This is a genomic window from Caproicibacterium sp. NSD3 (assembly GCF_053613275.1).
In genome coordinates, this window is record NZ_CM132119.1 from 2,125,856 (window position 1) to 2,183,526 (window position 57,671).

The following is a 57,671-nucleotide window of genomic DNA, read 5'->3' on the forward strand; positions in this document are numbered from 1 at the left end:
AAGTTTGAAGACTTGCCTTCCGATTGGGTATGTCCTCTTTGTGGGGCCGAAAAAGATCAGTTTGAAAAAGAATGAGGGTGTTAGAGGATGAGCGCAATGAAACTAAAAAATGGAATTTATTCGGTCGGCGTGCTAAATCCTGCCCTCCGCGTCTTTGATATTGTTATGGAAGCAAAATATGGAACCAGTTATAATGCGTTCCTAATAACCGGAGAGAAAAACATATTAATCGAGACCGTTCATGCCGACTTTTTTGAAGAATACATTAAAAATATCGAGCAAGTCGTCTCGCTCGATAAAATTGATGCACTGATCATGAATCACACGGAACCAGATCATTCTGGTTCGGTTGCACGGCTTTTAAAAAGATGCCCAAAGCTCACAATTTACTGCACTGTGGCAGCAAAAAAATATATGGAAGCGATTGCAAATGAAAGTTTGCCCTGCCATATTATAAAGCCAGGAGAAATTTTGGATCTCGGCAACAACAGGGAACTGCAATTTATTCCCGCGCCGCTCCTGCATTGGCCCGACAGCATGTTCACATGGTATCCCGCCGAAAAGACGCTTTTTACCTGTGATTTTCTGGGTACCCATTACTGCGAACCCACCATGCTGGACACTGGTATTCATGACCAAAAGGCTTATGAAGAACAGTTTGCCTACTATTTTAAAGGGATTTTCAGGCCATTTAAGCCTTATGTTTTAAAGGGACTTGCTTTGATAGATGCTCTTCCTGCAGAAATGATCTGTCCAAGCCATGGCCCCTGTTTAACAAAAAATATTGAGCAAAGAAAAAAGCTCTACCGTCTTTGGAGCACTCCGGAATCCCCGGGAAAAAAGTTGATTTTTATTCCTTATGTTTCTGCATACGGCTATACCAAAAAACTTGCAGAAGCTGCAGCAGAAGCACTCTCTTCGAATCAAGATCTGGAAGTCTCTATGATGGATCTTGTTCATGCAGATGCTTTTGAGGTTGCCTCTAAAATCAACAGCTGCCAGGCGCTCTTGGTCGGTTCCGATACGATCAACCGGGACGCGCCCTCCGTTGTTTGGAAAGCGCTCGCGATGATTGACGCCATCAACACCCGCAAACCTGCCGGTGCATTTGGTTCCTTCGGCTGGAGTGGAGAAGCTGTTCCTATGATAAAAGCCCGCTTGGAAGGATTGAAATTTAAATTCCAGGGGGATGGGCTGCGTGTCAACTTTATGCCTACCGAAGAAGACCTGAATTCTATGAAAAATTACGCTCTTCAGATCGTTTCATCTCTTTGAGATTGTTAAAAGCAGAGCAGAAATTAATTTTTTAATTTCTGCTCTGCTTTTTAATTTTGTAAAAATTTTGATGTAAAAAACGTCTCGCCCTTTTTAATAAAGAAAGGGGCGAGACGAAAATAAAGCTCCCAGATTTAATCAGGGGTCATTTTTAAGGCCCAAAAGCCACTCTACCGAAACACCAAGGATCTTTGAGAGAGCAATCAACTCAATATCAGATACACTCCGGATCTGCCCTTCCAGTTTTGAAAGACCAGAAGCATTCATATCCACACCGTTGACCTGCAGCTGTGCAAGAAGCTCTTTCTGCTTCATCCCAAGATCCTTACGGGCTTCTTCTACACGGGCTCCAACTAGATTGCGGCTCCCAAGTGCCTGTTTGCGTAATCTCAACGTGCTTCATCTCCCGTAAATTAATCAATTATCGCTTGCATTCGGGAATGGAATCCCCGGAAAATGATTCATCCCATATAAATTGTTAACAGTATAATCTTTTTCCCCTAAAAGCGCAATAATAAAACTAATTTTCCTTTTAATTTAAAGAACAATTCAAAAAATTTCAAAATCATAAATTTTTTTTACATATTATTTGTTATTTCCCAGGAACCTTGCTATAATATCCCTAACGCAACTTTCTATCCATACTATGCTGCTATGCCATTTAAGGTGGCAGCAGCCAAAATTTTAATGGAGATGAAGATTCCATGTACACACCCCCTGTAAAAACAAATTTGACGATGCTGACCGATTTTTACGAAATTACGATGGCCAATGGCTATTTTCAAAATGGATACCGCGACCGGATTGTCTATTTTGATATGTTTTTCCGCAACATCCCTGACAATGGCGGGTTTGCCATCATGGCAGGTGTTCAAGAAGTCGCCGAATACATGAAAAACCTGACCTTTACCGAAAAAGATATTGATTACCTGAGAGGCTGCAAAATCTTCAGCGAAGAATTTTTGCAGTACTTGAAGGACTTCCATTTTTGCTGTGATGTGTGGGCCGTTCCGGAAGGGGTACCGATCTTTCCGGGAGAGCCCATTCTGACTGTCCGCGGGCCGGTAATTCAGGCACAATTTGTCGAGACAATGATTCTTCTGACAATCAATCACGAAAGTCTGATCGCCACGAAAGCAAATCGGATCGTCCGTGCAGCGGAAGGTCGCCCTGTTATGGAATTCGGCTCCCGCAGGGCACAGGGGGCCGATGGTGCCATTTTAGGCGCACGTGCGTCCTATATCGGCGGCTGCTGCGGAACTGCCTGCACGATTTGTGACCGAGACTATCAAGTGCCGGCACTGGGGACTATGGCACACAGCTGGGTTCAGCTTTTTGATAATGAATATGATGCCTTCCGCGCTTACGCAAAAGAATATCCGCACGCCTGCACATTGCTCGTAGATACCTACAATGTGTTAAAATCGGGCATTCCAAATGCGATTAAAGTGTTTAATGACGTGCTTCTTCCCATGGGCTATCGTCCCGCCGGTATTCGAATTGACAGCGGTGATATTACCTATCTTTCAAAGCTCGCACGCAAGATGCTGGACACTGCAGGTTTTCCGGACTGCAAAATCTGTGCCAGCAACAGTTTAGATGAATACATTATTCGGGACATGCTGGCTCAAGGCGCCAAAGTAGACTCCTTTGGAGTTGGCGAACGCATGATTACCAGCAGCAGCTGTCCGGTTTTTGGCGGAGTGTACAAGCTCTCTGCGGTAGAAGAACCAGATGGCTCCATTACACCGAAAATCAAAGTCAGCGAAAATGTAACGAAGATTACGACTCCCTGCTTTAAGGAACTTTGGCGTCTATATGACCGGGATTCCGGAAAAGCGATCGCAGATGTGGTAACCCTGCATGAAGAAAATATCGACGATACAAAGCCTTACGAAATCTTCGACCCTGAACACGAATGGAAGAAAAAGAAAATTACAAATTTCCGTGCGGTACGGCTGCGTGAACGGCTTTTTGACGGTGGAAAATGCGTCATGCACAAAAAGACACTGCCCGAGCTAAGGGCCTTCTGCAAGGAGCAGGTCTCTACCCTATGGGATGAGGTGCTGCGTTTTGAAAATCCCCACAACTATTATGTAGACTTAAGTCGTCCACTCTGGGAAGTCAAGCGCCAGCTTCTGGACTCCTATACCTATTGATAAAAAGATTAATTGACTTTCATTTTAAAATTCGATATAATGGATAAACGCGAGCAGACCGGGCAGCTGCGGATACAGCGGGAAACGGCGTATCTGAGGAAAGTCCGAGCTCCACAGGGCATGGATAACGGCTAACGGCCGCCGGGGGTGACCCTAGGGAAAGTGCAACAGAAATATACCGCCGCTCTTTTGAGCGGTAAGGATGGAAAGGCGAGGTAAGAGCTCACCAGCATTCGGAGAACCGAATGGCTCTGCAAACCCTATCCGGAGCAACACCGCAGTGGGACATTTTGTGTCGGCCCGGCACGTCCCTAGAAGGTGGCATCGAGCTATGGCGGCAACGCCTGGCCAAGATAGATAGCTGTCAGAACAGAACTCGGCTTATAAGTCTGGTCGTAAACCCGGTATGGAAACATGCCGGGTTTTTTATATCCTAAATTTTAAAACAATCTCTTAGACAAAAAGCGATCAAGGACAATAGTCCCTGGTCGCTTTTTGTATTCTAAATTGAAAGTTTATCATACAAGTATCACTGAAAATCGCCTTAAATTATCCTTTGGCAGAAAAACGATCATATTTTAACGCATCAATCTGCACACAAGTCGGTTCTCCGGTAACGAGTTCACTCATAATTGTACCGACTCCAGGCCCGATGCCAAATCCATGGCCTGTAAAGCCACAGGCGATAAACAATCCCGGAATCTCATTGACCTTATCAATAATTGGAACCTGATCAGCAGAGATATCAAGCCAGCCTGCCCAATGACGAACAATTTTTGCATCCGCCAAGACCGGAAAATATTTCATAATTCCTCGGCAGACACTTTCCGCCGTCATGGAAGTGGACTTTGCGGATTCCGATTCTTTATGATTTTTATGATAATTTTCCAAGCCGGAACAACCACCAAACGCAAAAGAACCGTGCTTCGTCTGATGGCCATAAAAATCCGCTTCGGCCGTACCCAGCATCTGCCAGAACATCGGCGGCTGCACTTCTGTTACCAGACATTCATTCAGCATCCGATAAAGCGGCACATCAATTCCGACGGTATTTAAGATTGCACGGGAACCATATCCCGCCGCTACAATAATGTTGTCTGCTTCATAAGTATTTCCGGCATCCGTGACCACCGCTCTGGCTTTTCCGCAGTGAAGCTGAATCTTTGTAATTTTTTCTCCAGTGATAAAATGAACTCCCAGTTGGAGCGCACGACGATAAAATGCCAGCGTCGTCATCATGGGATTCGCATGCCCGTCAGTGGGGCACCAGGAAGCACCAATTACCTCTTGAGACATATAGGGACAGATTTCTCTAGCCTCGTCCCCTGTAATCATTTTGACGTCCAGCCCTGCCGCCTGACTCTTTTGAGTCAGCTTTTTTAAAGTTTCGAGATGTGCCGGCGTTTTTCCGAGACGAAGATTTCCGTCCTGATGATACTCCACATCGACACCCAGTTCTTCGTTCAGGTTAGGCCACAGATTTTGAATGGCATACATAGCAATCGGCAATTCACGCACATCACGCGCAGACTGGCGAACACCACCGCCATTGCGGCTCGAACCGCCATTTCCAATCATGGTCTGTTCTAACACCAAACACTTTAATCCTTTTTTCGCAAGATAATAAGCGGATGAATTCCCAATAATTCCGCCCCCAATAATAATTACATCTGCATTCATTAATCATCCACCTCATTGCTGAAAATTTTCATTTCAATGGGACGCGCCGGGCCACGGGCAGTCGGCTCTTCTAAATCTGAAGGGCGAATTCCCAGCTCTTTTGCCATAATTCCCTTTACAATTTTTGTGCAGGTACCACCTTGACACAGTCCCATTCCCGCACGGGTAAACCGTTTTAGTTCCGTCATCGTGCGCATGCCGTCATGGATTGCGCGACGGATTTCTCCTTTTGTAATTTCTTCACAGCGACAAATAATCAAATCATCGTCCGGCTGAGGAACGAATTCGCCAATATCAAGATTACGGTCAATTATTTTTGCCATTTTTAAGCCTCCCCCTTAAAGAATCGCGCCTTCATAGACATGTTAGCCGGTACTTTCATGGTGAGAAGCACGGTTCCATCCATAATCGGTGCAGTTCTTGTCTCCAAAACTTCGGCATCACATAGGACGGAGCCATCCCGTCCCAATGCTTTTCCGTGATCTCCTTTTGCTGGAAGCGGCAAAAACTCGTAAGGTAAAGTGACGCTGGCATATCCGGGCTCATATTCTTCGTTGACCAGGAAAATCGCCTGTCCGGAGCAAGATGCAACACACATTCCGCAGCCGGTACATTTTTTCTGAGAATCAACGGCCGGCAGGCGGGTAATCTGACTTCCTACCCGAATACAGCCAAATTTACAGGCATCCTGACAAGGATTACAAGGAATATTCTGTGTACATTCGATAACCGGGTGAATCCCTTTTGCATGGGTAACACCGGGAAATTTCTCGATTTCTTCATCTGAAACAAATCCCTTTTTCAGAAGGCTCTGAGAAAGCGGAATTCCCTCATCCGTTTCTTTTAGATCGATCCTTCCACGATTTTGAGGAGAGAACATTCCCTGATGCAGCTGATCCATAGAGGAACGCAGCTTCTGAACTTTCTCTTCAAATACGGCATCTTCCAAATAGCCCAGACGATGTGCGGCGGCCGCTCCGGCAATTCTTCCGCCGATCATTGCAGAGGAAGCCTCTTCAATTCCGGCAACATCTCCTGCCGCAAATAATCCGGGCACAGAAGTCTGATTATAAGCATCTACCGCCGGAACCGGTCCGCCCTTATCAATCATTTCACAGCCTGCCATACGTGTTAGCTGACTCATCGGTGACAGTCCTACTGCCATGCAGATGGTATCAACGTCGAAATGCTTTTCGGTCCCTTTGATGGGCTGAAACTTTTCATCTACTGCTGCAATCTTTACGCCGGTCACACAATCTTTGCCCTCTGCTTCCACAACCGTGTGGGAAAGATAAAACGGAACTCCCATTCGTGTCAGCTTTGAAGCATGAACTCCGTATCCGCCGACACGCGGTGCCGCATCAATAATTGCCGCAACTTCGATTCCCGCCTGCATCAGCTGAAAAGAAACAACCAGTCCAACGTTTCCGCTTCCAACCATCAACACTTTTGTGCCGGGTTGGACTCCATGCAGATTCATCATTGTCTGCGCTGCACCCGCTCCGATCACGCCCGGCAGAGTCCATCCTTTAAACGGAACCATGTTCTCCCTTGCGCCGGTTGCTACGATGATATTATCGCCCTTATAGTGATGAACTTCTCCATCCTTCATAACGGTAATTTCCATGCAGTCAAAAATCCCCATTACAATCGCATTGAGGCAAACTTCTACACCCAGTTTTTCCGCTTCTTCCAACAGTTCCTGCCCAATTCGAAATCCACGGATTTTGGCTTTATGTTCCTTAGAACCGAAAAATTTATGAATCTGTTTAAAAAGCTGTCCTCCGGGACGGGCATTTTCATCAAACACAATGACTTTCATTCCTGCTTTAGCGCCTTCAATTGCAGCAGAAAGCCCGGCCGGTCCAGCTCCAATTACAATCAGTTCGTATCTTTTCATTTTCATATTTGCTTACTCCTTTGCCTTGATGCCATATTGTGTCTGTACTTTCATACCGGCCTTGAGCGGTGTTACACAAGTACGGATATTGGGTTTTCCGTCCACAATCATGACACAGTCTGTGCAGCGCCCAATCGCACAAAACACGCCGCGCGGTTTTCCAAAGCGGGAAGTATAACGGTGAGTCATCACCCCTGCCGCACGCAAAGCTGCAGCAATCGGTTCTCCTTCGTATCCCTGCATATCTTTTCCGTCCAATGTGAAGGTGACCAATTCACCTTTTTGAAATTCTCCCAAAATCGGATGTTTCTGAATTCTCACGATATTCGCCCCTTATATTCAAAGTTCCTCTGCTGAAGTTCCTTTTACAACGACAACAGGAGATTCTGTTCCTTCTAGAATTCCCTCATAATTGACTGCAGACTCTTCTTCTCCCGGACGCAGTTCGGCTCCTGTTCCTTTTTTCCATTTATAAATACCTATGCTGACAGCCACGATCACCAAAGGCACAATTAGCCAGATTACCATTGCGGGAATCAGCTGCCCGCTCATAAACATGATCGGTACCATCGAAACCTGGAACATATCCACAAAGGTCGTAAAGATTCCGGCTACTCCAACATCTTCCAAAACCGGTGCTTTATAATCCGGGTCACTGATACGATACAGGATAACGCCGATCGCCATAACGCCGGTGCACATTCCAAAGATATAAATTCCACGCTCGAACCAATAATTGTGGAAAATGTGGCGGGATACAACCAAAAGCCATATCAGGCAGCATGCAAGGCCAAGCAGAGAGATGATGATCAGCGGCACCGCATAGCTGATAACAACACTGATATTAATTGACGCAACACCGAATCCAACCAAATAATCGGTCACACAGGAACCGATTCTTGTAATCAGTTTCTGATCCACATAATGATCCAACTTTACAGCTTGCAGCAATTTATTCATCAGCCAGCCGCAAATCAATGCGATTCCATAAGTCGGTACGGAAAAAGAAGGCCAAATGCTCTTGAGCACATTGTTTAAAAGATACGCGCCGCCTACTGCGGTCAAAATAATGCAGAGATGCCAGGCTAAAGGATCAATAGAAATTGAATTAACCGTAGCTTTGCCGATCGATTTCTGATCCTTTTCTTCCACTAATCCTGTTTTCATTTCCTGTGAAAGCCCACTAACTTCTTTGATCAGTCGGGTCCATTTTTTACGTGTTCCGATATTAATCAAAAGGATTCCGATGAAAATTCCATCCAGCAAGCCAATCGTTGCGAACGTCTGCCCGATCGAAGTGGCGGAAGTCCAGCCGCATCCCTCCGAAAGAGCTGCTCCAACGGCAGCGGCGGTTCCATGGCCGCCTTCAAATCCGGATGCCATCAGCATTCCGAAGCCCGGATTTAGATCTGGGAAAATTGTGGCCGCCAAAATCAGAGACGCTGCAATCCCGACTCCCCACTGGATCATGATTCCGCTCGTCGTCACTGCAAAAGTATCGCCAACACTTTTGATTGTCTCTTTAAATTTTGTTTTTTGTTTGCGGCCGATCAGCAATGTTCCAAACAATACCGAAATCATGATGCTTGGATAGACTGAAATACTGCTGCTCAGCGGTAAAATATTCATAAAATATTTTCCGCCGATCACCCCTAAGATTCCTGCTACTAGCGAAGATGGAATATACCAATTTTGCAAGAATTTCAATTTTGTCCGCAGAATATTTGCAATAAACAGTAGCGCGGACATAATCGCAAAGTCGTAAAACAAAGTTGTTGCCGAAAATTCCATGATGTTTCCTTCTTTCTTAAATCAGACAAGTGTAAACCCAAAAGCAAGTTAACTCGAAGGAAAGAACGTCATTGTTCAAAATTGCCAGGGCCGTCACATGTAAATGGAAAGACTAGTCTTTTTGGCATCAAAAAAGGAGCCCATGACAAACGAATGTCATGAACTCCTCTTTGAGCTTTTCTTTTTCCGGAATACCTTTACTATAAATTTCTTTGTTATGAAAGTCAACATCCTAAGACGTACTAAAAAAAATACATTTTATCTTATTTTTTAAAGTCTGAAGAAAAATCAAAGCTGAAATCTTTGATATACCTCAGTGCACCACTCAAAATATTCTTCTGTATGTCGGCGATATGTCTTCTCAAATTTCAGAGCATCTCTTTCTTTAATTGCCTCCATCAAAACCCTATTATCTGCAATCGAATGAAGATGATTTTCCAGTGGAATCCCGTTCCAAAGCCAATTAAAATTACAAAGCGGAGGAATGGAAAGCCATGCTTTCAGCACAAGCGGCATTTTTGCTTCCTCCATAATAGAAATTCGAAACTGGCGGCACAAATCTGCAGCATGATGAATTTCCCGCTGTTCCACAAGCAGCTCAATTTGTTCCAACTGTTTTTCTAAATAAAAAACAGTTTCTTCTGTGATCCGTTCCATTGTATGGCAAATCATTAAATCCACCAAAGCACAATCCATCCCAAGCATTTCATGAATTTCTTCCAAACGAACCACTGTAATAGTCCAGCCACAGCCGGTGGAATTTCTTTTGATCATGTTTTCGTTCTCTAATTTTCGCAGTGCTTGCCGCGCCGGGGTTCTGCTCACCAAAAATTTCTGCGCAATTTCTCCCTCGGTAAGGACCACATTCGGATTAAATTGTCCGTATAAGATCTCTTCTTTTAATCTGCAATAAACATCTTCTTTTAGAGAACGACCCATTTTCTCATCTCCTTCTATTGAAATCATTTTAATAAGAAAGAGAATTTTTGTCAATCATGAATATAATTTGTTTATAAGAATTGATAAAAACGCCTAAATTTGATTTACATAATCTCTAAATTATCCTAGCGTGTTTTTATATGATTCCCTTATTAAATTAAAAAACAGCACTTTTAATTTAATAAAAAATAGTTTTTAAGCAATTTTAAGTATTATGCTTCATTTTTGCCCAAAAGCCGGGGTGCCAAAAAGAGTGCCAAGAGCATTCCGCTAAAGCCCCCCACCAATTTTCCAAAAATCAGTGCAGGAACAATCTGCGGAAGCGTCTGGGAAGCATATGCCATATGATCGCCGAATGTGCAGGATGCAGATACAATCAAAGAAATATTCAGCATTCTGCCTCGGTCATCCATATCAGACAGCATTTCCATCGTTGGCAGAGGGTTCGCAAGCGTAATCAAAAGCCCCGTTACGGAAGTTTTATTGATTTTCATCCGTTTGCCGATACGCTCCAGTCCTTTGTGCCCAACTTTTCGCAATACAAAAAGTAACGGAAACGCTCCCGCTAAAAAAATCGTGATCCCACCAACAATCTGAAACACTTCATTGATGCTGCCCATTCCGTCTAAAACTTTCAACCCTGTCAGCTGAGAAAATCCGGCTATTGCCAGACCTGCTATCGAAATTCCTAACATGATTTTCCCAAAAACCGAAAAAGCAGGCACAATCTTTTCTCCCAAAAGCAACAAAGCAATTAAAAGGGCTACCGAAACGATCAATACCGGTATCGTATTAAAAAACAGCATCGAAAAAGGAAAGCCTGCCGCCAAACCACCTGCAAGACATCCCAGCGGAACGGTTGCAACTCCGGCTACCATTCCATAAATTGCTGCCGGACGTTCTTTGTCTTTTGTAAAGGTCATCGTTAAGGGCAGCTGAAACATAATCGTTGTCCCTAACATGGAACCTACGATCATTCCATTGTAAATTCCGGCCTGCGGATCGTTCGCCATCTCTGTTGCCAACACATATCCGCCGGAATCGTTTGCAATCACCAGGCCCGCAAAACTAGAAGGGTCCGCTCCAATGGACTGAAAAATCGGAGCTAAAACAAAGCCTAGACTATGTGCCGCTACCGGTGCCAAAACCATAAAGCCTGACATGCACAGAATCAATCTTCCCGCTGATTGAAATCCATTTTCAAATTCTTTACCCAGCCCAAATCGGTTCCCAAAAATATCATCCAATGCACCCAACAGCAAAAAGACAGCCATAATTGCAGTTAGGATCATTTGGAAATTCACTTTCTACTCCTCCTTCCCATACTTTTTAAAATTCTATCTTTCAGTCTACGAATTCTGTCTTTTTGCTTCTCCGCTAGCAACAATATCCACCCCGGTATCCATAATGTTGGGAATCAGCACCTGATAACGATGAACCGGGGCCTGTAAATGGAGCATATGAATTTTTTTCATACAGTTCATCAACAATTCTTTTGGCAACGGACGGTTGGAACGCACCGCTACAAGCGGCTCATTACTGTCGCTTACTAAAGCAGTAGAGGTCAAAATTCGTACCGGATGAACAAATTCGCTGCGGGCGTACTGTTCTCCGCGAGCACAAGTATAACCTTTTATGGAGCGAATCACTTCTCCTTCTCCGCAAACAGTGATCCTGCATCCCATCGGACAAACTGTACAAGTAATTTCTTTTTCCATGATCAATTCCTCTTTTCCGCATCGACTGTAAGCGTTTTCCCTGAAAGTGAAGCGGTTGGGACACAGATATGCTGCATTTCGCCCGGATTCACACGGGGCAGACGTTTTTCGAAAAGCAATCCTTCCTCACAGAATACTTTTAATGTCGTTTCTTTCTGTGGCTGTTTGACACGAAAATAGACCGTTATATTTTCCGCTTCATTGGAAACGGTAATTTTCTGCGGACAAAGATACCGCACATTTTCTCCCGGCCGGCATACCACCACCTGTTTAGGAGTTGGAAGCTGTCCCATCGCATATTTAGCCGCATTTTTCCCAGCAAGCATACTCTCTGTTGAAACATTATCCACCAAATCGTTTACATGGACTACATTTCCGCAGGCAAAAAGTCTGGGCGCACTGGTCTGCATATACTGATTGACAACCGGTCCGTTTGTCACGTTGTCCATTTCGATCTTGGCTGCTCTTGAAAGTTCATTCTCAGGAATCAAGCCAACTGAAAGCAGTAAGGTATCGCAGTCAAAAAACACTTCTGTATTCGGAATCGGGATACGGTTCTGGTCAACTTTTGCTACATAGACTCCCTCTACACGCTGATTTCCAACAATTCTTGTTACAGTATGAGAGAGCAGCAATGGAATTCCGAAATCATCCAAACATTGCACCCGGTTACGAGTGAGTCCCGCGAGATAATCCATAACTTCTACTACCGCGACCACTCTGGCTCCTTCCAATGTAAGACGGCGTGCCATAATCATCCCGATATCTCCGGAGCCCAAAATCACTACTTTTTTCCCGACCATTTCGTTCTGCCGATTGACCATTCTCTGAGCGGAACCGGCGGTATAAATTCCTGCTGGACGGGTCCCCGGAATCTGGATATTCCCCCGGGTCTTTTCACGGCATCCCATAGCAAGCACGACACTTTGGGCTTTTACCATCGTTATTCCATAGCGGGAATTCGTGCAATAGATCGTCCCATCTTGCCGAACTTCCAAAACCATGGTATCCAGCAGCGTTTTAATACCGGCCTGCTCCACTTTTTCAATAAAACGTGCTGCATATTCGGGCCCGGTGAGTTCTTCCTTAAAAAGCGACAACCCGAATCCCGGATGCACACACTGCTGCAAAATGCCTCCCAATGCGGTGTCACGTTCAATGATCAATACTTTCTCTGCACCCTGCTCTTTCGCTGCAGCCGCTGCTGCAAGCCCCGCCGGGCCTGCTCCGATCACCGCTACATCACATGTAATTTCATACATTATGTAATCCCCCCTTATCTTACTTTTCCGGCAATCATGTAAGAACCTTTATCATTCTTATTGATTTGGTCAGCAGATACTCCCAGTTCGCGTGCAAGGATTTCCAGTACCCTTGGCCCACAAAATCCGCCTTGGCAGCGCCCGAGCCCTGCGCGCACGCGGCGTTTAACTGCATCCATGCTACGGGCAGGAATAGGGCTGTGAATTGCCGCAACAATTTCTCCTTCTGTAATTGTTTCGCAGCGGCAGACCACTCTGCCATATAAAGGATTTTTCTGGATCATTTCATCTTGCTGCTCCCGGGTAAGCTCTCGAAACCGTATAATTCCTTTCCGAACCGGATTAAAATCGGGATTCATTTCTGCAGGCATTCCAAGCTTTAAAAGGGTCTGTGCCACATATTTTCCAAGGGAAGCGGAAGCCGTTAATCCCGTAGAACGCACTCCTGATAGGTTTATATAATTTGTTAAGTCGTCATAAGTATCTACATGCAGTCCCTCCGGATTTCGATTTGGGCGCAGACCGCTGTACTGTGTGATCGTATCACGAAGATTGACATTCGGAATCAAGTGCCGCACATCTTCCGCAACACTCTTAAGCCCTGCCGCATCCGTTGATCGATCCTCCTTATCCGAAAGATCCTCCGCTGTTGGGCCAACCAACATATTCCCGTGAATAGTCGGGCACATCAGCTTTCCTTTTGTAACTTTCGTTGGAATCGGCAATATAATATGTTCCACTTTACAGGATGTATTTTTATCAAGAACATAAAACTGTCCTTTTCGTGGGTTAACCGTATAATCATTTTTTCCAACCATTGCTGCAATTTCATCGCAATGCAGTCCGGCCGCATTGACGACCCATTTGCAGGAAATCTCCCCGGCTGTTGTTTCCACCGCTGTTATTTTTCCTTGTTCCCTATGCATTTCGGTCACTTCTGTTCCCAGAAGGAAATCAGCACCGTTCTGCTGTGCATTTTCAGCATAACCAACGACTAACAGGAATGGATCAATGATACTCTCCCGCGGAATATATAACCCTGCTTTCGTCTCCGGGTTCAAATTTGGTTCCATTTTAAGCAATTCTTTGCCTGAAAGATATTCCACATCATATACACGGTTTTTAAATGCCTTTTCTTTCAATGCCGGTAATTTTTCATACTGCTCCTGTGTGATTGCCGGAAGAATCCCACCAATTCTTGAAAACGGGACATCTAAATCTTTTGTAAGCTTGTCATACATAGGGTTTGCTGCAACAACCAACTGAGATTCCAATGTGTCCGGGGAGGCATCATATCCCGTATGAATAATTGCACTGTTTGCTTTGGAAGCGTCTCCACCAACATCTTCCTTTTTTTCGACCACCAATACGCGGACCTGATATTTTGTCAGTTCTCGTGCGATGGAACAACCGACCGCTCCGGCCCCAATAATCAGCACATCTGTGTTTCTCATTGTTTTTCCTCCTAAAACTAAAAACTTTATGGTGTCTCTGTTTGAAGCCATCCAAGAGAACGTTCCACTGCTCTGTGCCAATGGTAGAGTAGTGTCTGCCGTTCATCGTCCGACATTTTTGGCTCGTATCGACACTGTAACTGCCAATTACACTCAATCTCGCTCAAAGACGAAAACCAACCTTCTCCAAAAGCAGCAAGATAAGCGGCTCCCAAGCTGCTGGTTTCCGAAATCACCGGGACATCTACTGGAATATTCAAAATATCCGCCTGAAACTGCATCAAAAATGAATTGACCGCCATTCCCCCATCTGCTCGCATTACTCCAATGGGGAATCCAGAATCTCTAACCATAACATCAAGATTGTCTGATACCTGATAAGCAATACTTTCCAGAGTTGCCCGAACGATCTGCTCTTTTTCCGTCGTAGAACTGATTCCAAAAATCGTTCCGCGCGCACAACTATCCCAATGAGGGGCTGCCAATCCCACAAACGCCGGTACAAAATAAATACCGCCATTATCCTCTATACTCTCTGCCATTTGCTGCGTTTGCTCAAAAGACTCGATCATTCCCATCTTTTCACGCAGCCAATTAACCGCCGCCCCGGCCGTATAAATACCGCCGTCTAAAGCAAACGTATCTTTTTGCCCAAGATTCCACGCTACCGTCGTCAAAAGTCCGCCCGAAGACTTTATAGGGGTCCGCCCTGTATTCATAAGAAGAAAGCAGCCTGTTCCATAAGTTGTTTTTATCATTCCTGTATGAAAGCAGCACTGTCCAAACAACGCTGCCTGCTGATCGACTATTAAGCCTGAAACAGGAATTTGAAGCCCTAAAAAGCACTGCGGTTGGGTCATACCGAATCGCTGTGCACTGCTGCCAATTTGAGGGAGCATCTTACGAGGAAGGGAAAGTATCTCTAAGATCTCGTCATCCCACTCCCCCCTATAAATGTTATAAAGCATGGTGCGCGAAGCAGTGGAAGGATCCGTCATATGGATTTTTCCTCCCGTCATTTTCCAAAGGAACCAACTGCCAAGCGTTCCAGCGCAAAGTTCCCCATTTTCTGCCCGCTGATATCCATTGGGAATTTGATTCAATTCCCAAACAAATTTTTCTGCACTAAAATAAGAATCCGGAAAAAATCCCGTCCGTTTTTGAATTTCTTCCCCATACTTCGCGGCTAACTCTTCCACCGCTGATACCATTCTTCGGTCCTGCCAATTAATTGCCTGGGAAAGCGGATTTCCAGTTGATCTCTCCCAAATCAAGCAGCTTTCTCCCTGGTGGTCAAGCCCGATTTCTAAAATTTGTGCATTTAAAGGGAGCTGCAATAACGCTTTTTTTACTGCACACAGTAAATCTTCCCAAAGGACATTCGCATCTTGCTCCATCCAGCCAGGATTTGGGCTGTTCATTATATGTTTTTGATAACCTTTTGCTGCAACATTCCATTTCTCATCCATTACCAACACTGTCGTTCCAGTTGTTCCAGCATCTATTCCCATAAAATATCCTGTATGCTTCATAGGCTTCCCCTCCGTATGTGGAATATTGATGATATTGTGTGATATTTTATGGATTTATAATAGCATAGGAAATAAAAAATAGCAAGAAAAGAAAAGCATTTTCTTGCTACTTTTTCATAAAATTTTATCAAAATAATGAAAGAACCTGCACTCTCAAAAATGATGAGTACAGGTTCTCTCTTTTGTAATTTTTATCATGAAAAGATCACCGAGCAAAACAAATCCGCAGTCCCTTATCACGGTAACGCTGAGCTTCTTTTTCTGGTAAACTGTCATCCACTACAATGGTATGAATATCCGAAACAGGACAGACACGGTTCATTGCAATCACTCCGAACTTGCTGGAATCTGCAACGATAATCACTTGATCGGAATGTCTGATCATCAGACGCCGGGTATTGGCTTCTGCCAAATGATAATCGGTAATACCGTTTTCAATGGTAATCCCTCCAGCACCAATAATCGCTTTATCCGCATAAAAATTTTCGAGACTATTATCACATAAATATCCGGAAACCGATAGATCCCCATTTCTAAGCTCTCCGCCAAGCAGAATTACCCGGTTTTCTGGATTTACTTCAATGAGTGCCTGAGCAGTTAAAGTAGAATTTGTAATAACGGTAATCCTCTTTTTGCTGCCGAGCTGGCGTGCCGTTTCTAAGACGGTCGTTCCTACATCCATAAACAAAGTATCCCCATCCGATACCAGTTCTGCCGCAGCAGCAGCAATTTTTTTCTTTTCATCTTCCTTCTCTACTTCACGCCGTTTATATGCCGGCTCTTGTGTATTGAACCCTTTTTTAACAGCCCCGCCGTATACACGTTTCAAATAATTATTTTCTTCAAGATATTCCAAATCACGCCGAATTGTTTCGATCGAGACGCCGAACTCTTCCATTAAATCGCTGACCTTTATCACATTGGTCTGCTGAATCTTTTGAATGATCTTGCTTCTTCTCTCCTGTAGCATAAAGATTCCTCCAAAAAACGAAATTCTTTTAATTGGATTATATCACATTGTTTTGTGTAATTCCACACAAATTCATCATTTAAACCAAAAAATGCCGATCTGCAAAATTGCAGACCGGCAAGTAAAAAAGTATATAGGAAGCAGGGCTTTTATTCAAAAACAATTCCATCAATTGCGGTTGTGCCAAACTCAGTCAATGCACCACCGCCGCCATCGGCACGATTGCATCCTGCCGGGAAAAATTCATCTCCAACTCTCATAATGCCATTCGGCATTACCAAAAGTTCTCCACATGACCCGGTTTCAATGATTTTATGCCCTTTCTCTCTTAAAAGTTTCTCGGTATCCGGAGAGAATCCGTCTTCAAGTTCCAGCCCCTGATCGAGCGTTAAGCAGCACATATGCGGCGCACGAGTGGCCGGTTCCATCATCATTCCATAGTCAAGCGTATTGACGATCAGCTGAAGCGTACTTGTGATGATTCGTGGACCACCAGCACACCCAACAGCCAACACCGGGACCCCATCTTTCAGCACAATCGTAGGAGACATGCTGGAAAGCGGCGTCTTTCCCGGACGTACTGCATTTGCCATTCCATAGGCAAGTCCCTGTGTAGTACGCACGCCAACTTTAGGGCTAAAATCAGCCATTGTATTATTCATGATAAATCCATAGCCGGGAACCACTACACCACAGCCCCACCAGTTACGAATTGTCTGAGTCTGCACAACAACATTTCCCTCTTTATCCATGACGGAGAAATGCGAGGTACAGCCCGGATAGCTTTTTGCTTCGATCCCTTCGGTTGGCGCAAACTCCTGCGCTTTATCCGGATCAATCTTTTTGGCAAGTTCTTTCGCATATTCTTTAGAAAGAATCTTTTCAACCTGTACCTGCACAAAATCAGGATCTCCCATTGCGACCGAGCGATCGGCAAACATAATTTTCATTGTTTCTGCCAAAAGATGTGTGCTTTCGGCAGAATGCCATCCCATTTTTGCGAGGTCAAAATTCTCAAGGATATTCAGCATTTGGATAATATGACTTCCGCCGGAAGATGGAGGCGGCATCGATACAACTTTATATCCCCGATAGCTTCCTTCTACCGGAGTACGCGGTTTTGGCGAACAGTTTTCTAGATCTTCTTTTACCAAAACGCCTTTATTTTTTTGCACAGCCTTCACGATAGCATCGGCTACAGGCCCATTATAGAACCAGTCTACACCGTTTTTAGCAACTGTCTCCATCGTATCGGCGAGCTCCGGATTCTTAATCACTTCACCAAAAGTACGTGGCTTTCCGTCGTGCAGGTAAAGTTCTTTAAAGCCTTCATAAGCTGCTGCATTATGTTCTGCTTCGGGAGTATCGCTGATGCGTGTATACATAAATCCGCATTTGAATCCTTCGCGGCACAACCGGATTGCAGGAGCCGACACCTGCTCCCAGGTCATTGTTCCAAATTTTTTCAGCAGATTATCCATTGCCCGGTAAAGTGCCGGAACCGCGGTAGAACGGCCTGAAAATTCGGTAAGATTCAGATCGACATCTCCATTTTCATCCAAGAACATATCCTGGTATGCGTTTAACGGTGCCACACCGCGTGCATCGCAGGCATAAAACTGGTTGCTTTCTTTGTGATAAACAACATGAAAACATCCGCCGCCAATGCCGCAGTGGTATGGTTCAACAACTCCCAGCACCAAAGAAATCGCAACTGCCGCATCAATGGCATTCCCACCATTTTTCATCATTTCCAACCCAGCGCTGGTCGCATATGGGCTATTAGAGCTTACAGCGCCTCCACGACCGGATGGATATGGACGAAACATCGCAATTTCTGAAAGAGTTTTTCCCAAATAGGGCTTTGTAGGCATAAGACAAACCTCCTTATGACAGGGATCATTCCCCTGAAACAAATTTTTTATCTTCAATTACGCTTGAATCGCATTTTCTTTTTTAGATGTTAAAAGTGTGGTGATGATACCTACACCATAGCTGACAACAATTACGGCATAAATTGTTTCAATTTGATTGGACAACCCGCTGATTACCCAAAGCAATCCAACAATAATACCGGAAACCATGCTGGCCAGCGACGCTTGTTTCGTCGTACGTTTCCAAAGTAAACCGGCAAGAATAGAAAAGCTTACCGGACCGGTAGAACATTGAATCAAAATTTGAAAAGTCGTTGTCAAAGCTGTGCTGGGCAGTAAAAAAGCAGGAATCAGAGTACAAACGGAAAAGATCAAGGTTCCATAACGGGAAACTTTCAACATTTTGTCTTCAGAAGCCTCTTTATTGACCTGTGTTTTATAAATGTTTGTAATAATTGTTCCTGTCGCCATCATCATAGTAGCCATTGTCGCTGCAATAATCATGGTGGAAACTGCAAAAATAACGCCTGCCATGACTGGGCTGGTATATTCTTTAATGGTCCACGCAAAAGCGGTTGCACCATTTCCCAAATCACTGGTGGTAGCAGCACCTATCATGCCAATGATTGCGGTGAAAATGCAAATTGGAGCTGCGAATACATAACCAATAATGCAGCCCCCGCGCGCTGCTTTTGCATCTCTTGCCGCCATAATCGGCTGCAGAACAGACTGCATAACGACAGAGGACAAAATACCGGAAAGCAACCATCCAACCCATTTTTGCGTTGGCATACTGCTGAGTTCTCCGTATCCTTTTGGCAAAGAGGAAACCAAGCCCGAATATCCCCCAAAGTGCTGCAGAATAATTACCACAAATCCAACCAAAAGCACATAAATGCCAATACAAACCACTTTTCCGACGGATGCTGCACCTTTCATTCCTGAGAATGCGGTATAAACAGCGGCAATCGCCAATCCAAGAACAATGGCCCAGTTCCCATCCAAATTTGGTACTGTAATCTGGATAACTGAGGCAACTGTTTTAAGCTGAACCGGAATATACAAAAATCCGAGAATAACCCAAACATAAGAATAAAGCTTAGAACTGCTGGTGGAAAAACGACTTGCTAAATAAGTTGGTACCGAATCCCCCGGCATTCTGTCGCGCAAAATTTTTGCAAGTCCTGCCGCAACCAACAAATAAATTCCACCTGCCAGCGAATACCATGCACCAGCAATTCCCATCGTATAGCCATTCTGAGCTGCACCGACAATACTCATGCCTCCGATCTGCCATGCTCCCAAAACACAACCGACTCCGACTGCACTGAGTGTTTTGTCCCCACCTGACCACTGTTTGGAATTGGACATTGATTTTCCTGCAAACATTCCAATTCCTACAATCAAGACAAAGACAATAATCCATGTAATTGTAGTAACCATATAAATCCTCCTTCATTTTTTTCTTCTATCAAAACAGCCGCCGTACCAAAGTGACTGCTTTTGACTCAACATAAAATTTGTAATCTTGAGTTGACGTCTGGCAAATCTGCGTTTATAATGAAATCGAGATTCCAAGATTCCTTATAAAATCACCGATTTGTACAATTTTTTTATAAGGTCATTTCGTTTTATGTCTATCGTGCCACCATAATATCATGTGAAATCCACAAAAACTTGTAAAAATCAGAACAATACCTTGTAAAAAGCAGAATATATTTCCGTCAATTTTAAAGTAGGAGAAATAAGGAGGGGCACTATGGACAAAAATAGAACGGATTTCAGTACAATGGTATCCGTTCAACCGTTTTGGGATGCAGAAAAAAGCCATAAAAGCCTTTTGGCCGAAGGAAACAACGGCACACCCATTGCGGTTGTGCATGAGCTGAAAAACACCGGTAAAGCAGATGGATTAAGTTGTGTTCCTGGAATTGGTCTGGTTGGAATTTTATTTTCTATAGATCCAAACAATCCATATGCTGTCTGTTGCGGCGCATTGAATCAAAGCAAGAAAGTTCCCCTTTACGGAATGCTGCAAGTTTTTGCCTGTCAGTTTTTTCCAGGAGAATTTACCAGAATTTTTGGAATTCCCAGCAATGAGCTTGCAGACACAGAAATTCCATTGGATGATCTTCTGCAGCCAGGATCCATTTTGGAACAAATGGCATGTGCCGAAACTTTTGAACAACGCATCAAATATCTTCGAAATTTTATTTTTCAATGGGAAAACCGCACAAAGCAGCGGGAAACTTCTGCTTTAATCCAAAATATGATGCACGATGCTCTGATGCAGCACGGCAATATTCGAATTTCTGAACTGCAGGAACAAACCGGCTATAGTGCCCGATATCTTCAAAAAGTGATTACAGAACATGTGGGGCTTGCCCCTAAGACGGTTTTAGCAAATATTCGTTTTCAAAATGCACTGCGAACGATGATTGAACACCCAGGAATGTCCATCGTTGATGTTGCACAGGACTGTGGATATTATGATCAATCCCATTTTACAAAAGCATTTAAAGAATATATGCATATGCCACCTTCTGTTTTTCAGGAAAAAGTTCGAAAAGAATTTTCCCCGGGAAAATTGGATTTTATTACCCTTTAAGAATATAAAAAAGAGAGAGAATACAAAGTCGTTTTTTGACTTTGTATTCTCTCTCTTTTATCAATAAAATCAGTTTATTTAATTTACAGAAAACAAAAGATCTCCATAGCAGGGATAGGGCCAGTAAGTCTTGCCAACTAACGGTTCTATCTGATCGGCAACTACGCGGGTCTTTTCCATCTGCACCAAAAGTACATCTGCACAATACCGGCAGAGCTTTTCTATATCCATAATTTTCTGCTCCCCAGAGACTGCCGTCTTCAAAGCTTCCAACTCATGGAAAAGCTCTACCGACAAACTCGAAAGCTTTTTGAGCAGAGTTTCCTCTACCTCGTAAGAAATCCCCTCCCCGATCTGTTTTTTTAGAGAGATTCCTTCAGAAATCATCTTCATATAGCTGCACATCGCAGGAAAGATCTGCTTTTGAATCATATCCTCCATTGTCAGAGCTTCAATATGCTGCTGTTTATTATAGTTTTCCATCTGAATCTCGCAGCGGGAACAAACCTCCATACGAGACAAAACTCCATATTTTTCAAATAGCTTAATATTCTCTTCTTTTTTGTAAAGAGGCATACAATCGGCTGTAGTCGCGAGATTCAGCAATCCACGTTTCTCGGCTTCTTTTACCCATCCATCGGTATATCCGTCGCCGTTAAAAACAATCCGCTTATGATCCCGATACGCATGACGAATCAAATGCTCCAATTCATAGTTAAAATCCTTCGCTTTTTCCAGCCGGTCTGCATATTTGCAAAGCACATCAGCAACGATGGTGTTCAAAATCATATTCGGACAGCCAATAGAAACGGTAGAGCCAAGCATACGAAACTCAAACTTATTTCCGGTAAATGCAAAAGGAGAAGTACGATTACGATCGGTCGCGTCTTTCGGCAAATTGGGCAATACATCCACACCAATTGTCAAAACAGATTTGCCCTGACTTTCCTTATATTCCTCTTTCTTTTCAATGGAATCCAAGACTTCGGTAAGCTGATTGCCCAAAAAGATCGAAATAATTGCCGGTGGCGCTTCATTTCCGCCAAGACGATGATCGTTCCCTGCACTTGCAACGGAAAGGCGCAAAAGATCCTGATGCGTATCGACCGCTTCAATAATTGCGGTTAAAAACAGCAAAAAGCGCGCATTCGTCCGCGGAGAATCCCCAGGCTCCAAAAGGTTGATCCCACGGTCGGTACTTAACGACCAGTTATCGTGTTTGCCGGACCCATTCACCCCATTAAACGGCTTTTCGTGCAGCAAACAAGAGAGACCATGCTTTGCCGCAACTTTTTTCATGATTTCCATTGTCAGCTGGTTCTGGTCAGTTGCTACGTTCACAGTTGTAAAGATCGGAGCCAATTCATGCTGCCCGGGGGCAACTTCGTTATGCTTCGTTTTTGCAAAAATCCCCAATTTCCACAATTCCTCATCCAAGTCTTTCATAAAGGCAGAGACCCGCGGCTTAATGACGCCAAAATAATGGTCTTCCATCTCCTGCCCTTTTGGCGGCATGGCACCAAAAAGTGTACGTCCGGTATAGATGAGATCTTCACGTTCTTCAAACAATTTTCGATCAATCAAAAAATATTCCTGTTCCGCACCTACAGTCACATTTACGCGCTGTGTCTTTTGATCGCCAAACAGCCGTAAGATTCGCAGAGCCTGTTCATTAATGACATTCATGGAACGCAAAAGCGGTGTCTTTTTATCAAGTGCTTCCCCTCCATAAGAGCAAAAAGCAGTGGGAACGCAAAGACTACCATCCTTGATAAACGCATCGCTGGTGGGGTCCCAAGCAGTATATCCACGCGCTTCAAAGGTAGAACGCAGACCACCGTTCGGGAAAGAACTAGCATCCGGTTCCCCTTTAATTAATTCCTTACCGGAAAACTCCATGATAACTTTTCCGCCCGCCACGGGAGAAATAAAGCTGTCGTGCTTTTCCGCGGTAATCCCGTTCATCGGCTGAAACCAATGCGTAAAATGGGTGCAGCCATTTTCTACTGCCCAATCCTTCATGGTGTTTGCTACCACATTTGCCACCTGAGGATCTAATGGCTTTCCATTTTCGCGGGTCATTTTTAAAGCCTGATAGGTATCCTTGGGCAGTCTCGCCTTCATAACCGAATCATTAAAGACCAGTGTACCGAATAACTCCGGAACTGTACTCATCATAAAAACTCCTTTCAAATAAGCCGCTCTTTTAGATGTTCCTTTTGACTATTCACTTTGTTTTTTTAAGTCAATTTAAAAATGTTGCAAAAAACAAACTCATTGCTGACCATTCATAAAATTAAATTTAGTATAATACGCTGATTATATAAAAGTCAACGCAGTAAATACGAAATAAGCTCGAATTTTTTGAGACCTTTTTTAACTTTGTTTTTTTGCTTTTATTCTTTCGTAAAAACAGAAATTCATTCTTTTTTAAGAGTTTTATAATGGTCCTAGAAACGAAGCAAAATAAATCAGAAAATATGTTTTCTCTTGTAGAAATTCTAAAAATGTATTATACTATTTACTGCATGCAAAAGATACAATTAGTATATCTGCAGCTAAAAAAGGGGGCGACAGAACGCTTTGTTTCGAGAGATGCCTTTTCTCAAAATGCTGATAAACAATCTGCTTTTGATTGGCTTATGGCAAGGGATCACTGTATTCGCATGCCAGCATCTTCCTGATTCCCTTTTTGATGCTCGGCGCGCCCTTTATCAACCGCGAAAATGGGAACAAAACGGTCGTTGGTACCGGTCCCACTTAAAAATCCAGGACTGGAAAGATTGTCTTCCTCAGTTTATCTCCAATGGTGGTTTTTCCAAGCGTTCTCTAGGCAACGCCCTAACTTTGGAATATGTAGACCGTTTTATTTTAGAAACTTGTCGTGGCGAGTGGATGCATACTCTCGGCGGATTTTGCTTAATCCCGATTATTTGGCTGAATACACCACTGGTTTCCATTACCATTTCTATTCCTCTTTTTCTTGGAACATGGCCTTTTATCATCATTCAGCGCTATAATCGTTTTCGACTTGAAGTTCTTCAAAAGAGACTGGTTCGGGAACAAAGCCATGAACAGCATGTTTCTGTTTCCACTTGAATCTTTTACAATAAAGAGATCCTATTTATGAAAAAACGAATCCAAATCAGAATTCTTTTAATCGGAATTGTATTCTGTCTGGCTGGTGTCTCCGCCCGGGCGGCTGAAATGACCCCTTTTTCTATTTGTGAAAAAGGTTCAGCCTGTCCTGGCGGAGCTTTTTCAGTTTTGCTGCAGGCGGCTCCATCAAAAGAATCCCCGGCAGCTTTTCGGGCAAGCTTTTCCTTTGACGAAGACGTTTTTTCCTATGAGGGTGTAACTCTCTCAAAAGGCGTCACCCAAAACGAATTTTTCGTTGGGAACGGTTCCCCTTTACAGTGTATTTATGCCTGCAATGTAGAAGATGGTGTTGCTTCTGTCCTCTCCGGCACAATCGCCACCTATCATTTTCATGTAAAAGATACGGTTCATGAAGGAGTATCGTACCCATTTTCCCTGTCAATCAGTGAGGTGTGCGATTTTTCTGCCCAGCCACTTAATTTAGACACCCAACAAAATTTATCGATTCCCATCGTGAACAGTTCCAACAGTACAGATGATGATGATGATTCTGGTCCGTTTCTGCAAGATCTTTCGATAACCCAGCCGGAAGGAGTTTCTCTTTCCCCCGACTTTTCTTCAAACCATCTGGAATACGAGACAACCGTTCCCGCGGATGAAAATGAGATTTGGTTTTCTGCACAGAGTGCAGAAGAAGGAAGCAAAATTACAGTTAACCGCCATACTTTAAGTGCTGCCGGAAGTACGACAATCATTCGGATCACCGTAAAATCTGCAGATGGAAAACGTTCTTCCGAATACCATGTACAGGTATCCCGTTCAGAAAGAACCTCTGAAACAAAAACGGAAGCCGGAACCAGAACCGGCGGCACTGTCAAAAAAAGCTCCTCCAAAAAATCGACGGGAGCAAGTGTAAAACGCTCCACTTCATCAGGGGACCCCGAAGAGAAATCTTACACCATTGATTCTAATTCCAGCCGCAAAAATTCTTCTTCTTTTTCCCAAAATCAATTTCCAGCCTTTTTATCCGGCGCTGCTATGGTCGGTGCCGGTGCGCTGATTGCTTTGCTCTGTATTCTATTGCTTCGTAAAAAGAAGAATTAAAACGATTCAAAATAATCTAAAAATTTATTTTATGATTGAAAAAGTGCCTGATGGAATCAATTCATCAGGCACTTTTTCAACGTTTTATAAAACCCTCAAGCTATTTTTCAGACCGCTGTATCAGAAGTAGCTTTCTTAGAATCCCCTTTTTTCCCAAAGAGTGTCTTTAAACAGGAAGCTGCTACCATAACACCAAGGGCAACCAGCAAAACCGCCACAATCAGCTGGAGACCATCGGTCATGAAAACAAAATTATTGGAACCGAGTTTGACAACGATCGAGATGATCGACTGTACTAGAGCGGTAAAAGTAACCGCCAGCATTACAAACATCGGTACATAGAGCATCCAACCCTGGCGTCCTGTACATTTGAGGAACACCGCAAGGCTGATAAGCACCAAAGCTGCGAGCAACTGGTTTGCAGAACCAAACAGCGGCCAAATATTGTTATAACCGCCAAGGCTCAGGACACAGCCACAAGCAAGCGTAATAATCGTAGAAATATATTTATTGCTCAGGAATTTTGCTACGGAAGAACTCCCCTGCCCAAACAGTTCCTGGAAGGCAATTCTGCCGATACGGGCAACTGCATCAAGGCTGGTAAGTGCCAGCGTGGAAACCGCCATATTCATGACACACATTGCGGCGTCCTGCGGCATACCGATCTGCACAAGGAAGCTTGCAACCCCTTTGGAGAAGATTGCAAAAGGAGTTCCCTGGGCAGCTGCATGCGTGATCGGATCTGCAGCGGCACCTGCGACGCAAAGTGCAACAACCGCCAGCAAAGATTCCAGCAGCATAGCGCCATAACCGATCGGAAGCATATCTTTTTCATTCTTGATCTGACGGCTGCTGGTGCTGGAAGAAACCAAGCTATGGAATCCGGAAACTGCACCACAGGCAATCGTCACAAACAGCATTGGGAAGAGCATTTTTCCATTCACATTAAAGCTGGTCACTACCGGCAGATTGATGGAAGGATGCATTACCAAAAGTCCGATCACCGCGCCGGCGATCATGGTCAAAAGCAAAAACGTGCTCAAATAATCACGAGGCTGAATCATTACCCACATAGGCAATGCGGCAGCAATGAACAGATAAGCAAAGATAACTGCCAGCCATGTCCCCTTATCCGCATAAAGTGGGAAATTAAGGCCGATCAACATCAAAACAGCTGTAAAAACAATTCCACAAGCCGCCATAACGCCACCCTTTGGCTTTGCATATTTCATGAAAAATCCAAAAATTACCGCACCAAAGATAAAAAGCATGGTCATGGAAGCTGTGCCGCCGTTTGCATAAATCTTGGCACCGGTATCGGGTGCAAAGCCGCTAAACGTGCCGGCAACCATATCCGCAAAGGCTGCAATAACCAACAGGCTGAAAAGCCATTCAAAAATCAGGAACAATGTTTTACCGGTTTTCCCGATATAATTTTCGATAATAGAACCGATCGTCTTGCCTTTTGTCTTTACCGAAGCATACATGGAAGTAAAATCCTGTACTGCTCCGAAAAATACACCGCCGATCAAAATCCAGAGCAGCGCCGGCAACCAACCAAACATACAGGCAATAATTGGGCCTGTGATTGGGCCTGCACCCGCAATTGAACTAAACTGGTGACTAAATACAACCAAGCTGTTGGTAGGAATATAATCCTCACCGTCTTCTTTTTCATAAGCAGGCGTTTTCGCATTGGGATCAATTCCCCAAGTTTTGGCCAACCATCGGCCGTACAACAAATACCCACCGCCCAGCACGACGATAGAAATTGCTACGATGATAAGTGCGTTCATCTGTGATCTCCCCTTTTCCTCAAAAAGTCCCTCAAGTTTTCTTCTATGCTATATAAAAAAACCCCCGCCTCTGATTTTTTAATCAGAGGCGAAGGTTTTGAATTTTCTCCGCGGTACCACTCTGTTTGTCGTCTTTTAAACGACCGCTTTTCCCGCTAAGGGGTTCCCTTGTAACGGTGGGTATTCCGGCTTCGGCTACTTTCCAATTCACCGAAACAGCTCGCAGGTGAGGGCCATTTCTCTTTTTCCGCCACCGTCTTTCACCAAATAACGGTTCTCTGTATGCTCAAAAGAGCAGGTCATATCCTGATCCATGCTTTTGTTTGATTTGATTTGTCTCAAAGCATAGCACTGTCATCGTGATTATGCAAGAATCTTTTTGCATAATTCATTCATTTTGTACGAATGCACAGTGTCCATCCCCTTTAATTCCTCAATTTTTAGTCAACTTGCGTTTTTTGCTTTAAAGCAGTAAATTTTTTGAAAAAAGCATTGACTTTTTTTGAAAAAGCTCATAAGATAAAACAAATATAATTTTTGAAATGCAATGATAGGGACAAAGTTTCTAATGTGGATTCCTCACAGAGAGACGCCATTTGGTGAAAGGCGTCAGGAGCATATTTCTGAATCATCCCCCTTGAGCAGACGGCTGAACACAATTTTTGTCAGTAAGTGACGTCCGGACTTCCCCGTTATCGGAAAACGCATTTTAAAGTTATCCTAACTCCGATGCGTATGAGGTCACAAAACCTTTTGTGATAAAGCAGAGTGGTACCGTGGTATCTGAAAAAACAGAGCCGCCTCTGTTTCCTGAATTTTTCGGGAACAGAGACGGCTCTTTATTTTTTTACAGTAAAAAATACCGGCTTTAGAGCTGGAAGAGAAGAAAGGGGTTCAACTTATGAAACTGACTGGTGCGCAAATTCTCATGGAATGTCTGCTAGAACAGGGCGTTGATACGGTATTTGGCTATCCCGGCGGCGCCGTTCTCAACATCTACGATGCACTTTATGAATATCAGGACCGAATTCACCATATTCGTACTGCACATGAACAGGGTGCTGCCCATGCCGCAGACGGTTATGCCCGCTCTACTGGAAAACCTGGTGTCTGCATCGCGACTTCCGGTCCGGGCGCTACCAATCTCGTCACCGGAATTGCCACTGCCTATATGGATTCCGTTCCGATGGTAGCAATCACCGGAAACGTCAATGTCGAACTTTTGGGGCTGGACTCCTTTCAGGAAGTAGATATTACCGGAATCACGATGCCGGTCACAAAGCATAATTTTTTGGTAAAACACATTGAAGATCTCGCCGACGTTATTCGGCAGGCCTTTCAGATTGCAACAACCGGGCGGCCCGGCCCCGTTTTGGTGGATATTCCAAAGGACGTGACGGCTCAGCTTTATGACTATGAAAAATGCGCTCCGCTGCCCGCACCCAAAGGGAATTTTCCAACCGATGAACGGTTCTATGAAGCACTCGACATGCTAAAAACAAGTCGGCGTCCCTTTTTGTATCTCGGCGGCGGCGTCATTTCAGCAGGAGCTTCTAAAGAAGCACGCGCTTTCGCTGATCTCCTCGATGCGCCGGTCGCTTCCTCTCTGATGTGTCAGGGCGGAATAGATGCGAAAAGCCCCCGTTATTTAGGTCTTCTCGGAATGCACGGCACAAAAGCCAGCGCCCAGACGTTGAAAAACTGTGATCTTTTTGTTGCCGTTGGAACTAGATTTTCCGATCGGGTTTCATGCAATTCCAAACTTTTTGCACAGCATTGTCCGATTCTGCAAATTGAGATTGATACCGCCGAATTTAACAAAAATATCGACTGTGATCTCAAAATGAAGGGAGACGCAAAAAAGATTCTGCGCGAACTTTTAAAGCTTCTCCCTCAACAAGATCATCAGAAATGGATGGAACAGACAGCCCTCTGGAAAAAGCAGTATCCGCTCTCTCAGTCTTCCCCCACTCCGGAACTCCCTACCCCAAAAGAGCTGATCGAAACGTTGGATCGATTAACTTCCTCCAATGCGATCATTGCGACAGAAGTCGGGCAGCATCAGATGTGGGCGGCACAATTTTATCGCTTTCATCGTCCCCGCCAGTTTATCAGTTCCGGAGGCTTAGGCACCATGGGATTTGGTCTCGGCGCCGCCATGGGCGCACAGGTTGCAAATCCAAAGCAGAAAGTGATCAATATCGCCGGAGACGGAAGCTTTCATATGAACTGCAATGAGCTTTCTACACTGGCAAATTACCAGATTCCCGTGGTGGAAATGGTCTTTAACAATTCTGTTCTCGGCATGGTGCGGCAATGGCAGAAACTCTTTTATCACAATCATTTCTCTCAGACAATTCTTGATCACAATACCGATTTCTGTAAATTGGCAGAAGCGTTCGGGGTCAAAGCCTATCGAATCCACACAAAAGATGAAGTAGAACCGATCCTCAAAAAAGCACTTGCAGAAAAAGGGCCTGTTCTGATCGACTGCTGGATCGATAAAGATATTAACGTGCTGCCGATGGTCCCTGCCGGAGCCTCTGCAGAAGAACCGATGCTGGAAATGTAAGGAGGAAAGATCATGTACGACAAAAAGCAAAGCGGTGACAAAGAATACGTGCTCTCTATCCTTGCCAGAAACAATCCGGGGGTCCTGCTCCGGATTGCGGGCCTTTTCAGCCGGCGCTGCTACAATATCCTTTCGATTGTTGCCTGCCAAACGGAAGACACCGATTATTCACGGATCTTGATCGTTGTCTCCGGAGATGACCGAATCGTCCGTCAGGTAGATAAACAGGTCAGCAAGCTGATTGATATCCAAGAAGTTACCGTTCTGGACCGCAACAATACGATTATCCGCGAGCATTTGCTCCTCAAGGTAAAACGCACCCCAAAAAACAGCGAACGTCTGGTAGAAATTGCGAACGTATTCCACGCAAACATTCTGAATGTGGAACCGAATTCTATGATTTTGGAACTTACCGGAGACGCTTCTACGATTAATTCTTTTATTGAACTCTACACGCCCTACCAAATTTTAAAAATTCTCCGTACGGGCTCTATGGCAATGTCTAAATAAAAGGTAAAACCTTTAAAATTGATTTCATCATTCGACCAAAAAGGAGGAGCAAATCCATGCTCACACAACCTATGCTTACACTTGATAACGTTTATCACGCCGCCTTTGTCTTGCGGGAAATCGCTCGAAAAACCGATTTGATTCCCGCCCCCCAGATCGGCGAAAACTGCAGTGTTTATCTTAAAACCGAAAATCTTCAGGTAACAGGTTCTTTTAAAGTCCGCGGAGCTTATTACAAAATTTCGCAGCTGACTCCCGCTGAAAAAGAAAAAGGAGTGATCGCCTGCTCTGCCGGCAACCATGCTCAAGGCGTTGCGTTGGCTGCTGCCAAAAATCATATCTCCTCTCTGATCTGTATCCCCGCCACCGCTCCAATCAGCAAAGTGGAAGCAACCAAACGCTACGGCGCTGAGGTCTGCCTGGTTCAGGGCGTTTACGATGATGCGCATGACAAGGCTGTAGAGCTTCAAAAAGAAACTGGCCGAACGCTGATTCATCCCTTTGATGACCCGGATGTAATCGCCGGTCAGGGGACAATCGGTCTTGAAATTCTGGATCAAATGCCGGACGCCGATGTCGTTTTGGTCCCGGTAGGCGGCGGCGGACTTGCTTCTGGGGTCGCTTTTACCATTAAATCTCTGCGTCCAAACTGTAAAGTTTACGGAGTACAGGCAGCCGGCGCTGCCAGCATGGAGCATGCCCTTCAGACAAAAAAGCCGGAAGGTGTGGAAGAAGTACACACTTTTGCGGATGGCATTGCGGTCAAATGTCCAGGAGATCTGACCTATCAACTATGCAGTAAATATCTAGACGGCATCATTACGGTTTCTGAAGATGAGATCGCGGCGGCAATTCTGACTTTAATTGAACAACAAAAGCTGATTACAGAAGGTGCAGGCGCTGTTTCTGTCGCAGCGGTCCTTGCAAACAAGCTGGATCTCAAAGGCAAAAAAGTGGTTTGTTTGCTCTCTGGCGGCAACATCGATGTGACCATTCTCAGCAAAGTCATCAGCCGCGGCCTTCTCAAATCCGGCCGCTCTGCAGAACTGACCTTTAAGCTGCTGGATCGTCCCGGTGAATTGAGCACAATCTCCTCTACGATTGCAAAGCTCGGCGGCAACGTTGTCGGTGTTTATCACGACCGAAGCGATTTGGAAACCGATGTTTCCGGCTGTTTTCTGCGAATCCGAATGGAAACCCGCAACACCGAACATATCGAACAAATTCGTCGTGCGCTGGAAGCCGAAGGATATCCTTCTATTTAATGATTCGCACCTCGATCCATATATATAAATAGAAAAGGGAACCACAAATGAAATAGGTGGTTCCCTTTTCTATATTATAATGTAAAACAATTGGATTTTCAGATAAAGAACATATAAGAATTCAGCTCACCGGCAACCTTTTCCGCTAAGTCGGAAAGCGTAAAAGATTCCAAAGATGTTTTGACCTCTTCATCCATCTTTTGATAAACAGTATCCAAAACATGATTGAGCGCCTGATGACCTTCATTAAGGACTGGCTCAGCCTTTTCAAAAAGCGCCTGATCACAGGCTTTTAGCACTGCATAAGCGGTGATTTTCTCCGGCAGCAGCGCCAGCCGATAACCGCCCTGTGCGCCTTTCGTCGAGAGGACTAATCCCGCTCTTTTTAATAAAGAAAACACTTGTTCCAAATAAATCTTTGAAATATTCAGCTCCTCAGAGATTCGCGCCACCGTTTTTACAGTATCGTGGCCACTCTGTGCCAAATAAACCATTGCTGCCAAAGCATATTTTCCTTTTGCGGAAACGCGCATAATCAGCCGCCCTCCTTTTTACTTCTTCAATGATACTCAATTTCAAAATGCTTGTCAATCAGGAGGGCTTTTCTTAAAAAAAGAAAAATCCTCCGACTGGCTGGATCGGAGGATTTGCGCTTTTTAAAAAGCGCAGTTGTAAGAAAAGAGAGGCTTATCTATTCTAAGCACTTGCAAGCATGTTGAACATTCAAGATACAAAATGATATTCGATATTTCTTTATGTGACATCATTATTGTTCCTTGAAGGTATTTATAGAATATCAGAAAAATGCAAGAATGTCAATAAAAAATTCAACAAAGAGTTTTTTAAACTTTCGTTAATTTTTTATTTTTCTCACATTAAACGGTCATCATAATGGGCGCGAGGGCCTCCAACATACTTTGCTCTGGTACGAGCACAGATCAAAATAGCCTCTCCAATATGATCAATCGAAAGACGGGTTGGCACCGCTACCCGCTTCAAATGCATCCCAATCAAAGTCCCCCCGATATCCATTCCGCAGTCAGCCCGAATTTCTTCCACTGCCACCGGGTGTTCGAATGTTTGATAGGCTGTTGTTGCAAAACTTCCACCGGCATGTGGTTGTGGAACAACATTTACCTGCTCATAATGAAACTTTTCCGCTGCCTCTTGCGGAAGGATCAAAGAGCGGTTCAAATGTTCACAGCATTGTGCCGCCAGATAAACGCCTCTTTTTTGTGTTTCTTCATAGATTCCGGAGAAGATTTCTTGTGCTGCTTTTAGGCTGCTGTCGGTTCCAATTTTTTTCCCGACGACCTCACTCGAGGAACAGCCGACCACCATTAGCTGCCCCGCTTTCATATGCGCGGCTTCAAGCAGTTCGGCCGCTGCCGCTTTTGCCTGCTGATGCAGTTCTTCAAACGATTTCATGCAAAACGCATCCTTTCCATTTTAAATTTTTAGGTGTTTTTTCTAATTTTACTCTCATCTAAAAAAGCCCTTCCAAAGACAATCTCCCTGTGATTTGGGATTTTGTCTCAAAAGGAGCTTCTCTGCCGGATTTTAGTTGATTTTTTCCAAAATTCAGTATACTATTTTTGTATCAGAAGTCAAGAAATCGCTTTTCCTTTAATATAGCAAAACGATTCAGCTATTCGTCACGCACTTTTCACAAAATTCTGATAGGATAAAAAATCGAAACATGAGAGGAGATTGAGAATCAAAATGAACCGTTTGTTAGTAGTGGATGACGAAGATAAAATTCGCCTGTTGATTCGCAAATATGCAGAATTTGAAGGTTATTCTGTGGAAGAAGCCTCCGACGGCATGATTGCCGTGAATCTCTGCAGAAAACATCCTCACAGCTATGATCTAATCATTATGGATATTATGATGCCGGAACTTGATGGATTTTCGGCCGTGCATGAGATTCGAAAATGCTGCTCCACTCCGGTTTTAATGCTTTCTGCCCGCGGAGAAGAATACGATAAAATTCATGGATTTGAGCTTGGCATTGACGATTACGTTGTAAAGCCTTTCTCCCCAAAGGAATTGATGATGAGGGTAAGTGCAATTATCAAGCGTACGCACCCCGAATTAAACACTGCTCAAAAAAAGATTCTTTCTTTTGAAGGTCTCAGCATCGATTTTACTGGCCGAATTGTTACCATCGATGGCAAGAAAGCAGATCTTTCTCCAAAAGAATACGATCTGCTCTTCTATCTTGCAGACAACCGCAATATTGCACTGACTCGTGAAAAGTTGATTACAAATGTATGGGGATACGATTTTTACGGAGACGACCGCACCTTGGACACCCATATCAAATTACTCCGCAAAAGTCTTGGCCCCTATGCAAAATTTATTGTGACACTAAGAGGGGTGGGCTATCGCTTTGAAGCTTAAATCGCCGAAAAAATTGGTTCACTCCATGCGTGAAAGATGGCAAAAGATCAGTATTAAATGGCGAATTCTCAGTATTTTTGTTTTGTTCATTGTTTTCGTTCTGATTTTACTGTGGCTATTCCAAACTGTCTTTTTAAATCAGTTCTATGAAAATACCAAGCAAAAAGAAATTTTGAGTTCTTCATCGACGATAGAAAAAGCAGTTTCAAGTGATATGCAGCCAGAGGATTTAAAAGCACTCTGCAAACAGGAGGCACAGCGCAACCAGCTTTGTATCCTGATTTTGGACAGCAGTGGGAACGTTTATGGGGCAGATGCCTCTCCAAACCGTCTCTCCACTGAAATGGGAGAATCTTCTATTCGTCTATTCCTCAATTTTCTTTATCAAAACACGCAGGCAGAAGGTGGAACCCACTTTGAACTGGTGAATCCCCAAAATGCAAGTTCTTCTGTCTGGGACACGCTTTTCCGCAGTCGTGCTTTTATCTATAATTCGATTCGGCAGGACTCCAACGGAAGTCCTTATATGATTTTTCTCTATAGCGTCATTACGCCGCTGAGTGCAACCGTCAGTACTATTCGTTCTCAGCTGCTTCTGATTACCGGAATTCTATTGGTTTTTGCCGTGTTGTTGGCCTTTTATCTTTCCAAACATATCAGCAAACCAATTATTCAGATCAATGATGCCGCAAAAGAACTCGCAACCGGAGATTACAACGTCACATTTCAGGAAGGTGGCTATCGGGAGATCAGTGAGCTTGCCCGCACCTTAAACTATGCGGAACACGAGCTGGGCAAAGTGGAACATCTGCAGCGGGAACTGATTGCAAACATTAGCCATGACCTGCGTACACCGCTTACGATGATTTGTGGCTATGCGGAAGTAATGCGCGATCTTCCGGGCGAAAATACCCCTGAAAATATCCAAGTCATCATTGACGAAGCAACTCGTCTGACTAATCTGGTAAACGATGTGCTGGATATCAGCAAACTGGAATCCGGCACACAGAAGCTGGAAAAATCAGAGTTCAGTCTAACGGATGAAATTCGTGAAACAACGAAGCGTTACCGCAAGCTGACCGACTGTACCCTAACTTTTGAATCTGACCGCAACGTAACTGTCTTTGCCGATGAACTCAAAATTTCCCAAGTTCTCTACAATCTGATTAATAATGCAATCAATTATACAGGCACTGATCGAAAAATTCAGATTCGTCAGCTTGTTTGTGATCATCAGGTAACAGTTGAAGTCACCGACACAGGAGAAGGGATTCCTGCCGACAAACTTCATGATATCTGGGATCGTTACTATAAGGTAGATAAAGAACATAAGCGCGCACAAATCGGCACTGGCCTAGGGCTCTCGATTGTAAAGTCAATTCTAGATATGCACGACGGCACCTATGGAGTACGCAGTGCAATCGGTGTTGGAAGCACATTCTGGTTTTGTCTGCCGATTCTTTCGGAATCTCCAGTAGGGGCCCTTCCGGAAGGAACCCATCAACCAGATTCTGATTCCCCGCAATCCTGATTTTTCTCTTTTATCTTTATTTTATGAAGAGCAGCTCAAAAGGGAAAGGGTATGATTCTCTTTCCCTTTGGCTGCTTTTGAATTTTAAAGGATAAAGTGCCAATAGTTTTCGTAAAAAGCATCGATTATTTTGTGTTTTTTAGTGATTGGTGGTTTTTCTTTACGAAGCATGTTATACTAATTAAATTGCAATAAAAATTATCTCTTCTGGAGGGATTCGATGAATATAACAGTGATTGGCTGCGGCCGTTGGGGAAGTTTTCTCGCATGGTATGCAGCTAAACTTGGACACGCTGTGACAATTTACGGACGCGAAAGCTCCACTCATTTTCACCAATTACAGGAAACCGGCACAAACGGTCTTGTTTCCTTCGGGCCGGAAACAAAAATGACCACCGACCTGCCAAAAGCGGTTGCTTCTGCCCAAATGGTGATCATTTCGATTGGCGCTCAAGGGCTGCGAGATCTAATGGCACAGCTTCAGCCCCTGTCATTTTTCGGAAAGACAATGGTTCTCTGCATGAAAGGGATCGAAGCTTCCACCGGTCTGCGCCTAACGCAGATTGTCCGCGAATTTTTGCCAGATATTGATTTAGGGATCTGGGTTGGTCCCGGGCATGTACAGGATTTTGTAAAGGGACTTCCAAATTGTATGGTGGTAGACAGTGATCGAGAAGAAGTAAAAGCACGCATCATCGACGCAATGGGCAGTGACCTCATTCGCTTTTATTATGGGGATGATCTTCTCGGCAATGAGATTGGCGCCGCCTCTAAAAACGTAATTGGAATTGCCGCCGGCATTTTGGACGGCAGAAACAAAACTTCCCTGAAAGGGCCTTTAATGTGCCGTGGAACCCGCGAAATTGCACGGCTAATCAAGGCAATGGGTGGAAATGAACTTACCGCCTATGGCCTTTCCCATCTGGGTGACTATGAAGCAACTGTCTTCAGTAAATACAGCCACAACCGGCAATTCGGCGAAAGTTTTGTCAAAAAAGAGCCTTATGGGGAACTTGCCGAAGGCGCCGCTACTGTGAAGGCGCTGCTGCTCTTAGGGAAAAAATATCAGGTTGAGCTTCCGATCTGCGACGCGGTGGACCGCATTATCCACCAAAATCAGGATGCCGACGCCTGTATTAATCGTCTCTTTACACGCAGCCTAAAACACGAGTTTTAAAACCATCTGATAAAAGATAAAGGAGAGATCTTCATGAGTGAATGCAATCATGACTGCAGCAATTGTCAAGAAAACTGCTCCAGCCGTCAGCCAAATCCGCAGGATTTTCGGGTCCCGCTTAATCCCAAAAGCCATGTAAAAAAAGTAATCGGGATTGTCAGCGGCAAGGGCGGCGTCGGTAAAAGCCTGATTACCTCCATGATGGCGGTTCAGATGAACCGTCTTGGGCATCGAGTCGGTATCATGGATGCCGATATTACCGGCCCTTCGATTCCGAAAGCTTTTGGAATTCATGAAAAAGTTTTTTCGCAGGACGAATTGATCGTTCCACGCCGCAGTGAAAATAATATTCAGATTGTTAGCACCAACCTTCTCTTGGAGGAGGAAACTACGCCGGTCGTTTGGAGAGGCCCGATCGTTGCCAACATGGTCAAGCAGTTTTGGAGCGATGTTTTCTGGGACGATGTAGACTATCTGTTTGTGGATATGCCTCCGGGAACCGGCGATGTTCCGCTGACGGTCTTTCAGTCCCTTCCGGTAGACGGCATTCTCATTGTCACTTCCCCGCAGGAGCTGGTCTCTATGATTGTCTCTAAAGCAGTTACCATGGCAAATATGATGAAAATTCCGGTTCTTGGAATTATCGAAAATATGAGTTACATGATATGCCCCGACTGTGGTCACAAGCTCTTCCCCTTTGGGCAAAGCCATACCGAAGAAGTAGCCGCTCGCTATTCTTTAAAGGTGTTGGCACATTGTCCCATCGACCCGCAAATCTCTGCAAAAATCGACGCCGGAAAAGCAGAAGAAATCGAAACCCCCTGGCTTTTGGACGCCTCACATTCTTTGGAATCTCTTTAATAAAAAGAAGACTTGCACAAAGTGAGCCTTCTTTTTTTATTTATTTTTTAATCTTGTATTGACAATTAATTATTTATGTATATAATAATTAATGCAGTTAACATTTTAAAAGGAGAGATTTTTACGGAACGCGAACGTCGGCAGCAATTAATGGAGTCTATTCATCAGCTAAAGAGTACCCATCATTGGTTTCCGTGGCCGGAAGGCCTCGGCCCAGGGGAATTTTTTACTCTGAATATGATAATCCACGCACAGCATTTAAATCCGGAAGGCTTAAAATCCAGCGAAATTGGCCATCATTTTCATATGAGCCGCCCGGCAGTAAGCCAGATGCTTTCTTCTCTGGAGAAAAAGGGATTTATTGAACGCACAATTTGCCCGGAAGACCGCCGTGTCATTTATGTCCGTCTAAGACTCGAAGCAAAACCAAGATTTGAGGCTTATAGAAAAGAAATTATGAAACGGGTGGATGATATATTTGACGACCTTAGCGAGGATGAAGTTCAACAGATGATTGCGCTTTCCGATCATCTTTATAGCTCTCTTTTGCGGATTCGTGAAAAATATGAATCTCAAAGCTGGAAGCCAGATTGTGACCATACAAAGGAGGAACCACACATTTCATGAAAAAAGTAATGCGATATCTCGGGCACTACTGGGCACCGATTCTCTTTGCAATTGTACTTTTATTTGTGCAGGCGTCATGCGATTTGAACCTGCCAAATTATATGAGTCAAATTGTCAATGTCGGTCTGCAGCAAGGGGGCGTGGAAAACGCCTCTCCCGATGCAATCAGTGCAAAAGGAATGACCTTTCTGCAAACCTTTATGGACGAAAACGAAAAGACGGATGTCAATGCTTCTTATTCCCTTAAATCCGTCGGAGAATTAGAAGACAGTTATCCGCTTAACAGCACCGAAGAAATTTATACGCTCAATAGTGGTGTTCCTACCGAAACACGCAGCCACCTGAACGAAATCTTCGGCCAAAGCACATGGACTTTCATTGATACGATGAAAAGTCTTCAGTCACAGTCTGGTTCTTCCTCTCAAATGATGGGAAATACAGACTCCAGCAGCACCTCCGACCTTTCCAATATCGATTTTTCAAAACTCTATCAGATGATGCCGATGCTTCAAAGAATTCCTGCTTCCGTCATTGACGAAGCCCGAACAGAAGCTCAGCAGAATCAACAGTCTCTTTTGGAACAAAGCGGAACCATCTTAGCCAAAAACTTTTATGAAGAATTGGGAGTCAACACCGATTCTATTCAGCAAAATTATATCATGCACCAGGGACTTCTGATGGTGCTCATCACACTAGCAAGCGGCATTGCCTCCGTTTTGGTCGGTTTGATCTCCGCAAGAGTCGCCGCAGGGATTTCGCGTGATCTGCGCCGGGATATCTTTTCCAATGTGGAGGACTTCTCCAACTCGGAATTTGACAAGTTTGGCACCGCTTCTCTGATTACCCGTACCACCAACGATGTCACACAAATTCAAATGTTTTTCGTCTTTGGAATCCGTATGCTTTGCTATGCACCGATTATGGGAGTCGGCGGAGTTATCATGGCAGTCAAAAAATCCAGTTCCATGACCTGGATTATTGCGCTGGCCTGCGCTTTGCTGATTGCTTTAATCCTAGTGATCTTCACAGTTGCCATGCCGAAATTCAAAATTATGCAGAAGCTGGTCGACCGGCTCAACCTGGTCGCCCGTGAAAATTTAAGCGGTCTGATGGTAACACGCGCTTTCAGCAATCAAAAATTTGAAGAAGACCGCTTTGATACCGCCAATACGAATCTTACAAATACACAGCTCTTTGTTAACCGTGTGATGGTCTGCATGATGCCAACCATGATGTTTATCATGAACGGCGTCTCTCTACTGATCGTCTGGGTAGGAGCGCACCAGATCAGCGAAAGTGCCATGCAGATCGGGGATATGATGGCTTTTATCCAATATGCAATGCAGATTATCATGAGTTTCCTCATGATTTCCGTCATGTTCATTATGTTCCCCAGAGCTGCTGTAGCAGGAGACCGTATTGCAGAAGTACTGGACACAAAGCCTTCGATCCACGACCCTAAGAACCCGGAATCTTTTGACGAATCCCAAAAAGGAATCATCGAATTTAAAGACGTCTGCTTCCGGTATCAGGGCGCCGATGAAGACGTTTTAAATCACATTTCCTTTACCGCAAATCCCGGTAAAACCACTGCTTTTATCGGCTCCACCGGCAGCGGAAAATCCACGCTGATTAACTTGATCCCTCGCTTTTATGATGTGACGGGCGGCGAAATTTTGGTGGATGGACGCGACATTCGCAAAGTTCCCCAAAAGGAACTTCGCAGCCGAATCGGCTATGTTCCGCAAAAAGGAGTTCTTCTCTCCGGAACGATTTCCTCCAATTTGCGTTACGGCGCGCCGGATGCTTCCGACGAAAAAATCGAAAAAGTTGCCGAGGTTGCACAGGCTTCCGAATTTATCAATACAAAGTCGCAAAAAATGGAAGAGCCTATCTCCGAAGGCGGAAACAACGTTTCCGGCGGACAAAAACAGCGACTCTCGATTGCCCGTGCGCTTGCCACCAATGCAGAAATCTACTTGTTTGACGACAGCTTTTCCGCATTGGACTTTAAGACAGACGCTGCTTTGCGTAAAGCACTTCGTCTTTATACTTCCACAGCGACAATCCTTCTGGTTGCCCAGCGAGTGAGTACCATTATGCATGCAGACCAGATCATTGTTCTGGAGGAAGGAAAGATCGTCGGCTGCGGCACTCATCACGAGCTTTTGGAAACCTGCCCCACCTATTACGAGATTGCATCTTCACAGCTTTCAAAGGAGGAATTAGAATGAAAGACCAAAAATCCGCTCCTCCGATGAAACACCGCGGTCCAATGGGACACGGCCCCAATGCCGTTATGCAGCGCGGTGAAAAAGCAAAGGACTTTAAAGGCACCATTCGCAAACTGATTAAATATATCGGCAAATACCACTTGGCTCTGATTGTCGTCTTCTTGTTTGCAATTGCCAGCACTGTTTTTGCGATCATCGGCCCAAAAGTGTTGGGAAATGCCACGAATGAAATTTTTTCCGGTTTGATGAATCAAATTTCCGGCACAGGAGACGGAATTGACTTTTCCAAAATTGCAGGCACTCTTTTGACTCTTGTTGTCCTCTATATTCTAAGTGCCCTCTTTTCCTATATTCAAGGCTGGATCATGAGCGGCATCTCAATGAAAGTCACCTACCGCATGCGTAAGGAAATTGAAGCAAAGATTCAAAGCCTTCCGCTCGGCTATTATGATACAACAACGACCGGTGAAGTTTTGAGCCACATCACAAACGATGTTGACACGATTGCGCAGAGCTTTAACCAATCGATTACGCAGATTATCACCAGTATCACCACTCTGATTGGAATCCTCATCATGATGTTCTCCATCAGTTGGCAAATGTCTTTGGTTTCCCTCTGCATTATCCCGATCGCTGGAATTTTCATTGCTTTTATTGTCAGTCACTCTCAAAAATACTTTTCTTCTCAGCAGGAATATCTTGGCCATGTAAATGGGCATATCGAAGAAATGTATGGCAGCCACATTGTAGTAAAAGCTTTTAACGGCGAAGGGAAAAGCAAAGAACAATTTTCCGATTACAATGAGAACCTCTATCGCTCCGCATGGAAAAGCCAATTTCTCTCCAGTCTGATGATGCCGGTCATGCAATTTATCGGCAACGCCGGATACGTTGCTGTCTGCATTCTCGGCGGCTATCTCGCAATTAACGGCACCGTGAGTCTCGGCGATATTCAGGCCTTTATGCAGTATGTCCGCCAATTTACGCAGCCGCTGACTCAGGTCGCCAACATCTCCAACGTTTTGCAGTCCACTGCCGCCGCCGCGGAACGAGTCTTTCATTTTCTCGAGCTGCCGGAAGAAGTTGCCGAAAGCGAACACGCAATTACAGTGAACCATACGGACAAACCTGATACCGATCTGAATATTCATATCAATGGCTCCGTCCAATTTGCACATGTGCATTTCGGTTATACCCCGGATAAAATTATCATCAATGATTTTTCCGCTACCGTTTCTCCCGGTCAGAAAGTAGCCATTGTCGGCCCTACCGGCGCAGGAAAAACCACCATGATCAAACTTCTGATGCGTTTTTACGATGTCAATGAGGGCGCTATTCTGGTGGATGGCTATGATATCCGTGACTTTAAGCGCAGCGACCTGCGTTCTCTCTTTGGCATGGTTCTGCAGGACACCTGGCTTTACAATTCTTCTATCGCCGACAATATCCGTTATGGACGCCACGATGCAACTGATGAAGAGGTCATTACTGCTGCAAAAGCAGCACAGGTCGATCACTTTGTTCGCACCTTGCCGGACGGCTACCAGATGATTCTAAATGAAGAAGCAAGCAATATTTCGCAGGGACAGAAACAGCTTTTGACGATTGCGCGAGCAATCCTCGCAGATCCGCAGATTCTGATTCTTGACGAAGCAACCTCCAGCGTTGATACTCGAACTGAAATTTCCATTCAAAAAGCAATGGACCATCTGATGGAAGGCAGAACAAGCTTTATCATTGCGCATCGTCTTTCTACCATTCGCAATGCCGATATGATTCTTGTCATGAAAGACGGCGATATCGTCGAAAAAGGAAAGCATGAAGAGCTACTCCAAAAAGGCGGCTTCTATGCAAATCTTTATAACAGTCAGTTTGATTTCTGTGATGTCGATAACTGATTAAAATTTTCTTTCTAAATCTCAGCAGTCGCATAAAAAGCGGCTGCTTTTTTTATCCCATTTGCTCTTTTCTGTTACAAAAAGGGACAATTTATGCAAACTGTCAAAAAAATTAAGGATAAAAATAATAATAATATTGTATTATGCTAATTTTTTGTGTAAAATGGACTTAGTATTATAAAAGCGAAGTGAGGTGATAAGTTTTATGGTCAGAGAATCCATAGATACCATTCGGCAGACGGAAAAAGGCGCTGACCAGGTAGAAAAGGACGCTGCCGCAGAAAAACAACAAATTCTTCAAAAAGCACAAGAAGAAGCGGATCAAATTCGAAAAGATGCCAAAATACAAGCACAAAAAGCAGAGCAAACGCTTTTACAATCCGTAAAAGCCGAATCTGATCAATTTCTCGCCCAAGAAAAAGAAAACGCCTTGCGCAAAGCAATGCTGCTGCAAAAATCAGCACAATCTAGAAAAGAAGCTGCAAAGCAAGCAGTTCTTTCCGTGATTTTCGAATAAGGAAGGAGATCTTTTTATGGCGGTCGTACAGATGCGGCGGATTAGCCTTTTGGGGCTGCGGAAAAACCGCAAACAGACTCTAGAGCTCCTTCAGTGCCGTGGAGTGGTGGAAATTACGTCTCTTAATAAAGAAGAAGATCACATTTTTCACCGAATGGACGTTTCTTCCAGCAAAGCACAGTTTCAGCAGATGCAGCAGTCTGCGTCACAGGCGCTTTTAACGCTGGACTCTTATGTCCCGCGAAAAGCGTCTCCGCTCGCTATTTTAGAGGGACGCAAAGCCATCACCCTAAAGGAATATCACACTCTGGAGCGAAAACGAGAAGACATTCTTGAAATTGTAACAGCCATTAATACTTGCGAAAAAGAAATCCATGAAAAAAATGCAGCAAAATTAAAGCTGCAAATGCAGCTAGAAGCTTTACATCCGTGGCTTTCCCTAGACGTTCCTCTGCAATTTTCCGGTACTCGAAAGACTAGTGCATTTATCGGCACCATGCCTGGAGGCGTTACCAATGAAATGATAGAGGAAGCTTTTTCAAAAGCATTGCCGGAAAGCGGAATCTATACACAAATTATTGAAAGCACAACAGAGCAAACCTGCGTTTTTTTGCTTGTAAACCAGTCAATTTCTGAAAAGTCAGAAGAACTTTTGCGTTCTTTGGGATTTTCCCGCCCGACCAATTTATGCGCAAATCCTCCAAAAGAGGAAGCAAAACGGTTAGAGGAAGAAATTCAAAAGACAGAGGAAGAAATCAGTGCTGCCAAAGATGGGGTTGCCTCTTATGCAGACAAGCGGGAAGAGATTACTTTTCTTGTGGATTATTTCTCCATGCGGGAAGAAAAATATGAAGTTCTTGGAACACTGATTCAGTCAAGCCGTACATTTCTGCTTACAGGCTACGTCCCTGCGGAAAATGCGGAGAAACTTTCCAAAGAGCTTTATGAAACCTGTGGGGTAGCGGTAGAGATCGAAAATCTTTCCGATGAAGAAGAAGCGCCCGTACTGCTTAAAAACAATGACTTCACTTCTCCAATGGAATCCGTTGTAGAATCTTTCAGTCTCCCCGGGAAAGGAGAAGTTGATCCTTCTTCCGTGATTGCATTTTTCTTTTATTTTTTCTTCGGTATGATGCTCTCTGATGCGGGTTATGGCCTCTTAATGGTCATCGCATGCGGAATTATTTTAAAAAAATATCAGAATATGGAACCAAATCTCAGAAAATCGATCCGTATGTTTTTCTTTTGCGGAATCTCTACAATGGTCTGGGGATTTCTTTTCGGCGGATTTTTCGGCGACGCCATTCAGAAAATTTCCGCTACCTTCTTTGGGCATGAGATTGCCATCCCAGCATTATGGTTTACGCCGGTTAAGGATCCCATGCGGCTTTTGATGTTCTGCCTGGGCATTGGCATCATTCATCTGTTCTTAGGCGTCGCTGTAAAAGGATTTCAGGATTGGAAACAGGGCGCACACCTTGATATTATTTATGATGTTGTTTTTATTTACCTCTTTGTAGGCGGACTGATTTTACTTCTTTTTACAACATCTCTATTTCAAAATATGGCAGGTGTAAAATGGGACTTTTCGCCGATGGTAGGACAGGCCGCCACCTGGATCACTATAATCGGTGCCGTCGGAATTATTGCGACCAGTGGAAGAGAATCCCGAAACCCTGTTAAACGCATTTTAAAAGGAATTTTTGCTCTTTATAATAACGCAACCGGTTATTTGAGCGACATCCTTTCTTACTCCCGTCTGTTGGCTCTCGGTCTTGCGACCGGGATCATCGCAAACGTCGTTAACCAAATGGGCACGATGGCAGGCGGAGGAATTGGCGGAGCGATTCTCTTTATCGTCGTTTTTCTGTTAGGCCATACGATGAATATCGGCATCAATATGCTGGGCGCTTATGTTCACACTGTTCGCCTACAGTATGTAGAATTCTTCGGTAAATTCTATGAAGGCGGCGGGTATAAATTTCACCCCTTCGGCGTTCATACAAAATTCTTTAAATTTAGGGAGGATTAAAACTATGGAAAATCTCGGAGTTGTATTTGCACTTTTGGGCGCTGCTCTGGCAGCCCTTCTCGCAGGAACAGGTTCCGCAATCGGCGTTGGCCGCACCGGCCAGGCCGCAGCAGGTGTTGTAACCGAAGACCCCAGTAAATTCGGTAAAATTTTGATTCTTGAGCTTCTTCCCGGCACACAGGGAATTTATGGCTTAATTATCGCTTTTTTAACCCTTTCCAATATCGGTATTCTCGGCGGAAATCCACACCTCTCCATCGCAAAAGGGCTCCTCTATCTGATGGCCTGCCTGCCAATCGCAATTGTCGGCCTCTTCAGCGCGATCAGCCAGGCAGACGCTTCTGTTTCTTCCATGGGACTTCTGAGCAAACGTCCCGATCAATTCGGAAAATCCATGATCTTCCCGATCATGGTCGAAACTTACGCCATTCTTGCTCTGCTTGTTTCGATTCTTTCGGTGAATGCTATTAACGGAATGAACATCTAAAACTCCTTTTATTAAAATCTATTTATTTCAAAGGAGCGTGAATCCATGACCGGATTAGAAAAAATTATTGAACAGATCAAAAACGAATCCGAAGAAACCGCAAAAAGCATTCGTCTTTCCGCAGAGGCAGAAGCGAAAACGATTACCGGCAAAGCACAGATAGACGCTGCTGAATTTCGCCGGGCTGCTTCTGAAAAGATTCAAAAGCAAGCGCAAGATCTAAAGGCACGCTCAAAAAGTGCCGCTGTTTTACAAGAACGCCGGATTTTGCTCAACGAAAAGCTGCAAATCATCGAAGAAACGGTGGCAGATTCCAGAAATGATCTTCTGAATCTGCCCGCAGAAGAGTATTTTAAGGTGCTTTTAAAAATTATTGCAAAATATGCGCTTCCAGAAAAAGGTGAAATTTTTCTTAACTCTAAGGATCTTCAGAGAATGCCAAAGGATTTCGCCGAAAAGGCAGATGCGCAGGCAAAAGAATCCGGTGGAACGCTAAATCTCAGTCTAGAAACAAAATTGATTTCAGGAGGACTGATTCTTTCCTATGGCGGGATCGAGGAAAACTGCTCTTTTGAGGCACTCTTTGACGCACAAAAAGAACAAATGCAGGACAAGGCCGCCACTCTGCTTTTTCCGGAAGGAGACTGAGACATGGCAAAAAATCTTTATCCTTATGCAGTTGCACGAATTCGCTCAAAAGAACTTTCTTTGCTGAATTCTTCGATGATGGATCAGCTGATTGGTGCAAAAACAGAAGAAGACTGCCTTAATCTTCTGGCTGGAAAAGGCTGGGATCCCCAAAATGGTGTTGATAAAATGTTCGCGGCCGAACAAAAAAAGACATGGGATCTTCTTTCAGAACTGGTCTCTGATTTGAGTGTTTTTAACGTCTTTCTTTTAAAAAATGATTATCACAACCTAAAAGCGGCAATTAAGCTGCGCTGTACCAATACTTCCATGCCGAGCGTTTATATTCCAAACGGAACCGTTCCCGTGGAAAGAATTCAGACAGCTGTCCAAAAATCGCAGTGGAATCTTCTCCCCGAAGAAATGCAGACTCCCGCACAGGAAGCTTTTGAAGCGCTTCTCCATACGAGAGACGGACAGTTATGCGATTTAATTCTGGACAAAGCTTGTCTTTGCGCCATCGAAAAAGCCGGAAAAGCTTCTGATACCGAAGCCATTCGAGAATATGCAGAGCTAACGGTGGCCGCTGCCGATATCAAGATCGCGGTTCGCGCATTTCATACCGGAAAGCCACTCTCCCTGATCGAACGTTCACTAGCCCCCTGCGACTCTCTGGATGCCGACCGTCTGGCAAAGGCTGCGACCCAGAGCGAAGAAGCTATCTTCGACGTTCTCTCCACCAGCCGCTATGCAGACGCAATCGATTCTCTCAGAGAATCCGCTTCCGCTTTCGAAAGTTGGTGCGATAACCTGATCATCCGCCAAATTCGAAAAGAACTCTATAACCCCTTTACGCTTGGCCCTTTGGCAGCCTTTCTGATTGCCAAAGAAACGGAACTCAAATCGGTACGGATTCTGCTCTCCGGTAAGCGCAACGGGATGCCTCAAGAATTTATCCGCCAGCGCATGCGGGAACTTTATGTGGTCTGAAAAAGGGAAGTGTCTATGATGTATAAAATTGCAGTGCTCGGCGACCGGGACAGCATCTATGGATTTGCTGCCCTGGGGCTTGCCACCTTTCCAGTTTCTGACCCCGAAAAAGGTGCCCATCTTCTGCGGCAGCTTTCGGAGCAGAATTATGCGGTGATCTATATTACCGAATCCTTAGCTTGTCAAATTCAGCCGGAAATCGACTGTCTGCGCACGCAACCGCTTCCCGCGGTCATCTTAATTCCCGGTATCTCCGGAAATACTGGAGAGGGAATCCGGGCAGTCAAGCGCAGTGTAGAGCAAGCCGTCGGTTCGGATATTATTTTTAATAATGATTAAAAGCAGGTGAAAATAGAATGAGCATCGGAACCATAAAAAAAGTAGCCGGACCTCTGGTGATCGCCGAAGGAATGCGAGACGCCAATATGTTTGACGTGGTACGTGTCAGTGCCCAACGGCTGATTGGCGAAATTATCGAAATTCACGGCGACCAAGCCTCCATTCAGGTCTATGAAGAAACCAGCGGACTCGGCCCCGGAGAACCGGTAGAAAGTACCAACGCCCCGCTTTCGGTAGAGCTTGGGCCCGGCCTCTTGGGCAGTATCTATGACGGAATCCAGCGGCCGCTTGTTAAGATCATGGAAGAAAGCGGCAATAATCTGCATCGCGGCGTAGAAATTCCCAGCCTCGATCGAGAAAAAGTTTGGCACTTTACCCCTTCAAAGAAGGCCGGTGATCCAGTAAAAGAAGGCGACATTCTCGGTATTGTACAAGAAACCGAGATCATTACCGATCGGATCATGGTACCAAAAGGCGCAGGCGGTGTCATTACTTCTATCCGCGAAGGGGACTATAAAGTCACTGATTTCATTGCAGAAATAAAAGGCGAAAATGGAATTAAACATAAAGTGACACTCATGCAGAAATGGCCTGTCCGCAAAGGACGCCCCTATCAGAAAAAGCTCTCGCCGGATATGCCGCTCGTCACCGGCCAGCGCGTCATTGATACGCTGTTCCCCATCGCCAAAGGCGGCGTTGCGGCTGTACCGGGGCCTTTTGGTTCCGGCAAAACCGTTGTGCAACATCAGCTTGCAAAATGGGCAGAAGCCGATATTGTCGTCTACATCGGCTGCGGAGAACGCGGCAACGAGATGACAGATGTTTTGAATGAATTTCCGGAATTAAAAGACCCGAAAACCGGTTTTTCTTTAATGGAACGCACCGTTTTAATCGCCAATACTTCCGATATGCCGGTTGCCGCGCGTGAAGCCAGTATTTATACCGGCATTACGATTGCTGAATATTTTCGCGATATGGGCTATTCTGTTGCACTGATGGCAGATTCCACCTCCCGTTGGGCAGAGGCCCTGCGGGAAATGAGCGGACGTTTGGAAGAAATGCCCGGTGAAGAAGGCTACCCCGCTTATCTCGGCAGCCGACTTGCACAGTTCTACGAACGCGCCGGGCGAGTAAAAGTTCTCGGCAGTGATGATCGGGAAGGTTCCCTTTCGGTGATCGGCGCTGTTTCCCCTCCGGGCGGCGATATTTCCGAACCGGTTTCCCAGGCAACTTTACGAATCGTTAAGGTCTTCTGGAGTCTTGACTCCGACCTTGCTTATAAGCGTCACTTCCCTGCTATCAACTGGTTAACTTCTTATTCTCTCTATGTAGATAAGATGGAAAAATGGTTTAACTCCCACGTAGAACCGGATTGGATGTCCCTGCGGGGAAGGATCATGCAGATTCTGCAGAAAGAAAACGAGCTCAATGAGATTGTTCAGCTGGTCGGCATGGATGCACTCTCGGCACCTGACCGCCTAACGCTGGAAGCCGCCCGCAGTATTCGTGAAGATTTTCTGCACCAAGATGCTTTCCATGAAGTAGATACTTACACCCCACTTCAAAAGCAGTATCAAATGATGAAAATGGTTCTTTCCTACTATGATTTCTCCAATGATGCACTGCAAAAGGGAGCTTGCATCGATGATCTCGTCAAGCTGCCTGTGCGTGAGCAGATCGGTCGTTTTAAATATCTTTCCGTTGACAAGACCGATGAAGAATTTTCCGCAATCGAACGCGAGCTTTCCAAAGAGATTGCAGATATCCTCACAAAAAAGGAGGAAGCATAAATGCCTAAAGAATATAAAACGATCCAAGAAATTGCCGGCCCTCTGATGCTGGTTCGCGGAGTAGAAGGTGTCGCCTATGATGAGTTAGGTGAAATTGAGCTTTCAGATGGCGAAAAGCGGCGCTGCAAAGTTTTGGAAATTGACGGCAGCAATGCACTAGTTCAGCTATTCGAAGACAGCACCGGCATCAACCTTTCCAACAGTAAGGTGCGTTTCTTAGGGCGCAGCATGGAACTTGGTGTCTCCGAAGATATGCTTTCGCGTGTTTTCGATGGTCTTGGCCGTCCAATCGATAATGGTCCTGACATTCTTCCGGAAAAAAGGCTCGATATTAACGGCCTTCCTATGAACCCCGCAGCCCGCAACTACCCGCAGGAATTTATCCAAACGGGCATTTCTGCGATCGACGGTTTAAATACCCTTGTCCGTGGACAAAAGCTGCCGATCTTCTCCGCCTCTGGTCTCCCCCATGCCAATCTTGCCGCCCAGATTGCGCGGCAGGCAAAGGTAATTGGTACAGATGAGCCTTTTGCGGTCGTTTTTGCCGCAATGGGCATCACTTTTGAGGAAGCAAACTTTTTTATAGAATCCTTCCGTGAAACCGGTGCAATCGACCGTACTGTCCTCTTTGTAAATTTGGCGAACGATCCCGCAGTCGAACGAATCGCGACCCCGCGTATGGCACTCACCGCTGCCGAATATTTGGCTTTCCAGAAGAACATGCACGTTCTCGTGATCATGACCGATATTACAAACTACGCCGACGCTCTGCGTGAAGTTTCCGCCGCACGAAAAGAAGTTCCGGGGCGCCGTGGCTATCCGGGCTACATGTACACGGATTTAGCTTCCCTCTATGAACGCGCCGGACGCCAAAAAGGCAAATCCGGTTCCATTACGCTGATCCCGATCCTGACGATGCCGGAAGACGACAAGACTCACCCGATCCCCGATCTGACCGGATACATTACGGAGGGACAAATCATTCTTTCCCGTGAACTTTATCGAAAAGGAATTACGCCGCCGATTGACGTTTTGCCAAGTCTTTCCCGTCTAAAGGACAAGGGCATTGGCGAAGGCAAAACGCGCGCCGACCACTCAAATACGATGAACCAGCTTTTCGCAGCTTATGCCCGCGGCAAAGACGCAAAAGAACTAATGACGGTTTTAGGTGAAGCGGCTCTTACCGATATCGATAAGCTCTATGCAAAATTTGCTGATGAATTTGAGCGAGAATATGTTTCGCAGGGATATTATACCAACCGCAGCATTGAAGAAACGCTGAATATTGGCTGGAAACTTCTTTCCATTCTGCCACGCAGTGAATTAAAGCGAATCAAGGACGAATATCTTGACAAATATTATGGGAAAGTCCAATAACGCCCAAAAACTGTAACGCAGAAAGGAGGAAAGTCAAATGGCTTCGACCCATATTAATCCAACCAGAATGGAACTGACCCGGCTAAAAAAGAAACTCGTAACAGCCACCCGCGGGCACAAGCTGCTCAAAGATAAGCGGGACGAATTGATGCGTCAGTTTTTAGATCTGGTACGGGAAAACAAAGCACTGCGGGAAAAAGTGGAAGCCGGAATTTATAAAGCCAACAAAAACTTCCTGCTGGCTCGCGCCGGAATGCAGGACGAAGTCCTTGATGTGGCACTTTTAGCGCCAAAACAAGAGGTTTCGGTAGAATGCGGGACTCGAAATGTAATGAGCGTTGAGATCCCTGCTTTTACCTATCATACCCGCACTTCGGACCCGAACGATATTTATTCCTATGGCTTTGCCTTTACGAGCGCAGATCTTGATTCCGCTGTACATTCACTCTCTGAACTTCTCCCGGATATGCTTCACCTTGCGGAGACAGAAAAATCCTGCCAACTGATGGCAGAAGAGATTGAAAAGACCCGCAGACGGGTAAATGCGCTGGAACATGTGATAATTCCGGATCTACAAAGCAACATTAAATATATTACAATGAAATTGGACGAAAACGAGCGCAGCACACAGATTCGTCTGATGAAGGTAAAAGATATGATGCTCGAAGAAGCGCACCATTACAAAGAAAGACTCTTAGAAGAAGTTCCACAAAATTAAATTTTATGATAAAAAGCTTCTGCCTGATTTCATTTTTAAGGCAGAAGCTTTTTTATGTTTTACACCGTTTTATTTTATCCCATTTCATGATCAATTTATAAGAAAAAATGAACCGTCTTCCATCAGCAAAGGGATAGTATTTTTTCTCTCATTATGGTATAATACGGCTTATCAAATTCTTTTCTGTCTAAATTTAAAAAGCGATGGAGCGTCTGAACGTTGAATAAATACAAGAAATTACTATCAAACACCCTGATCTTTGCAGTTGGCACTTTTAGCTCAAAAATTCTCGTTTTTTTGATGCTGCCGTTCGTTACCAACGTTTTAAGTAAATCAGACTATAGTACCGCTACGCTTTTGCAGGATATGGGCAACCTTCTGTTCCCCATTTTTTCTTTGCAGATCGTCGACGGTATTATCCGCTTTGGTCTCGATAAACATTACCGAAAACCGGATGTCTTTACGACCGGTTTACTTTCTGTCTTTAGTGGATTTGCCGTCCTATTGTTGTGCTCTCCGCTCCTGAGCAAAATCAGTTTTCTAAGCTTTATGCAGGGACGTGAAATTCTAGTTTCCATCTTTGTTTTTACCAGCTCTCTAAGAAGCGTATGTAGCCAATTTGTGCGAGCGCGAAACATGGTTAAGCTTTATGCTTTTGATGGAATTCTCGCCACTTTTACCAATTTGACGCTGACGCTTCTTCTGCTTTATCCATTCCATCTCGGTGTAACCGGTTATCTTCTTGGAATCATTCTTTCGGACGCTTTAAGCTCGATTTTCCTTTTCTGGGTTGCCGATCTTCATAAATTTGTGCGTTTCAAAGGCTATCAAAAACCGATTTTCCGGGAAATGACCCAGTTTACCATTCCGCTGATCCCCAGCAAAATCTGTTTCTGGATTACAAACTCCAGCGACCGGCTGATGGTCGCAAATATGCTTGGAGACGCTGTCAACGGTGCTTTCTCCGCAGCCTATAAAATTCCAAACCTGATTACCATGCTGAGCAGCATTTTTATGGACGCGTGGCAGATGAGCGCCATTACCGAAGAAAAAGGACGCGCCAGCTTTTTTACCAGAGTGTTTAAAGCGCTTTGCGCTTTGATCTTTTCCGGAAGCGCTGTTTTGATTCTGCTCTGCCGTCCTCTGATGAGTGTCATGACGAGCAAAGATTATCATGAAGGTTGGATCTATCTCCCAATTCTCGTAATTGGAACAGCCTATGCCTGTCTCTGCAGTTTTCTCGGCACGATCTATATCGTAGAAAAAAAGAGCTTTAACAACATGGTAACAACGGTTTTAGGCGCCGGAGCAAACCTTATTTTGAATTTTCTTTTGATTGGTCCTTTTGGCCCAAATGGTGCCGCATTTGCAACTGTCTGTTCTTACTTAATCATGTTCATTACACGGGTAATCGACACCAGGCGATTTATCCCCATAAACTTTAACGTTTTCCGCATAACCGTCGATACCCTTATTTTAATTGTGGAAAGTGTCTTTATGATTTTCTCAATTCCAGGCTGGCAAATCTGGTGCTCTGTTTTGACCGTATTCATGCTTCTGATCAATTTAAAACTTCTCATACAGACAATTCGGAAAGTTATTCCTGCAAAAAAAGAAAGATCATTAAAAAAATAAAAGTAAATATTAAAAGAGCGGCTTTCATAACGAAAAGCCGCTCTTCTTATTTTCCGACAAGCATCATGATAAAGATCACAAAAAGGGTTCCGCAGCATACCCAAATTGATTGCGCTCCTAACAATTGGCTGAACACTGCTCCAAGAACTGCACCCAGGGCAAACATTGCGATAATAAATAGATATCTCCCTGCAGCACGCCCTTCAGATCGGTCTTTTTCAAAAAGGAACCGATAAAAATGTTCCGCACCGCTGCGCAGGTTTCCGGTACACATGGTAGTCGCATAGGGCATCCCGGCCGTTTTGCGGAAAGTATTCACTTGCAGTGCACAAACAAAGGCAATCGTCAAATTGACAATCACATCAGGAAATGTCTGCGGAACAAATCCTGCCAGAAACAAAAGGAACATTTCTAAAAGAATCACCATATGCTCCCAAGCTAAAATCTGACGTCTTGCAAAATGCCGTTTGATTCCCTCTGCACAAAGCACTCCACAGAAAAAAGCCACGATCTGCACAAGGCACCGCATAGCAACTTTCATATCACCGCTTGCTAGTTTCATTGCGAATAAAACCAAATTTCCGGTCTCTGCATTCGCAAAAACCCCGCCGCGAATCAAATACGTATAAGCATCTAGGTATCCGCCGGTAACCGCCAGCAACGCTCCTACCGGCAACATTTCATGAATCGAAATCGGTTGATGCAGGAAATCTCGCTTCACGCTGTTTCTTCCTCTTTTCCACTTTTATTCCATTATATTTTAACAGATATTCATGGAAAAGACCAGTGTCTGCTTTAAATCCGTCTGTTCGGCAAGAATCAATGGGTTTTGCAGTAAGCTCTGATTGCATCACAAACGAACTGTGCCATCCCTTTTCCAAACTGCTCATAGTAGGCAGTAAATCGTTCGTCGGATACATACATCTCTCCTAGATGGCCCAGCATCTCATCGCTGCAGGTATAAAAATTCTCGGTCAGATATTTTTGCCATTCGCCGACCAATTCCTGCACAGCCGGAGAATCAGGCTTTTCAGAAAGGTGCTGTGCAAAGCGCTTCCAAAAGACTTCTCCTTCCTCTATGATGTCTACCGATTTCTTCGGCTTCGTCTTCATTTTTTCCTGATACTCCTTCCATTCTTTAGAGGTTCCCCATCTCTCCTGGGCTTCTTCCTGATATGCTTTCTGCGCATTTTCGTATTCTGTTTTATCAAATGCTTTAAAATTCATTTTAGAATCTCCTTTCAAAATTTGATCGATTGACTCGATCAACCGGTCATAGCGCTCTTTCTTGAGTACAAGAAGATGGCGATGAGAAAGCAGCGCTTTTCTTTCATCGAAATTGGGGCTATCAAGAATTTTTTGAATTTCTCTCAACGGAAATTCCAGTTCTCTGAAAAATAGGATCTGCGAAAGCCGCTTGATTTGCTGCTCTCCATAAAAACGATATCCCGAATCGCTTACTTCTTCCGGACGAAGTAAGTGGATTTCATCGTAATAATGCAGCGCACGCACACTGATTCCTGTTTCCTTTGCGAGTTCATGAACGGTTAATTTCATTCTTTTCTGCCTCTCTTTCAACAATTTTTAGTTTATACTATGACGTAACGTAAGAGTCAAGGCTTTTTAAAAAATTTTTAAAACATAAAAAAGGCCCAGCTTTCGCTGAACCTTTTTGAATCATCTAATTCGATTTTTAGCCAGCATCCTGAACCTGGATAAGAGTAGCTGTTATCGTTGAGGTCTGATGAGAAGAAGCATGATAAACTTCAAGGGTCACGGTATCGCCCGGCTTTTTGCTGACCACAACGTTTGTAATCGTTCCGGAGGAGGTCACATTCGTATCATCAATCTTTGTAATAATATCTCCCTTTTGCAGTCCTGCCTGCTTTAAGGAATCATTGCTGACCGACTCGATCATATAACCAACCTGCAAATTATAGAAACGAGCCGTCATAGAATCGACCATCGTTCCGGTAACGCCCAGCATTGCACGGTCTTTTACATATCCATACTGTTTGAGATCGTTGATAACAGGCTGAGCCGTATCAATCGGAATTGCAAAACCCAAACCTTCGGCTGTAGTATTGCCTACTTCGGTATATTTGTTGGAATTAATCCCAATTACCTGCCCATAGAGATTGACGAGTGCTCCACCGGAATTGCCAGGGTTAATCGCCGCATCAGTCTGGATAAATTTCATGGTATAGCCGCTGGAAGTGGTAATTTGCCGCTCCAGAGCAGAAACGTTGCCAAAAGTAACCGTAGAGTTTAATGCAGTACCGCCCGGGTTGCCAATTGCCAGAACATCATCTCCGACCTGAAGATCGGAACTGGAACCAAATTCTGCGGCTGTAAGGCCGGTCGCATCAATTTTTAAAAGTGCAAGGTCTGTGACGCTGTCACTTCCTACCAGCTTCGCCTGATAGGTAGAACCATCCGACAAAATCACCTTTAAACCGGTAGCGCCTTCCACGACATGCGCATTGGTGATGATATATCCGTCTGATGTTGCGATGATGCCGGAGCCTTCACTGGAAGGAGCTCCTTCTACACCGCCATCGCTGCTGCTTGCCGTATTCCCAGCAGCGCTTCCGCCCTGCTGATTTTTGCTGTAGCCTGAGAAATTCGAGGTAGTATTCTGGTAATTCTCAATACAGACTACTGCAGGAGTTACTTTTGCTGCTGCCTGCTGCTTTGTTAAAAGCTGTGTCGTTCCGGTAGAAGAAGTATTGGTAGCACCGCTCGCCGTATCGTTGATCAGCTTATTTACCGTAAAAACGCTGCCGCTGCCGCCGGAGTTTCCAAATTTAATGACATTGTTATTCACCAACGCGATAAATCCGCCAAGTGTTGCGGCTGAAACCAAAAAGCAAATCAGCACACAAGCAAGGATTCGCTTTCCGGTTCCTTTTTTTCCGGAATGATTCTTTTTCTCCCGAGCATTTTTCACCGGGGGCTGTGTATTCGGAGCTTGCCATGTATTCTGATGCCATTGCCCCCTCGAATTTTCATTTTGGCCAGCGGGATCTTGATAGCGGGAAGCAGAACTGGAATAAAAATCCGATGATTGGTCTTCTTTTGAATCCGACTGCCATCTGCCATTATGCTGCGAGCCGGAATGATAGCAACCGCCTTCCCAAGAAGTCTCGCTGTCCTTTCCCCCATAAGAATTGATCGAAGAATTATTCATATCGGAATGATTTCCCTGAACATTTTTCTCATCATTGGGATCATACATGAGAAATACACCCTTTCATTTTTAATTTATGGCTTTAGAATAACGAATCTATGTGAAAATCAGGTGATAGGCCTCTCATTATTTTATGATTCTTCGCAAAAAAAATTAATTTTTCGCTTTTGTTTTTTTAAAAACCGGTATACACTAAAATTAATGCAACAAAAAGGGGCTTTAAAAAGAATGATTCATTATTATTATGGATATGGAAAAGGAAAAACTTCTGCCGCTTTAGGGCTTGGCATTCGCGCGTGCGGCGCTGGTAAAAAAGTAACTCTGCTGCAATTTTTAAAAGACAATCACTCCGCCGAACGTCAGATTCTACAGTCGCTTCCAGGATTTCAGGTTCTGCCAAATCCGGAACATCTCAAATTTACAAATCAGATGAATCAAAGTGAAAAGGAAGAAGCAGCTCTTTTTTGGCAGAATGCTTTTTATTTTGCTCAAAAAACGCCCTATGATGTATTAATTTTAGATGAAGTTACTGACGCTGTAAAAATCGGATTTCTCTCCCGAACTGATCTGCTCCTTTTACTCCATCATTTTCCGCAAAATCGGGAGCTCATTCTGACCGGGCATGAATCGGACCCGGAGATCGAAGCCTTGTGCGATTATGTAACCGAAATGAAAAAGAAAAAACATCCCTTTGATCATGGCGCAGCGGCACGCGCAGGGATTGAATTTTAATTAGAAAAAAGGATAAACACAAATCGTTTGTGTCTATCCTTTTTAAATGTTTGATTTCTTCATCTTGATAAAATTCGATTCAGGTCTTTCTGTGATTTTCCTTCACAGACTGCCACAATTTCGTCTCCCGAAGAAAAGACTAAATCGCCGTTTGGAATAATCATTTGTCCGTCCCGCAAAACAGAAACAATCAGTGAACCGTTCGGCAGCTCCACATCCCGCAGCTTGGTTCCGTTTATGGTCGAACGGTCGGTCAGCGTCATTGCTACAATGGCAGCACGACCACGGTTCAGAGTTGTCAGAAGGTGCATCTCACTGACGTTCACTTCCTGCTCAATCATATTGGTAATAATTTCAGTACTGCTCACAACAATATCGATTCCCAAGACCCGCAGCGCCGTTAAATTTCGCGGATCATTGGCTCGAGCAATTACCTTTTTTACGCCGAAAGTCTGCTTTGCCAACTGACAGGCCACCAAGTTATCCTGATCACTACCGCTGACTGCCAAAAAGCAATCCGCTTCAGAAGTTCGTGCTTCTTTCAATATTTCCAGTTCCGTTCCGTTTCCGGAGATGACCTCTAAATCGAGTTCGTTTGCAAGGCGCAGACTCCGCAGACGATCCTTTTCGATAATCTGTACTGTGCTTTTTCGTTCCAGCATATTAAGTGCCAGCTGACGGCCAAGTTTACCGCCACCCATAATTACAATATTCACAAGATTCCCCTCCGATCAATCAATGACCTGTGCCCAAATCATACGGTCTTCCCGCTGAATCAGATAATCCGGATCTTTTCCGACCAAGATCATCGTTCCATCCTTTTGCAGCAAAGCAAATGGGACTTCTTCTCCATTCACACCGATACTGCCAAGTTGCTTCCCGATCATAAAGCTTTCTACCGGATAAGTATGGAACGCTGCATTGGCAGTGCCAAAAGCCATCTGTTTACTCTGATTTGGATTGACAAGCGCCTGCACAATCATATCGCCGGCAAGATT

51 protein-coding genes, 1 other RNA gene and 1 other annotated feature (2 of these 53 running past the window's edge) are annotated in these 57,671 nt (G+C 44.5%); of the genes, 28 read left to right on the top strand and 24 right to left on the bottom strand.

Annotated elements, in window-relative coordinates; genetic code table 11:
* On the top strand, positions 1–75 hold the 3' end of the coding sequence (rd, locus tag ACVS9P_RS10460; RefSeq protein ID WP_452103479.1) for a rubredoxin. The gene continues 81 nt to the left of window position 1, outside the view; 75 of the gene's 156 nt are visible here — the last part of the coding sequence; its start codon lies off the left edge, out of view; the stop codon is at positions 73–75.
* A gap of 21 nt (positions 76–96) precedes the next feature.
* Positions 97–1,275: an FprA family A-type flavoprotein gene (locus ACVS9P_RS10465; RefSeq protein ID WP_452103480.1), complete on the top strand. Its 1,179-nt coding sequence runs from the start codon at positions 97–99 to the stop codon at positions 1,273–1,275.
* A 138-nt stretch (positions 1,276–1,413) separates the two neighbouring features.
* Here the strand turns inward: ACVS9P_RS10465 and ACVS9P_RS10470 are convergent, their stop codons facing one another.
* Positions 1,414–1,668: a helix-turn-helix domain-containing protein gene (locus ACVS9P_RS10470; RefSeq protein WP_180341993.1), complete on the bottom strand. Its 255-nt coding sequence runs from the start codon at positions 1,666–1,668 to the stop codon at positions 1,414–1,416.
* Between the two features lie 311 nt (positions 1,669–1,979).
* Between ACVS9P_RS10470 and ACVS9P_RS10475 the strand changes: the two genes are divergently transcribed.
* Together ACVS9P_RS10475 and rnpB are read left to right on the top strand one after the other, a co-directional pair.
* Complete coding sequence (locus tag ACVS9P_RS10475; RefSeq protein WP_452103481.1) at positions 1,980–3,434, top strand: nicotinate phosphoribosyltransferase; 1,455 nt, start codon at positions 1,980–1,982, stop codon at positions 3,432–3,434.
* Positions 3,435–3,484: 50 nt separating this feature from the next.
* Positions 3,485–3,834, top strand: an RNA gene (rnpB, locus tag ACVS9P_RS10480) — RNase P RNA component class A.
* Between the two features lie 149 nt (positions 3,835–3,983).
* Here rnpB and ACVS9P_RS10485 read toward each other — a convergent pair.
* The 14 genes from ACVS9P_RS10485 to ACVS9P_RS10550 all read right to left on the bottom strand — a co-directional run bounded on the left by ACVS9P_RS10485 (position 3,984) and on the right by ACVS9P_RS10550 (position 19,997).
* Positions 3,984–5,114, bottom strand: a complete 1,131-nt coding sequence (locus ACVS9P_RS10485) for an NAD(P)/FAD-dependent oxidoreductase (protein ID WP_452103482.1) — start codon at positions 5,112–5,114, stop codon at positions 3,984–3,986.
* Positions 5,114–5,437 carry a (2Fe-2S)-binding protein gene (locus ACVS9P_RS10490; RefSeq protein ID WP_180341991.1) on the bottom strand — a complete coding sequence of 108 codons (324 nt, stop codon included), beginning with the start codon at positions 5,435–5,437 and terminating at the stop codon, positions 5,114–5,116. Before ACVS9P_RS10490 ends, ACVS9P_RS10485 begins: the two co-directional genes overlap by 1 nt.
* A 2-nt stretch (positions 5,438–5,439) precedes the next feature.
* The gene (locus ACVS9P_RS10495; RefSeq protein WP_452104706.1) at positions 5,440–7,014 is read right to left on the bottom strand and encodes an FAD-dependent oxidoreductase; all 1,575 of its coding nucleotides are present in this window, start codon (positions 7,012–7,014) and stop codon (positions 5,440–5,442) included.
* Between the two features lie 12 nt (positions 7,015–7,026).
* Positions 7,027–7,335 carry a (2Fe-2S)-binding protein gene (locus tag ACVS9P_RS10500; protein WP_452103483.1) on the bottom strand — a complete coding sequence of 103 codons (309 nt, stop codon included), beginning with the start codon at positions 7,333–7,335 and terminating at the stop codon, positions 7,027–7,029.
* An 18-nt stretch (positions 7,336–7,353) separates the two neighbouring features.
* Positions 7,354–8,805: a sodium/glutamate symporter gene (locus ACVS9P_RS10505; protein ID WP_452103484.1), complete on the bottom strand. Its 1,452-nt coding sequence runs from the start codon at positions 8,803–8,805 to the stop codon at positions 7,354–7,356.
* A 288-nt stretch (positions 8,806–9,093) separates the two neighbouring features.
* Complete coding sequence (locus ACVS9P_RS10510) at positions 9,094–9,744, bottom strand: GntR family transcriptional regulator (RefSeq protein WP_452103485.1); 651 nt, start codon at positions 9,742–9,744, stop codon at positions 9,094–9,096.
* Between the two features lie 212 nt (positions 9,745–9,956).
* Positions 9,957–11,048, bottom strand: a complete 1,092-nt coding sequence (locus ACVS9P_RS10515; RefSeq protein WP_452103486.1) for an ethanolamine utilization protein EutH — start codon at positions 11,046–11,048, stop codon at positions 9,957–9,959.
* A gap of 45 nt (positions 11,049–11,093) precedes the next feature.
* On the bottom strand, positions 11,094–11,462 hold the full coding sequence (locus ACVS9P_RS10520; protein WP_452103487.1) for a DUF1667 domain-containing protein: 369 nt from the start codon (positions 11,460–11,462) through the stop codon (positions 11,094–11,096).
* A 2-nt stretch (positions 11,463–11,464) separates the two neighbouring features.
* Positions 11,465–12,724, bottom strand: a complete 1,260-nt coding sequence (locus ACVS9P_RS10525; RefSeq protein WP_452103488.1) for an NAD(P)/FAD-dependent oxidoreductase — start codon at positions 12,722–12,724, stop codon at positions 11,465–11,467.
* Positions 12,725–12,738: 14 nt separating this feature from the next.
* Positions 12,739–14,178, bottom strand: a complete 1,440-nt coding sequence (locus tag ACVS9P_RS10530; protein ID WP_452103489.1) for an FAD-dependent oxidoreductase — start codon at positions 14,176–14,178, stop codon at positions 12,739–12,741.
* A 26-nt stretch (positions 14,179–14,204) separates the two neighbouring features.
* Positions 14,205–15,710 (bottom strand): FGGY family carbohydrate kinase, encoded by a 1,506-nt coding sequence (locus ACVS9P_RS10535; protein WP_452103490.1) that lies wholly within the window; start codon positions 15,708–15,710, stop codon positions 14,205–14,207.
* Positions 15,711–15,915: 205 nt separating this feature from the next.
* The gene (locus tag ACVS9P_RS10540; RefSeq protein ID WP_452103491.1) at positions 15,916–16,680 is read right to left on the bottom strand and encodes a DeoR/GlpR family DNA-binding transcription regulator; all 765 of its coding nucleotides are present in this window, start codon (positions 16,678–16,680) and stop codon (positions 15,916–15,918) included.
* A gap of 149 nt (positions 16,681–16,829) precedes the next feature.
* A complete protein-coding gene (gene ggt / locus ACVS9P_RS10545) occupies positions 16,830–18,554 on the bottom strand; it encodes a gamma-glutamyltransferase (RefSeq protein WP_452103492.1) in 1,725 nt (574 codons plus the stop codon).
* Positions 18,555–18,611: 57 nt separating this feature from the next.
* Positions 18,612–19,997, bottom strand: a complete 1,386-nt coding sequence (locus tag ACVS9P_RS10550; protein WP_452103493.1) for a sodium:solute symporter family protein — start codon at positions 19,995–19,997, stop codon at positions 18,612–18,614.
* Between the two features lie 316 nt (positions 19,998–20,313).
* On the opposite strand from ACVS9P_RS10550, the gene ACVS9P_RS10555 reads away from it, so the two are divergent.
* Entirely contained in the window at positions 20,314–21,162 is an 849-nt protein-coding gene (locus tag ACVS9P_RS10555; RefSeq protein ID WP_452103494.1) for a helix-turn-helix domain-containing protein, read from the top strand.
* 78 nt (positions 21,163–21,240) lie between these two features.
* Here the strand turns inward: ACVS9P_RS10555 and ACVS9P_RS10560 are convergent, their stop codons facing one another.
* Positions 21,241–23,337: a glutamine synthetase III family protein gene (locus ACVS9P_RS10560; protein ID WP_452104707.1), complete on the bottom strand. Its 2,097-nt coding sequence runs from the start codon at positions 23,335–23,337 to the stop codon at positions 21,241–21,243.
* Between the two features lie 408 nt (positions 23,338–23,745).
* On the opposite strand from ACVS9P_RS10560, the gene ACVS9P_RS10565 reads away from it, so the two are divergent.
* Both ACVS9P_RS10565 and ACVS9P_RS10570 read left to right on the top strand, forming a co-directional pair.
* Complete coding sequence (locus ACVS9P_RS10565) at positions 23,746–24,261, top strand: glycosyl-4,4'-diaponeurosporenoate acyltransferase CrtO family protein (RefSeq protein WP_452103495.1); 516 nt, start codon at positions 23,746–23,748, stop codon at positions 24,259–24,261.
* Positions 24,262–24,288: 27 nt separating this feature from the next.
* Positions 24,289–25,365: a cadherin-like beta sandwich domain-containing protein gene (locus ACVS9P_RS10570; RefSeq protein ID WP_452103496.1), complete on the top strand. Its 1,077-nt coding sequence runs from the start codon at positions 24,289–24,291 to the stop codon at positions 25,363–25,365.
* A gap of 107 nt (positions 25,366–25,472) precedes the next feature.
* Here ACVS9P_RS10570 and ACVS9P_RS10575 read toward each other — a convergent pair whose 3' ends face one another.
* Positions 25,473–27,161: a carbon starvation CstA family protein gene (locus ACVS9P_RS10575; RefSeq protein ID WP_452103497.1), complete on the bottom strand. Its 1,689-nt coding sequence runs from the start codon at positions 27,159–27,161 to the stop codon at positions 25,473–25,475.
* 81 nt (positions 27,162–27,242) lie between these two features.
* Positions 27,243–27,484, bottom strand: a binding site (T-box leader).
* Positions 27,485–28,062: 578 nt separating this feature from the next.
* On the opposite strand from ACVS9P_RS10575, the gene ilvB reads away from it, so the two are divergent.
* The 3 genes from ilvB (at position 28,063) to ilvA (ending at position 31,508) form a co-directional block, all read left to right on the top strand.
* Entirely contained in the window at positions 28,063–29,733 is a 1,671-nt protein-coding gene (ilvB, locus tag ACVS9P_RS10580) for a biosynthetic-type acetolactate synthase large subunit (protein WP_452103498.1), read from the top strand.
* Positions 29,734–29,745: 12 nt separating this feature from the next.
* The gene (ilvN, locus tag ACVS9P_RS10585; RefSeq protein WP_452103499.1) at positions 29,746–30,243 is read left to right on the top strand and encodes an acetolactate synthase small subunit; all 498 of its coding nucleotides are present in this window, start codon (positions 29,746–29,748) and stop codon (positions 30,241–30,243) included.
* 71 nt (positions 30,244–30,314) lie between these two features.
* Positions 30,315–31,508: a threonine ammonia-lyase gene (ilvA, locus tag ACVS9P_RS10590; RefSeq protein WP_452104708.1), complete on the top strand. Its 1,194-nt coding sequence runs from the start codon at positions 30,315–30,317 to the stop codon at positions 31,506–31,508.
* A gap of 98 nt (positions 31,509–31,606) precedes the next feature.
* On the opposite strand, the gene ACVS9P_RS10595 is transcribed toward ilvA, so the two are convergent.
* Together ACVS9P_RS10595 and ACVS9P_RS10600 are read right to left on the bottom strand one after the other, a co-directional pair.
* Entirely contained in the window at positions 31,607–32,041 is a 435-nt protein-coding gene (locus ACVS9P_RS10595; protein WP_452103500.1) for an RrF2 family transcriptional regulator, read from the bottom strand.
* A gap of 337 nt (positions 32,042–32,378) precedes the next feature.
* Positions 32,379–32,936 carry a TIGR01440 family protein gene (locus ACVS9P_RS10600; RefSeq protein WP_452103501.1) on the bottom strand — a complete coding sequence of 186 codons (558 nt, stop codon included), beginning with the start codon at positions 32,934–32,936 and terminating at the stop codon, positions 32,379–32,381.
* Positions 32,937–33,230: 294 nt separating this feature from the next.
* Between ACVS9P_RS10600 and ACVS9P_RS10605 the strand changes: the two genes are divergently transcribed.
* From ACVS9P_RS10605 to ACVS9P_RS10685, 17 genes are all read left to right on the top strand, one after another.
* A complete protein-coding gene (locus tag ACVS9P_RS10605) occupies positions 33,231–33,911 on the top strand; it encodes a response regulator transcription factor (protein ID WP_452103502.1) in 681 nt (226 codons plus the stop codon).
* Positions 33,901–35,442 carry a sensor histidine kinase gene (locus ACVS9P_RS10610; RefSeq protein ID WP_452103503.1) on the top strand — a complete coding sequence of 514 codons (1,542 nt, stop codon included), beginning with the start codon at positions 33,901–33,903 and terminating at the stop codon, positions 35,440–35,442. Before ACVS9P_RS10605 ends, ACVS9P_RS10610 begins: the two co-directional genes overlap by 11 nt.
* A gap of 220 nt (positions 35,443–35,662) precedes the next feature.
* Positions 35,663–36,619 carry an NAD(P)H-dependent glycerol-3-phosphate dehydrogenase gene (locus tag ACVS9P_RS10615; RefSeq protein WP_452103504.1) on the top strand — a complete coding sequence of 319 codons (957 nt, stop codon included), beginning with the start codon at positions 35,663–35,665 and terminating at the stop codon, positions 36,617–36,619.
* 33 nt (positions 36,620–36,652) lie between these two features.
* On the top strand, positions 36,653–37,480 hold the full coding sequence (locus ACVS9P_RS10620) for a P-loop NTPase (RefSeq protein WP_452103505.1): 828 nt from the start codon (positions 36,653–36,655) through the stop codon (positions 37,478–37,480).
* A gap of 75 nt (positions 37,481–37,555) precedes the next feature.
* Positions 37,556–38,107 (top strand): MarR family winged helix-turn-helix transcriptional regulator, encoded by a 552-nt coding sequence (locus tag ACVS9P_RS10625; protein ID WP_452103506.1) that lies wholly within the window; start codon positions 37,556–37,558, stop codon positions 38,105–38,107.
* On the top strand, positions 38,104–40,341 hold the full coding sequence (locus ACVS9P_RS10630) for an ABC transporter ATP-binding protein (RefSeq protein WP_452103507.1): 2,238 nt from the start codon (positions 38,104–38,106) through the stop codon (positions 40,339–40,341). The genes ACVS9P_RS10625 and ACVS9P_RS10630 overlap by 4 nt, the downstream gene beginning before the upstream one ends.
* Positions 40,338–42,239 (top strand): ABC transporter ATP-binding protein, encoded by a 1,902-nt coding sequence (locus ACVS9P_RS10635; RefSeq protein ID WP_452103508.1) that lies wholly within the window; start codon positions 40,338–40,340, stop codon positions 42,237–42,239. The genes ACVS9P_RS10630 and ACVS9P_RS10635 overlap by 4 nt, the downstream gene beginning before the upstream one ends.
* Before the next feature lie 205 nt (positions 42,240–42,444).
* The gene (locus tag ACVS9P_RS10640; protein WP_452103509.1) at positions 42,445–42,756 is read left to right on the top strand and encodes a hypothetical protein; all 312 of its coding nucleotides are present in this window, start codon (positions 42,445–42,447) and stop codon (positions 42,754–42,756) included.
* A gap of 16 nt (positions 42,757–42,772) precedes the next feature.
* Complete coding sequence (locus tag ACVS9P_RS10645; protein WP_452103510.1) at positions 42,773–44,788, top strand: V-type ATP synthase subunit I; 2,016 nt, start codon at positions 42,773–42,775, stop codon at positions 44,786–44,788.
* Between the two features lie 4 nt (positions 44,789–44,792).
* Positions 44,793–45,275: a V-type ATP synthase subunit K gene (locus tag ACVS9P_RS10650; protein ID WP_452103511.1), complete on the top strand. Its 483-nt coding sequence runs from the start codon at positions 44,793–44,795 to the stop codon at positions 45,273–45,275.
* 45 nt (positions 45,276–45,320) lie between these two features.
* The gene (locus ACVS9P_RS10655) at positions 45,321–45,923 is read left to right on the top strand and encodes a V-type ATP synthase subunit E (RefSeq protein WP_452103512.1); all 603 of its coding nucleotides are present in this window, start codon (positions 45,321–45,323) and stop codon (positions 45,921–45,923) included.
* Between the two features lie 3 nt (positions 45,924–45,926).
* Complete coding sequence (locus ACVS9P_RS10660) at positions 45,927–46,892, top strand: V-type ATPase subunit (RefSeq protein ID WP_452103513.1); 966 nt, start codon at positions 45,927–45,929, stop codon at positions 46,890–46,892.
* 18 nt (positions 46,893–46,910) lie between these two features.
* On the top strand, positions 46,911–47,231 hold the full coding sequence (locus ACVS9P_RS10665; RefSeq protein ID WP_452104709.1) for a V-type ATP synthase subunit F: 321 nt from the start codon (positions 46,911–46,913) through the stop codon (positions 47,229–47,231).
* A gap of 17 nt (positions 47,232–47,248) precedes the next feature.
* A complete protein-coding gene (locus ACVS9P_RS10670) occupies positions 47,249–49,021 on the top strand; it encodes a V-type ATP synthase subunit A (RefSeq protein ID WP_452103514.1) in 1,773 nt (590 codons plus the stop codon).
* A complete protein-coding gene (locus tag ACVS9P_RS10675) occupies positions 49,022–50,398 on the top strand; it encodes a V-type ATP synthase subunit B (protein ID WP_452103515.1) in 1,377 nt (458 codons plus the stop codon).
* Between the two features lie 37 nt (positions 50,399–50,435).
* The gene (locus ACVS9P_RS10680; RefSeq protein WP_452103516.1) at positions 50,436–51,116 is read left to right on the top strand and encodes a V-type ATP synthase subunit D; all 681 of its coding nucleotides are present in this window, start codon (positions 50,436–50,438) and stop codon (positions 51,114–51,116) included.
* 219 nt (positions 51,117–51,335) lie between these two features.
* Positions 51,336–52,751 (top strand): lipopolysaccharide biosynthesis protein, encoded by a 1,416-nt coding sequence (locus tag ACVS9P_RS10685; protein ID WP_452103517.1) that lies wholly within the window; start codon positions 51,336–51,338, stop codon positions 52,749–52,751.
* 46 nt (positions 52,752–52,797) lie between these two features.
* Here the strand turns inward: ACVS9P_RS10685 and ACVS9P_RS10690 are convergent, their stop codons facing one another.
* From ACVS9P_RS10690 to ACVS9P_RS10700, 3 genes are all read right to left on the bottom strand, one after another.
* The gene (locus tag ACVS9P_RS10690; protein ID WP_452103518.1) at positions 52,798–53,472 is read right to left on the bottom strand and encodes a YoaK family protein; all 675 of its coding nucleotides are present in this window, start codon (positions 53,470–53,472) and stop codon (positions 52,798–52,800) included.
* 98 nt (positions 53,473–53,570) lie between these two features.
* The gene (locus ACVS9P_RS10695) at positions 53,571–54,308 is read right to left on the bottom strand and encodes a MerR family transcriptional regulator (protein WP_452103519.1); all 738 of its coding nucleotides are present in this window, start codon (positions 54,306–54,308) and stop codon (positions 53,571–53,573) included.
* Between the two features lie 136 nt (positions 54,309–54,444).
* Positions 54,445–55,989 carry a S1C family serine protease gene (locus tag ACVS9P_RS10700; RefSeq protein WP_452103520.1) on the bottom strand — a complete coding sequence of 515 codons (1,545 nt, stop codon included), beginning with the start codon at positions 55,987–55,989 and terminating at the stop codon, positions 54,445–54,447.
* Positions 55,990–56,169: 180 nt separating this feature from the next.
* On the opposite strand from ACVS9P_RS10700, the gene ACVS9P_RS10705 reads away from it, so the two are divergent.
* Positions 56,170–56,673, top strand: coding sequence for a cob(I)yrinic acid a,c-diamide adenosyltransferase (locus ACVS9P_RS10705; RefSeq protein ID WP_452103521.1), 504 nt, complete (start codon positions 56,170–56,172; stop codon positions 56,671–56,673).
* A 59-nt stretch (positions 56,674–56,732) separates the two neighbouring features.
* On the opposite strand, the gene ACVS9P_RS10710 is transcribed toward ACVS9P_RS10705, so the two are convergent.
* Both ACVS9P_RS10710 and ACVS9P_RS10715 read right to left on the bottom strand, forming a co-directional pair.
* On the bottom strand, positions 56,733–57,389 hold the full coding sequence (locus ACVS9P_RS10710; RefSeq protein WP_452103522.1) for a potassium channel family protein: 657 nt from the start codon (positions 57,387–57,389) through the stop codon (positions 56,733–56,735).
* Positions 57,390–57,404: 15 nt separating this feature from the next.
* Positions 57,405–57,671 carry the 3' portion of a potassium channel family protein gene (locus ACVS9P_RS10715; protein WP_452103523.1) on the bottom strand. It continues 357 nt past the right edge of the window, so the window shows 267 of its 624 coding nt (coding positions 358–624); its start codon lies beyond the right edge, outside the window — the gene reads right to left on this strand; its stop codon occupies positions 57,405–57,407.

Coding starts and splice junctions, on each gene's coding strand:
- ACVS9P_RS10465 (WP_452103480.1), top strand. CDS start 97: ATGAAACTAAAAAATGGAATTTATTCGGTCGGCGTGCTAAATCCTGCC.
- ACVS9P_RS10475 (WP_452103481.1), top strand. CDS start 1,980: ATGTACACACCCCCTGTAAAAACAAATTTGACGATGCTGACCGATTTT.
- ACVS9P_RS10485 (WP_452103482.1), bottom strand. CDS start 5,114: ATGAATGCAGATGTAATTATTATTGGGGGCGGAATTATTGGGAATTCA.
- ACVS9P_RS10490 (WP_180341991.1), bottom strand. CDS start 5,437: ATGGCAAAAATAATTGACCGTAATCTTGATATTGGCGAATTCGTTCCT.
- ACVS9P_RS10495 (WP_452104706.1), bottom strand. CDS start 7,014: ATGAAAAGATACGAACTGATTGTAATTGGAGCTGGACCGGCCGGGCTT.
- ACVS9P_RS10505 (WP_452103484.1), bottom strand. CDS start 8,805: ATGGAATTTTCGGCAACAACTTTGTTTTACGACTTTGCGATTATGTCC.
- ACVS9P_RS10510 (WP_452103485.1), bottom strand. CDS start 9,744: ATGGGTCGTTCTCTAAAAGAAGATGTTTATTGCAGATTAAAAGAAGAG.
- ACVS9P_RS10520 (WP_452103487.1), bottom strand. CDS start 11,462: ATGGAAAAAGAAATTACTTGTACAGTTTGTCCGATGGGATGCAGGATC.
- ACVS9P_RS10525 (WP_452103488.1), bottom strand. CDS start 12,724: ATGTATGAAATTACATGTGATGTAGCGGTGATCGGAGCAGGCCCGGCG.
- ACVS9P_RS10530 (WP_452103489.1), bottom strand. CDS start 14,178: ATGAGAAACACAGATGTGCTGATTATTGGGGCCGGAGCGGTCGGTTGT.
- ACVS9P_RS10535 (WP_452103490.1), bottom strand. CDS start 15,710: ATGAAGCATACAGGATATTTTATGGGAATAGATGCTGGAACAACTGGA.
- ACVS9P_RS10540 (WP_452103491.1), bottom strand. CDS start 16,680: ATGCTACAGGAGAGAAGAAGCAAGATCATTCAAAAGATTCAGCAGACC.
- ggt (WP_452103492.1), bottom strand. CDS start 18,554: ATGCCTACAAAGCCCTATTTGGGAAAAACTCTTTCAGAAATTGCGATG.
- ACVS9P_RS10550 (WP_452103493.1), bottom strand. CDS start 19,997: ATGGTTACTACAATTACATGGATTATTGTCTTTGTCTTGATTGTAGGA.
- ACVS9P_RS10555 (WP_452103494.1), top strand. CDS start 20,314: ATGGACAAAAATAGAACGGATTTCAGTACAATGGTATCCGTTCAACCG.
- ACVS9P_RS10560 (WP_452104707.1), bottom strand. CDS start 23,337: ATGAGTACAGTTCCGGAGTTATTCGGTACACTGGTCTTTAATGATTCG.
- ACVS9P_RS10570 (WP_452103496.1), top strand. CDS start 24,289: ATGAAAAAACGAATCCAAATCAGAATTCTTTTAATCGGAATTGTATTC.
- ACVS9P_RS10575 (WP_452103497.1), bottom strand. CDS start 27,161: ATGAACGCACTTATCATCGTAGCAATTTCTATCGTCGTGCTGGGCGGT.
- ilvB (WP_452103498.1), top strand. CDS start 28,063: ATGAAACTGACTGGTGCGCAAATTCTCATGGAATGTCTGCTAGAACAG.
- ilvN (WP_452103499.1), top strand. CDS start 29,746: ATGTACGACAAAAAGCAAAGCGGTGACAAAGAATACGTGCTCTCTATC.
- ilvA (WP_452104708.1), top strand. CDS start 30,315: ATGCTTACACTTGATAACGTTTATCACGCCGCCTTTGTCTTGCGGGAA.
- ACVS9P_RS10595 (WP_452103500.1), bottom strand. CDS start 32,041: ATGCGCGTTTCCGCAAAAGGAAAATATGCTTTGGCAGCAATGGTTTAT.
- ACVS9P_RS10600 (WP_452103501.1), bottom strand. CDS start 32,936: ATGAAATCGTTTGAAGAACTGCATCAGCAGGCAAAAGCGGCAGCGGCC.
- ACVS9P_RS10605 (WP_452103502.1), top strand. CDS start 33,231: ATGAACCGTTTGTTAGTAGTGGATGACGAAGATAAAATTCGCCTGTTG.
- ACVS9P_RS10615 (WP_452103504.1), top strand. CDS start 35,663: ATGAATATAACAGTGATTGGCTGCGGCCGTTGGGGAAGTTTTCTCGCA.
- ACVS9P_RS10620 (WP_452103505.1), top strand. CDS start 36,653: ATGAGTGAATGCAATCATGACTGCAGCAATTGTCAAGAAAACTGCTCC.
- ACVS9P_RS10625 (WP_452103506.1), top strand. CDS start 37,556: ATGTATATAATAATTAATGCAGTTAACATTTTAAAAGGAGAGATTTTT.
- ACVS9P_RS10630 (WP_452103507.1), top strand. CDS start 38,104: ATGAAAAAAGTAATGCGATATCTCGGGCACTACTGGGCACCGATTCTC.
- ACVS9P_RS10635 (WP_452103508.1), top strand. CDS start 40,338: ATGAAAGACCAAAAATCCGCTCCTCCGATGAAACACCGCGGTCCAATG.
- ACVS9P_RS10640 (WP_452103509.1), top strand. CDS start 42,445: ATGGTCAGAGAATCCATAGATACCATTCGGCAGACGGAAAAAGGCGCT.
- ACVS9P_RS10645 (WP_452103510.1), top strand. CDS start 42,773: ATGGCGGTCGTACAGATGCGGCGGATTAGCCTTTTGGGGCTGCGGAAA.
- ACVS9P_RS10650 (WP_452103511.1), top strand. CDS start 44,793: ATGGAAAATCTCGGAGTTGTATTTGCACTTTTGGGCGCTGCTCTGGCA.
- ACVS9P_RS10655 (WP_452103512.1), top strand. CDS start 45,321: ATGACCGGATTAGAAAAAATTATTGAACAGATCAAAAACGAATCCGAA.
- ACVS9P_RS10660 (WP_452103513.1), top strand. CDS start 45,927: ATGGCAAAAAATCTTTATCCTTATGCAGTTGCACGAATTCGCTCAAAA.
- ACVS9P_RS10665 (WP_452104709.1), top strand. CDS start 46,911: ATGTATAAAATTGCAGTGCTCGGCGACCGGGACAGCATCTATGGATTT.
- ACVS9P_RS10670 (WP_452103514.1), top strand. CDS start 47,249: ATGAGCATCGGAACCATAAAAAAAGTAGCCGGACCTCTGGTGATCGCC.
- ACVS9P_RS10675 (WP_452103515.1), top strand. CDS start 49,022: ATGCCTAAAGAATATAAAACGATCCAAGAAATTGCCGGCCCTCTGATG.
- ACVS9P_RS10680 (WP_452103516.1), top strand. CDS start 50,436: ATGGCTTCGACCCATATTAATCCAACCAGAATGGAACTGACCCGGCTA.
- ACVS9P_RS10695 (WP_452103519.1), bottom strand. CDS start 54,308: ATGAAATTAACCGTTCATGAACTCGCAAAGGAAACAGGAATCAGTGTG.
- ACVS9P_RS10700 (WP_452103520.1), bottom strand. CDS start 55,989: ATGTATGATCCCAATGATGAGAAAAATGTTCAGGGAAATCATTCCGAT.
- ACVS9P_RS10705 (WP_452103521.1), top strand. CDS start 56,170: ATGATTCATTATTATTATGGATATGGAAAAGGAAAAACTTCTGCCGCT.